General features: G+C 69.2%; 44 protein-coding genes and 1 tRNA gene. 22 read left to right on the top strand and 23 right to left on the bottom strand.

Features of this window, described 5'->3' with window-relative positions:
* Positions 1-154: 154 nt before the first annotated feature.
* From ABT115_RS25255 to ABT115_RS25230, 6 genes are all read right to left on the bottom strand, one after another.
* Entirely contained in the window at positions 155-1,381 is a 1,227-nt protein-coding gene (locus tag ABT115_RS25255) for an acyl-CoA dehydrogenase family protein (protein ID WP_351794004.1), read from the bottom strand.
* An 8-nt stretch (positions 1,382-1,389) separates the two neighbouring features.
* Positions 1,390-2,415: a phosphotransferase family protein gene (locus ABT115_RS25250; RefSeq protein WP_351794002.1), complete on the bottom strand. Its 1,026-nt coding sequence runs from the start codon at positions 2,413-2,415 to the stop codon at positions 1,390-1,392.
* Positions 2,416-2,610: 195 nt separating this feature from the next.
* Positions 2,611-2,922, bottom strand: coding sequence for a DUF202 domain-containing protein (locus ABT115_RS25245; protein WP_351793999.1), 312 nt, complete (start codon positions 2,920-2,922; stop codon positions 2,611-2,613).
* On the bottom strand, positions 2,919-3,314 hold the full coding sequence (locus tag ABT115_RS25240) for a YidH family protein (RefSeq protein WP_351793996.1): 396 nt from the start codon (positions 3,312-3,314) through the stop codon (positions 2,919-2,921). Before ABT115_RS25240 ends, ABT115_RS25245 begins: the two co-directional genes overlap by 4 nt.
* 75 nt (positions 3,315-3,389) lie before the next feature.
* Complete coding sequence (locus ABT115_RS25235; RefSeq protein ID WP_351793994.1) at positions 3,390-4,559, bottom strand: AbrB family transcriptional regulator; 1,170 nt, start codon at positions 4,557-4,559, stop codon at positions 3,390-3,392.
* A gap of 228 nt (positions 4,560-4,787) precedes the next feature.
* Positions 4,788-5,681, bottom strand: coding sequence for a DMT family transporter (locus ABT115_RS25230; protein WP_351793991.1), 894 nt, complete (start codon positions 5,679-5,681; stop codon positions 4,788-4,790).
* A gap of 239 nt (positions 5,682-5,920) precedes the next feature.
* On the opposite strand from ABT115_RS25230, the gene ABT115_RS25225 reads away from it, so the two are divergent.
* Positions 5,921-7,576 carry an FAD-binding dehydrogenase gene (locus ABT115_RS25225; protein WP_351793988.1) on the top strand — a complete coding sequence of 552 codons (1,656 nt, stop codon included), beginning with the start codon at positions 5,921-5,923 and terminating at the stop codon, positions 7,574-7,576.
* 267 nt (positions 7,577-7,843) lie between these two features.
* Positions 7,844-9,661 (top strand): acyl-CoA dehydrogenase family protein, encoded by a 1,818-nt coding sequence (locus tag ABT115_RS25220; protein ID WP_351793985.1) that lies wholly within the window; start codon positions 7,844-7,846, stop codon positions 9,659-9,661.
* A 72-nt stretch (positions 9,662-9,733) separates the two neighbouring features.
* Here ABT115_RS25220 and ABT115_RS25215 read toward each other — a convergent pair whose 3' ends face one another.
* Entirely contained in the window at positions 9,734-11,131 is a 1,398-nt protein-coding gene (locus ABT115_RS25215; protein WP_351793982.1) for a GntP family permease, read from the bottom strand.
* Between the two features lie 11 nt (positions 11,132-11,142).
* On the bottom strand, positions 11,143-11,652 hold the full coding sequence (locus tag ABT115_RS25210) for a gluconokinase (RefSeq protein WP_351793980.1): 510 nt from the start codon (positions 11,650-11,652) through the stop codon (positions 11,143-11,145).
* A gap of 144 nt (positions 11,653-11,796) precedes the next feature.
* Between ABT115_RS25210 and ABT115_RS25205 the strand changes: the two genes are divergently transcribed.
* The gene (locus ABT115_RS25205) at positions 11,797-12,498 is read left to right on the top strand and encodes a FadR/GntR family transcriptional regulator (protein WP_351793977.1); all 702 of its coding nucleotides are present in this window, start codon (positions 11,797-11,799) and stop codon (positions 12,496-12,498) included.
* A gap of 331 nt (positions 12,499-12,829) precedes the next feature.
* Here ABT115_RS25205 and phsA read toward each other — a convergent pair whose 3' ends face one another.
* Positions 12,830-14,734 carry an O-aminophenol oxidase PhsA gene (gene phsA / locus ABT115_RS25200; RefSeq protein ID WP_502969160.1) on the bottom strand — a complete coding sequence of 635 codons (1,905 nt, stop codon included), beginning with the start codon at positions 14,732-14,734 and terminating at the stop codon, positions 12,830-12,832.
* 271 nt (positions 14,735-15,005) lie between these two features.
* On the opposite strand from phsA, the gene ABT115_RS25195 reads away from it, so the two are divergent.
* Together ABT115_RS25195 and ABT115_RS25190 are read left to right on the top strand one after the other, a co-directional pair.
* Positions 15,006-16,091: an S-(hydroxymethyl)mycothiol dehydrogenase gene (locus tag ABT115_RS25195; RefSeq protein ID WP_351793974.1), complete on the top strand. Its 1,086-nt coding sequence runs from the start codon at positions 15,006-15,008 to the stop codon at positions 16,089-16,091.
* Positions 16,091-16,720: an MBL fold metallo-hydrolase gene (locus ABT115_RS25190; protein ID WP_351793971.1), complete on the top strand. Its 630-nt coding sequence runs from the start codon at positions 16,091-16,093 to the stop codon at positions 16,718-16,720. The genes ABT115_RS25195 and ABT115_RS25190 overlap by 1 nt, the downstream gene beginning before the upstream one ends.
* On the opposite strand, the gene ABT115_RS25185 is transcribed toward ABT115_RS25190, so the two are convergent.
* Both ABT115_RS25185 and ABT115_RS25180 read right to left on the bottom strand, forming a co-directional pair.
* Complete coding sequence (locus ABT115_RS25185) at positions 16,714-17,667, bottom strand: pseudouridine synthase (RefSeq protein WP_351793969.1); 954 nt, start codon at positions 17,665-17,667, stop codon at positions 16,714-16,716. The genes ABT115_RS25190 and ABT115_RS25185 overlap by 7 nt on opposite strands.
* Before the next feature lie 230 nt (positions 17,668-17,897).
* A tRNA-Leu gene (locus tag ABT115_RS25180) sits at positions 17,898-17,982 on the bottom strand.
* A 179-nt stretch (positions 17,983-18,161) separates the two neighbouring features.
* Here ABT115_RS25180 and ABT115_RS25175 point away from each other — a divergent pair.
* The 3 genes from ABT115_RS25175 to ABT115_RS25165 all read left to right on the top strand — a co-directional run bounded on the left by ABT115_RS25175 (position 18,162) and on the right by ABT115_RS25165 (position 20,765).
* On the top strand, positions 18,162-19,487 hold the full coding sequence (locus ABT115_RS25175; RefSeq protein WP_351793967.1) for a M20/M25/M40 family metallo-hydrolase: 1,326 nt from the start codon (positions 18,162-18,164) through the stop codon (positions 19,485-19,487).
* A 164-nt stretch (positions 19,488-19,651) separates the two neighbouring features.
* Positions 19,652-19,885, top strand: a complete 234-nt coding sequence (locus ABT115_RS25170; RefSeq protein ID WP_351793964.1) for a chaplin — start codon at positions 19,652-19,654, stop codon at positions 19,883-19,885.
* 139 nt (positions 19,886-20,024) lie between these two features.
* Positions 20,025-20,765: a chaplin gene (locus ABT115_RS25165; RefSeq protein WP_351793961.1), complete on the top strand. Its 741-nt coding sequence runs from the start codon at positions 20,025-20,027 to the stop codon at positions 20,763-20,765.
* A 66-nt stretch (positions 20,766-20,831) separates the two neighbouring features.
* Here the strand turns inward: ABT115_RS25165 and ABT115_RS25160 are convergent, their stop codons facing one another.
* The gene (locus tag ABT115_RS25160) at positions 20,832-21,020 is read right to left on the bottom strand and encodes a DUF5703 family protein (protein WP_030918345.1); all 189 of its coding nucleotides are present in this window, start codon (positions 21,018-21,020) and stop codon (positions 20,832-20,834) included.
* Between the two features lie 47 nt (positions 21,021-21,067).
* Between ABT115_RS25160 and ABT115_RS25155 the strand changes: the two genes are divergently transcribed.
* Positions 21,068-21,727 carry a hypothetical protein gene (locus ABT115_RS25155; RefSeq protein WP_351793958.1) on the top strand — a complete coding sequence of 220 codons (660 nt, stop codon included), beginning with the start codon at positions 21,068-21,070 and terminating at the stop codon, positions 21,725-21,727.
* A 63-nt stretch (positions 21,728-21,790) separates the two neighbouring features.
* Here ABT115_RS25155 and ABT115_RS25150 read toward each other — a convergent pair whose 3' ends face one another.
* Both ABT115_RS25150 and ABT115_RS25145 read right to left on the bottom strand, forming a co-directional pair.
* Positions 21,791-24,127: a helix-hairpin-helix domain-containing protein gene (locus ABT115_RS25150; RefSeq protein WP_351793955.1), complete on the bottom strand. Its 2,337-nt coding sequence runs from the start codon at positions 24,125-24,127 to the stop codon at positions 21,791-21,793.
* Complete coding sequence (locus ABT115_RS25145) at positions 24,124-25,107, bottom strand: aldo/keto reductase (protein ID WP_351793952.1); 984 nt, start codon at positions 25,105-25,107, stop codon at positions 24,124-24,126. Before ABT115_RS25145 ends, ABT115_RS25150 begins: the two co-directional genes overlap by 4 nt.
* 141 nt (positions 25,108-25,248) lie before the next feature.
* Here ABT115_RS25145 and ABT115_RS25140 point away from each other — a divergent pair, with 141 nt between their 5' ends.
* Together ABT115_RS25140 and ABT115_RS25135 are read left to right on the top strand one after the other, a co-directional pair.
* Positions 25,249-26,298: an LLM class F420-dependent oxidoreductase gene (locus ABT115_RS25140; protein ID WP_351793949.1), complete on the top strand. Its 1,050-nt coding sequence runs from the start codon at positions 25,249-25,251 to the stop codon at positions 26,296-26,298.
* A 329-nt stretch (positions 26,299-26,627) separates the two neighbouring features.
* Positions 26,628-27,416, top strand: coding sequence for a ferritin-like domain-containing protein (locus ABT115_RS25135; protein ID WP_351793947.1), 789 nt, complete (start codon positions 26,628-26,630; stop codon positions 27,414-27,416).
* Positions 27,417-27,441: 25 nt separating this feature from the next.
* Here ABT115_RS25135 and corA read toward each other — a convergent pair whose 3' ends face one another.
* On the bottom strand, positions 27,442-28,437 hold the full coding sequence (gene corA, locus ABT115_RS25130; RefSeq protein WP_351794013.1) for a magnesium/cobalt transporter CorA: 996 nt from the start codon (positions 28,435-28,437) through the stop codon (positions 27,442-27,444).
* Positions 28,438-28,496: 59 nt separating this feature from the next.
* Between corA and ABT115_RS25125 the strand changes: the two genes are divergently transcribed.
* From ABT115_RS25125 to ABT115_RS25105, 5 genes are all read left to right on the top strand, one after another.
* Positions 28,497-29,219, top strand: a complete 723-nt coding sequence (locus ABT115_RS25125; RefSeq protein ID WP_351793944.1) for a histidine phosphatase family protein — start codon at positions 28,497-28,499, stop codon at positions 29,217-29,219.
* A gap of 105 nt (positions 29,220-29,324) precedes the next feature.
* The gene (locus tag ABT115_RS25120; protein ID WP_072484378.1) at positions 29,325-29,915 is read left to right on the top strand and encodes a DUF3090 domain-containing protein; all 591 of its coding nucleotides are present in this window, start codon (positions 29,325-29,327) and stop codon (positions 29,913-29,915) included.
* Complete coding sequence (locus tag ABT115_RS25115; RefSeq protein WP_351793941.1) at positions 29,879-30,733, top strand: SCO1664 family protein; 855 nt, start codon at positions 29,879-29,881, stop codon at positions 30,731-30,733. Before ABT115_RS25120 ends, ABT115_RS25115 begins: the two co-directional genes overlap by 37 nt.
* 151 nt (positions 30,734-30,884) lie before the next feature.
* Positions 30,885-32,114: a cysteine--1-D-myo-inosityl 2-amino-2-deoxy-alpha-D-glucopyranoside ligase gene (gene mshC / locus ABT115_RS25110; protein ID WP_351793938.1), complete on the top strand. Its 1,230-nt coding sequence runs from the start codon at positions 30,885-30,887 to the stop codon at positions 32,112-32,114.
* A gap of 138 nt (positions 32,115-32,252) precedes the next feature.
* Entirely contained in the window at positions 32,253-35,300 is a 3,048-nt protein-coding gene (locus ABT115_RS25105) for an NPCBM/NEW2 domain-containing protein (protein WP_351793935.1), read from the top strand.
* Between the two features lie 81 nt (positions 35,301-35,381).
* Here the strand turns inward: ABT115_RS25105 and ABT115_RS25100 are convergent, their stop codons facing one another.
* Complete coding sequence (locus tag ABT115_RS25100; RefSeq protein ID WP_351793933.1) at positions 35,382-36,473, bottom strand: PAC2 family protein; 1,092 nt, start codon at positions 36,471-36,473, stop codon at positions 35,382-35,384.
* A gap of 256 nt (positions 36,474-36,729) precedes the next feature.
* Here ABT115_RS25100 and ABT115_RS25095 point away from each other — a divergent pair, with 256 nt between their 5' ends.
* Entirely contained in the window at positions 36,730-38,070 is a 1,341-nt protein-coding gene (locus ABT115_RS25095) for an L-fuconate dehydratase (protein ID WP_351793930.1), read from the top strand.
* A gap of 81 nt (positions 38,071-38,151) precedes the next feature.
* Here the strand turns inward: ABT115_RS25095 and ABT115_RS25090 are convergent, their stop codons facing one another.
* The 5 genes from ABT115_RS25090 to ABT115_RS25070 form a co-directional block, all read right to left on the bottom strand.
* Positions 38,152-38,823 carry a FadR/GntR family transcriptional regulator gene (locus ABT115_RS25090; protein ID WP_351793928.1) on the bottom strand — a complete coding sequence of 224 codons (672 nt, stop codon included), beginning with the start codon at positions 38,821-38,823 and terminating at the stop codon, positions 38,152-38,154.
* Positions 38,824-39,019: 196 nt separating this feature from the next.
* Complete coding sequence (locus ABT115_RS25085) at positions 39,020-40,630, bottom strand: glycerol-3-phosphate dehydrogenase/oxidase (protein WP_351793925.1); 1,611 nt, start codon at positions 40,628-40,630, stop codon at positions 39,020-39,022.
* 5 nt (positions 40,631-40,635) lie between these two features.
* Positions 40,636-42,171: a glycerol kinase GlpK gene (gene glpK, locus ABT115_RS25080; protein WP_351793922.1), complete on the bottom strand. Its 1,536-nt coding sequence runs from the start codon at positions 42,169-42,171 to the stop codon at positions 40,636-40,638.
* Between the two features lie 57 nt (positions 42,172-42,228).
* Positions 42,229-43,020, bottom strand: coding sequence for an MIP/aquaporin family protein (locus ABT115_RS25075; protein WP_351793919.1), 792 nt, complete (start codon positions 43,018-43,020; stop codon positions 42,229-42,231).
* Between the two features lie 246 nt (positions 43,021-43,266).
* Positions 43,267-44,031, bottom strand: a complete 765-nt coding sequence (locus ABT115_RS25070; protein WP_351793917.1) for an IclR family transcriptional regulator — start codon at positions 44,029-44,031, stop codon at positions 43,267-43,269.
* A 238-nt stretch (positions 44,032-44,269) separates the two neighbouring features.
* Here ABT115_RS25070 and metH point away from each other — a divergent pair, with 238 nt between their 5' ends.
* The 3 genes from metH to ABT115_RS25055 all read left to right on the top strand — a co-directional run bounded on the left by metH (position 44,270) and on the right by ABT115_RS25055 (position 50,566).
* Complete coding sequence (gene metH, locus ABT115_RS25065; protein ID WP_351793914.1) at positions 44,270-47,782, top strand: methionine synthase; 3,513 nt, start codon at positions 44,270-44,272, stop codon at positions 47,780-47,782.
* 117 nt (positions 47,783-47,899) lie between these two features.
* On the top strand, positions 47,900-48,601 hold the full coding sequence (locus ABT115_RS25060; RefSeq protein WP_351793911.1) for an HAD family hydrolase: 702 nt from the start codon (positions 47,900-47,902) through the stop codon (positions 48,599-48,601).
* Between the two features lie 363 nt (positions 48,602-48,964).
* Complete coding sequence (locus tag ABT115_RS25055) at positions 48,965-50,566, top strand: ABC transporter substrate-binding protein (RefSeq protein WP_351793909.1); 1,602 nt, start codon at positions 48,965-48,967, stop codon at positions 50,564-50,566.
* A 79-nt stretch (positions 50,567-50,645) separates the two neighbouring features.
* Here ABT115_RS25055 and ABT115_RS25050 read toward each other — a convergent pair whose 3' ends face one another.
* Together ABT115_RS25050 and ABT115_RS25045 are read right to left on the bottom strand one after the other, a co-directional pair.
* On the bottom strand, positions 50,646-51,317 hold the full coding sequence (locus ABT115_RS25050; protein WP_351793906.1) for a response regulator: 672 nt from the start codon (positions 51,315-51,317) through the stop codon (positions 50,646-50,648).
* Positions 51,318-51,326: 9 nt separating this feature from the next.
* Complete coding sequence (locus tag ABT115_RS25045; protein ID WP_351794010.1) at positions 51,327-52,172, bottom strand: RecB family exonuclease; 846 nt, start codon at positions 52,170-52,172, stop codon at positions 51,327-51,329.
* A gap of 171 nt (positions 52,173-52,343) precedes the next feature.
* Between ABT115_RS25045 and ABT115_RS25040 the strand changes: the two genes are divergently transcribed.
* A complete protein-coding gene (locus ABT115_RS25040) occupies positions 52,344-53,594 on the top strand; it encodes a site-2 protease family protein (RefSeq protein ID WP_351794007.1) in 1,251 nt (416 codons plus the stop codon).
* A gap of 61 nt (positions 53,595-53,655) precedes the next feature.
* Entirely contained in the window at positions 53,656-54,561 is a 906-nt protein-coding gene (locus ABT115_RS25035; protein WP_351793904.1) for a tRNA (adenine-N1)-methyltransferase, read from the top strand.
* Positions 54,562-54,718: the final 157 nt, after the last annotated feature.

The following is a 54,718-nucleotide window of genomic DNA, read 5'->3' as shown; positions in this document are numbered from 1 at the left end:
AGGACGACCCTCCGCCTTGCGATCGCACGCACCAGACGCCGCGGGGCCCGCCCTTCGGGCGGACGACGGGACTTTCGAAACACGCCCTAGTGCCGGTCGCACTAGCTAGGGCACAAGAGCCGACCGGCGGCGGCAGCAGCACCCGGGCCACCGCCTACACGTACTGCTTGATCTCCCGCCGGGCCAACGACCGCTGATGCACCTCGTCCGGCCCGTCCGCCAGCCGCAACGTCCGTGCCGCTGCCCACAGTTCGGCCAGCGGGAAGTCCTGGCTGACACCACCCGCACCGTGCAGCTGCACCGCCTGGTCGAGGATGTCGACCACCGCGCGCGGAGTGGCGATCTTGATGGACTGGATCTCCGTGTGCGCACCCCGGTTGCCCACCGTGTCCATCAGCCACGCCGTCTTCAGTACCAGCAGCCGCAGCTGCTCCACCGTGACCCGCGCGTCCGCGATCCAGTTCTGTACGACGCCCTGCTGGGCGAGCGGCTTACCGAAGGCCGTACGGGACACCGCACGCTTGCACATCAGCTCGATCGCCCGCTCGGCCATGCCGATCAGCCGCATGCAGTGGTGGATGCGGCCAGGCCCCAGACGTGCCTGCGCGATGGCGAAGCCGCCGCCCTCCTCGCCGATCAGATTCGCGGCGGGTACCCGTACATCCGTGAAGACGACCTCGGCGTGACCGCCGTGGTAGTGGTCCTCGTAGCCGTACACCTGCATGGCGCGTCGCACTTCGAGACCGGGGGTGTCGCGCGGGACCAGGATCATCGACTGCTGGCGGCGGATGTCTGCGCCGTCAGGGCCATCGGTAGTCGCCGTCTTGCCCATCACGATGAAGATCTGACAGTCCGGGTTCATCGCCCCGGAGATGTACCACTTGCGGCCGTTGATGACGTAGTCATCCCCCTGCCGCACCATGCGCGTCTCGATGTTCGTCGCGTCCGACGAGGCCACCTCGGGCTCGGTCATCGCGAACGCAGAGCGGATCTCCCCGGCGAGCAGCGGCTCCAGCCACCGCTTCTTCTGCTCGTCCGTGGCGAACTGGAAGAGCACCTCCATGTTCCCGGTGTCCGGCGCCGCGCAGTTCAACGCGGTCGGCGCCAACTGCGGGGAACGACCGGTGATTTCGGCGAGTGGTGCGTACTGGAGGTTGGTCAGTCCGGCACCGTACTCGGCATCGGGAAGGAAAAGGTTCCACAGCCCCTGCCGCCGCGCCTCGGTCTTCAGGTCCTCGACGATCTGCGGGGTGTCCCACGGGGAGGCCAGACGCGCGCGCTGTTCGTCCGCGATCTTCTCGGCCGGGTAGACATGCTCGTCCATGAAGGTGAGCAGCTTGCTGCGCAGCTCTTCGGTACGGGCGTCGAATGCGAAGTCCATGGGGGTGATCAGCCTTCCTGGAGGGTGGTGAGGCCGTGCTCGATGAAGACGGGGACGAGATCGCCGATGCGGTCGAAGCCGGCGCCGACGGTCTGGCCCAGGGTGTAGCGGTAGTGGATGCCCTCCAGGATCACGGCGAGCTTGAACCAGGCGAACGCCGTGTACCAGGAGATGGCGGAGGTGTTCCGGCCCGAGCGTGCGGCGTAGCGCTCGACCAGTTCGGCGGGGGTGGGGTGGCCGGCCGCGCCACTGGTGGTGGCGACCGGGGACTTCGGCAGACCGAGGTCGGAGCTGTACATCGCCAGCAGGCCGAGGTCGGTCAGCGGGTCGCCGAGCGTCGACATCTCCCAGTCGAGAACGGCCTTGATCCGGTCGTCGGAGCCGATGAGGACGTTGTCCAGGCGGTAGTCGCCGTGTACGACGGTGGGAGTGGGGGAGACGGGCAGCTCACGGCCGAGCGCGGTGTGCAGTTCGTCGATGCCGGGCAGCTCACGGTTGCGGGAGGCGTCCAGCTGCTTGCCCCAGCGGCGCAGCTGTCGGCCGAGGAAGCCCTCGGGGCGCCCGAAGTCGCAGAGCCCGACGGACTCGGGGTCCACGGAGTGCAGTTCGACGAGGGTGTCGACGAGACCGAGGACGGCGGCCCGGGTGCGCTCGACGCCCAGTGGGGCGAGCTGCTCGGCCGTGCGGTACGGGGTGCCCTCGACGTACTCCATGACGTAGAAGGGCGACCCGATCACCGAGTCGTCCTCGCAGAGCAGCACCGGTTCGGGCACTGGAACGGCCGTCGGGTACAGGGCGCTGATCACCCGGTGCTCGCGCTTCATGTCGTGTGCGGTGGCCAGCACATGACCCAGCGGGGGCCTGCGTACGGCCCAGCGGCCGGTGCCGTTCGTGACGACGTACGTCAGATTTGAGCGGCCGCCCTCGATGAGCCGGGCTTCGAGCGGTCCGTTCACCAGCAGTCCCGGCCGCTCGCGGTCGAGATGTCCGCGCAGCCGGTCGAGGTCGAGACCTGGCGGGTGGGCTGGGCTCATCGTGCGCACCTCCGGAGTGAAAGACGGTCGGTGCTCATGATGCCGACCAGTCGGTATGTCGTCTAGTGGGCTTCCGGAATCCGGTTCGTGGACTCCGCTCCGGCGTGGCGCGGAAAGATCGTCGTCACCGCCCCCGAGGTCGTAAGACACCGACGGCTGATGGGCTCAGTGCCGGGCCTCAGAGCCCGACAGCTCTCAGAAGAGCATGGCCGTGGCGAACACCGCGAGCGCGACCGTGCACGCCGCAGCGGTCAGCGCACCGCGCGCCGAGAGCGGCTGCGGCCGCGCGGTACCCACTTCGAGCACCCGTCGGTGTGCCACGAGCAGGAAACCCAGCCAGGCCAGCGCGCTCAGCGCCACGGCGATGACCCCGGCCGGGGTCGCCCCTCTGTGCAGTGCCTGCTTGACTGCCAGCAGCGCCACCACCGTGCAGGACAGGGTCGTACGCCGCCAGGCCAGTCTGGTGCGCTCGGGCTGCAGCCCGGGGTCGCGCCCCTCGGCCGTCACCGGCCCTCCCAGCCGAAGAGGACCACCACCACCATCGCCACAGCGACGACGGCGACTGCGAGACCGAGCAGCGTCGGGAACCGGGAGACCGGCAGGTCCTCCCCGCGCCGCATCGCCCGCTCGCACCGCACCCAGTGATTGATCGCCCGCAGCGCACACAGCACACCGGCCCCGAGCAGCGCGAGCGCCAGTCCCGTGCGGATGCCCCATGCCAGCTCCGGGAGGAACTGGTCGACCGCGAAACCGCCGCCGATCAGTGCGAGAGCCGTGCGGATCCAGGCGAGGAAGGTGCGCTCATTGGCGAGCGAGAACCGGTAGTCGGGGGTGTCGCCCTCTTCGCGGATGCGCTGCGGCGCGAACCACAGCCGCAGGCTCTGTACGAATTCGTTCACGCGCGAACTTTAGACCGACCGGCAAAATGGGGGGCGTCGCGGGGCTGGGCACGCCGGTTCGACCGGTGCGCCTGCTCACGCTGCGTGCTTGCGCACGCTTCGGCTCCCGTAGCTCGTCACCCAGCGGATGAGCAACGGCGAGAGCATCACCACGAGGAAGAGCCGAAGACTCTGAGCGGTGGAGATGAAGGCGACATCGGCATGCACTGACGCGGCGGTGGCGAGGACGGCGTTGATGCCGCCGGGGGTGGTAGCCAGGTAGGCGTCGTCGAAGGAGATGCCGACCCCGGCGGCCAGCGCGGCGGCGAGCGCGGCGCACATCAGGCAGATGGCGAGGGTTGCGGCCAGTACATGCGGCAGCATGCGTCCGACGTGGCGCACCGTGGGGCGGGTGAAGCGCGAGCCCACCTCCAGGCCGATCACCACGAAGACCGCGTCCTGGAGCGGCCCGACCGGCTGGAAACCGTGCGCGACGCCGGTGAACACGCCGACCGCGGTCAACAGCATGGGGCCCAGCAGCATGGGCGCGGGCAGCCTCAACCGGCGTCCGACGCTGCTGCCGAGCACACAGAGCACGGCCAGGACGAGCAGGCCTGCCAAGGTGTGCGAGGAGTTCACCAGGGTCAGGGAGTCGGGCAGCAGGGCGGATACGAACGGCTGGGCGTGAGCGGGGTTCCCGGCCTGCGCCGTAGCGTGAAGAGACAGTGCAACGACCGGCGCGGAGGCGGCTACGACGCCGACCCGCAGGTACTGCATGAACGCCACCACCCGGCTGTCCGCGTCCAGGTCGTCGGCGCAGGCGATGATCGCCGCGGACCCGCCGGGGACCATTCCCAGGACGGCATCGCCGCGGCTCATCCGCGTCAGGCGCGAGAGAACCAGTGCGACGCCGAGGCAGAGAACGACCGTGGCCAGCGTCGCGCAGGTCAGCGGCCCGATCGAGCCGATCACGGACCGCACCGCCGCGGGGTCCAGGTAGCTGCCCATGAGCACACCGGCCACCGCTTGCGCAGAACGGTTTGCACGGGCGGGGAACCGCGACCGCATGGCGCCCGACAGTGACGCGAGCACACCCACGACCAGCGAGGTCAGCAGGTGTGCGGCAGGGACGCCTGCCCACCGGGCGGCGTTGCCGAGGAAATAGCAGAAGGTGGCGAGCAGCAGCCAGTGGACGGCAGGTGAGGCCGCTGCACGCAGATACGTCGACGATCGGACAGAAGGAAGCAGGGTGGTAGAGAAGGGCACTGATCTCCTTGTTCGGGAAGAGCTACACCGATCTCTACGACCGAAATACTCATTTTCGCTGCTTGATGCGACTCCCGCAGAAGAATGTAACAAAAAGGAACAATATGCGCATTAGCTGCATGTTGTGAGCAAGTCAATAATTCACGCCCGCCCTGTACGGGACACGCTTCCCTGTGGCGGCTGTTCTCAGCCGCGGGCGGACGGCCCTTTTGACCGGACAGGCGCCGCTCAGTTCGGCTGGAGGCTCTTTTCCCGGTGCCCGCCCACGCGCCCCTCCGGCATCGCGGGATGCAGCCCGAGCAGCACGATCCCGACGACGATCGCCACGAGTCCGGCCGCCTGCCAGGCCAGTGCGCCGGTGTCGGTACGCAGCTGGTCGCCGAGGAAGCCGACCCCGCAGGCGATCCCGGCCAGCGGCTGGGACGCGGTCAGCGGGGGCAGCGAGACCCGTAGCGGGCCCGTTTCGAACGCGCTCTGCACCAGGACCAGTCCCGTCACCCCCAGCACCACCACCGCGTACGGCTGCCACGACGTCACCAGTGCCGCCCAGCCCCCGTCGGACAGCCGCTGCCCACTGACCCGGGTCAGAGCATCCTGAAGTCCGTACAGCAGTCCGGCCGCCACTGCGAGCAGTGCCGGGGAGGCCCCGGACTGCGTGCGCTTGGCGAAGGTGGTGAGCAGCAGGGCGGCTCCCACGACCACGCCGATCACCAGCCAGTGCCGCAGCGCGTCGGACTCCGCCGCGCCGCCCTGCGGCCGGCCCGCCAGCAGAAAGGCGGTGACCCCGCCGGCCAGCAGCCAGAGCCCCGCCCAGCCCTGCCAGCCGAGCCGCTGCCCGGTGCGATGGCGTGACAGGGTCATCGCGAAGAGCAGATTGGTCGCGAGCAGGGGTTCGACGACGGACACCTCGCCCTTGCCCAGGGCCAGGGCGCCCAACACCATGCCGGAGACCATCAGCCCGATCCCGGCCAGCCAGCTCGGCACCCGCATCAGGTCCAGCAGCAGCCGGGGGGACAGATAGTCGCTCCTCGGGGCGTGCGAGGCGGCGGCCTGCTGGAGGACGAATCCGAACCCCAGACAGCAGGCGGCACTCACGGCGAGCACAAGGACCAGCACCGACACGCTTCTACCTCAAGTCAGGCCAGACGTGGGTGATTTGTTTCGACGATAGCGCCTGTTCCCCGGGGGTGCGGCCGGAGCGCCGCCGACCGGGCGGTTGACGCCGGGGCGGCAGGTGCAGAGGATCTGACGCACGAGTAACGACGCCGCTGCCCATCGTGGGCGAGGTCGTAACTTCCGGCGCGTCCGCGCCGGACCGTCACCGTGGCCGTGATCGGACCGCCCCGACAAGGATGGAACCCATGGCGTACGACGCTGATGTGATCGTTATCGGGGCGGGGCTCGCCGGTCTGGTGGCAACCGCCGAGCTGGTTGACGCGGGCCGCTCGGTGATCCTGCTCGACCAGGAGCCCGAACAGGCGATCGGCGGCCAGGCGCACTGGTCCTTCGGCGGTCTCTTCCTCGTCGACTCGCCCGAGCAGCGACGGATGAGGATCAAGGACAGCCATGAGCTGGCCCTCCAGGACTGGCTCGGCACGGCGGGCTTCGACCGCAAGGAGGACCACTGGCCACGGAAGTGGGCCGAGGCGTACGTCGACTTCGCGGCCGGTGAGAAGCGCTCCTGGCTGCATGCCCAGGGGCTGCGGCTCTTCCCGGTCGTCGGCTGGGCGGAGCGCGGCGGCTACGACGCGAACGGCCACGGCAATTCCGTACCCCGCTTCCACATCACGTGGGGCACCGGCCCCGGCGTCGTCGCCCCCTTCGAGCGACGGGTCCGCGCGGGCGTCGCCCGGGGCCTCGTCCAGCTGAAGTTCCGCCACCGGGTCACCGGCCTCGGCCGCACCGCGGGCACCGTCGACACGGTGACCGGTGAGGTCCTGGAGCCGAGCGCGTCCGCCCGAGGCACCGCGAGCAGCCGGGTGACGACCGGTGCTTTCGAGCTGAAGGCCCAGGCGGTGATCGTCACCTCCGGCGGCATCGGCGGCAACCACGACCTCGTGCGCAAGCAGTGGCCCCAGCGGCTCGGTACCCCGCCCGCGAAGATGCTCTCCGGCGTCCCCGCCCATGTCGACGGACTCATGATCGGCATCACCGAGGAGGCGGGCGCCCACCACATCAACCGCGACCGGATGTGGCACTACACCGAGGGCATCGAGAACTGGAACCCGATCTGGGCCAAGCACGGTATCCGCATCCTTCCCGGACCGTCCTCGCTCTGGCTGGACGCCCACGGCAAGCGGCTGCCGGTCCCGCTCTTCCCGGGCTTCGACACCCTCGGCACCCTCGAACACATCATGAAGTCCGGCCACGCCCACACCTGGTTCGTCCTCGACCAGAGGATCATCGGCAAGGAGTTCGCGCTGTCCGGCTCCGAGCAGAACCCGGACCTGACCGGAAAGTCGATCCGCGACGTGATCGGCCGGGCCCGCGCGGACGTACCGGCCCCGGTGAAGGCATTCATGGACAACGGGGTGGACTTCGTCGTCGAGAAGGACCTTGCCGCACTGGTCCGCGGGATGAACGCGCTCACCGACGAGCCGCTGATCGACGAGGCCGGACTGCGCCTCGAGATCACTGCACGCGACCGTGAGATCGCCAACCCCTTCACCAAGGACCTCCAGATCACCGCGATCCGCGGGGCTCGCGCCTATCTCGGCGACAAGCTGATCCGGACGGCTCCGCCGCATCGCATTCTCGATCCCAAGGCCGGCCCGCTGATCGCCGTACGGCTCAGCATTCTGACCCGCAAGTCGCTCGGCGGACTGGAGACGGACCTGTCCTCCCGGGTGCTCACCGAGGACGGCACACCCCTGCCCGGTGTTTACGCGGCAGGGGAGGCGGCCGGTTTCGGCGGCGGCGGGGTGCATGGATACCGCTCGCTGGAAGGGACCTTCCTCGGCGGCTGCATCTTCTCCGGACGGGCCGCGGGCCGAGCGACGGCGCAGGCGGTGGGGTAGGCCGAGGCACTGCCGAGCCTGATCACCTGGACGACACCCGGATCGTCCGGCTGCGCAGGGCGCGCTCCCCCAGTGCTGACGGCTCCGGCGGCTGCTCCGTCTCCGCAGAGCAGCTTCCGGATCGGTGGTGGGTGTCCTCACGCATTCCCTGACCGGAGCAGGGATACCCGCACCTCGGAACGAGCAGATATACCGTCATCTGAACGATCTCAATCGTGTTGATCATCACTCCGTGATGGCCGAACGTATGAGCTAGCGTTCCGAAGCATGATCAACACCTCACTCTCCTCCGACCAGGCAGCTTCAACTGCTACAGCGCTGAAGCGGGCGCTCTTCGGCGAAGAACTGGAGGAGCTCCACGAGCCCTGGCGCAAGCTGTTCAGTACTGAGCCGTTCCGCTTCAGGGAAGGGCTGTCACCCGATGAACGTGCCGCGCTGTCCTACGAGCGTTTACACCTGATCAACGACGCACTCGACAGCCCCGAGGACTTCGTGGTCGACGTGGAACGACTCGCGGCACTTCACGAATGGGTCGGCCCGGTGGACGCGGGACTGGGGACCGTGGCGAGTATCCACTACAACCTTTTCCTCGGCAGCCTCCTCGACCACACGTCGGGCCCGAACCGTGATCTGCGGGAGTTCGCCGAGCTGCGGCGTACGGGAACGTTCCTGTGTACGGAGGCCGGGCACGGCAACAGCGCGGCGCAACTGGAGACCACCGCCACGTATGAACGATCCACGGGCGAGTTCGTGCTGAACACTCCCAGTGCGGCCGCCCGCAAGTTCATGCCGAACACCAGCTCCACCGGCGGTCCCAAAACGGCTGTCGTCGCCGCCCGCCTCATCATGGACGGCAAGGACCAGGGCGTCTTCCTGTTTCTTACTCAACTCAGCGACGATGCCGGGCTCCCGATGCCAGGAGTCGAGATACGCAGGCTGCCACAGACAGCCACCGCCCCAGTCGACCACTGTGTCACATCCTTCGACCATGTCCGGCTGCCACAGGACGCGCTTCTGCAGTCCGACCACGGATACCTCACACCGGAGGGCGTCTTCACCAGTTCGATCGGCAGCCCCCGCAAGCGCTTCCTGCGCTCCATCGGCCGCGTCACCACCGGCAAGCTCTGTATGAGCGGCTACAGCCTCGGTGTCACGCGCCACGCGCTCGCCGTAGCCGTACGGCACGCCCACACGAGGCAGACCTCCGGCGTGACCGGTGGAAGCATTCCGCTGTTCGCTCACCGCAGCCACCACACGCCACTCCTCGACGCCATCGCCACCACCTACGCCGCGACTCTCCTGCACCGTGCCGCGGTACGACAGTGGGCGCAGGCAACGGAGTCGGAGCGGGAGAACGGTGAGCGGTTCGCAGCCATAGCCAAGGGCTGGATCACCTGGCAGGCCCGCGCCGTCATGACTGAGTGCCGCGAACGCTGTGGTGCGCAGGGGCTCTTCCTGGCCAACGGAATCGCGGGACAGCTGGCAGCCAACGAGGGAACCATCACGGCGGAAGGCGACAACCTCGTCATCTGGGTCAAGGCCGCCGGCGAAATGCTCCTTGGACACTTCACTCCGAAGGTGCCCCATGATGCGCCACCCGAGGATCGCGACCTCGACGACCCGGTCTTCCTTCAGGACCTCTTGGCGGACATCGAACGCGTCTGGCATCAGCGTGCACGTACACGCCTGCGCAGCGGAAAGGCCGGCAACCCTCTCAATCGATGGAACACCACCGTCACACCGGCTCTGGAACTGGTGGACGCCTACGCACACCGCCAGGCCGCCCAAGCTCTTCTGGACGCCGCCGGCGAGGCTCCTCACCCTGAGGCGCAGCGCCAACTGCGGCTGCTGCACCGGTTGTTCGCCCTGCGTCGAGTCGCGTCCCACAGTGGAGACCTGCTCGCAGAGGGACACCTGACCAGTGCTCAGGTGAGGCAACTTCCCGACGCGGCCGAGAGTGTCGTCGAAGAACTCGCGCCCCAGGCCGTGACCCTCACAAACGGATTCGCTGCCATGGGCGAGGTTCTCCTCGACCATCCCATCAACCGTCCTGAAGGCCTCGAAGGCGGCCTGCTGTCCATGTGAGCCTCCGAGTGCACGCGGCCTGGATCGGAGGGCGCGGTGCTGGTGATGAACAACCCAGCACCGCGACCGGCCCTAGAGGATGAGCGACAGCAGCAGGATGAAGACCAGCGAGACCACGGAGATGATGGTCTCCATCACCGACCAGGTCTTCACCGTCTGGCCGACGTCCATTCCGAAGTACTCCTTCACCAGCCAGAATCCGGCGTCGTTGACGTGGCTGAAGAAGAGCGAGCCCGCGCCGACGGCGAGGACCAGCAGGGCGGCGTGGGTCGTCGACATGTCGGCGGCCAGCGGGGCGACCAGACCGGCCGCCGAGATGGTGGCCACGGTCGCCGAACCGGTCGCGAGCCGGATCCCGACGGCGATCAGCCAGCCCAGCAGCACTGCCGGGATCGACCAGTTCTCGGAGAAGTCCAGGATCATCTGGCCCACACCGGCGTCGATGAGGGTCTGCTTGAAACCGCCACCCGCACCCACGATCAGCAGCACACCGGCGATCGGCGCGAGAGACTTCTCGACGGTGGTGGAGAGCCGGCCCTTGGTGAATCCGGCCGCCCGGCCCAGGGTGAACATGCCGACTATGACGGCCGCGAGCAGCGCGATCATCGGCGAGCCGATCACATCGGTGACCTGCTGGACACCGTTCTCAGGGTCGTCCACGACGATGTCGACCAGGGCCTTGACCAGCATCAGGACGACGGGCAGCAGAATCGTCGCCAGGGTGGCGCCGAAGCTGGGCCGACGGTCCAGATCCTCCGAGGGACGCTGCGGAATCATCTTCTCCGGAGCTTCGATGTCCACCCAGCGCGCGGCGTAACGGGAGAAGAGGGGCCCCGCGATGATCACGGTCGGGATCGCGACCAGCACACCCAGCGCGAGCGTGACACCGAGATTGGCGCCGAGGGCGTCGATCGCCACCAGCGGGCCGGGGTGCGGCGGAATCAGCCCGTGCATCACGGAGAGGCCGGCCAGCGCCGGGATACCGATCCGCATCACGGAGTAGTTGCCGCGCTTGGCGACGAGCAGCACCACCGGGATCATCAGCACGATCCCGACCTCGAAGAACAGCGGCAGACCGATGATCGAGGCGATCAGGACCATCGCCCACGGCATGGCCCGCCCGCTCGCCTTCGCGAGGATCGTGTCGACGATCTGGTCCGCGCCGCCGGAGTCGGCGAGCAGCTTGCCCAGAATGGCGCCAAGCGCGATGAGGACACCGACACCCGCGACGGTCGAGCCGAGGCCCGCGGTGAAGCTGGCGATGGTCTTGGCCGGTGCGGCGCCGGCGAACGAGCCGAGCGCCAGCGAGCCGATGGTCAGTGCGAGAAACGCGTGCATCTTGAACTTGGTGATGAGCACAACGATGACGGCGATGCCCGCCAGGACTGCGATGCCCAACTGCGCGTTGCCGGCCGAGGTGATCGGTTCGACGGCATCCGCTGCCAGCGTCTCGACGCTGAGACTGGTCACGGTGTTGATCCTTAGCTATCGAGCCGGCGCAACGCGGCGACGGCTCGTCGGGTGATTTCTTCGGGGGTGCCGGACACGTCGACCGAGACTCCGGCCTCGTCCTCCTGCAGTGGCTGCAGGGTGGCGAACTGCGAATCGAGCAGGGCGGTGGGCATGAAATGACCCTTGCGCTCCGCCATGCGCTGCTCGATCAAAGCCCGGTCGCCGGTCAGATGGAGGAAGACGGCACCGGGGGCCTCGGCCCGCAGCCGGTCCCGGTAGACCCGCTTGAGCGCCGAACTGCTCACTACACCGCCGAGCCCCGCCCGGCCGTGCGCCCACTGACCGATCGCATCGAGCCAGGGCCACCGGTCGGAGTCGTCCAGTGGGTTACCGGCCGACATCTTGGCGATGTTCGCCGCGGGGTGGAAGTCATCGCCCTCGGCGTACGGAACGCCGAGGGCGGCGGCGAGCAGGGGGCCGATCGTGGTCTTGCCGGTCCCTGACACGCCCATCACCACGACGACCTGGGGGGTGCTCATTGGTATTGCCTCGCTGTCTGCTTCGACGTCTTCCTCGACATCGGTCCGTCGCGCTACTGAAACCCATACGTACGACTTATTCAAGATGATGTGAGATAAACGTCGTACTTTTTGTTCCTGAAGGGTGCCCCGTAGGCTGTGCCCATGACCACACAGGGCCCTGGGCTGCATACACATGTGCTGGACACCCTGGGTCTGGAGATCGCCGCGGGGCAGCACCGGCCGGGACAGGTACTGCGTACCGATGAGTTGTCCCAGCGCTTCGACGTCTCACGCACGGTCGTACGCGAAGTGGTGCGCGTCCTCGAATCCATGCACCTGGTCGAGTCCCGGCGCCGGGTCGGCGTGACCGTACTGCCGACCGAGGCATGGAATGTCTACGATCCGCAGGTCATCCGGTGGCGGCTGGCCGGCGCCGACCGCCCGCGCCAGCTGCGCTCCCTGACCGTGCTCCGCTCGGCGATCGAACCCGTCGCGGCCGGACTCGCCGCCCGTAACGCCACCCCGGAGCAGTGCGCGGTCCTCACCGAGTGCGCGCTCGGCATGGTCGCCACCTCGCGCGGCCAGCAGTTGGAGGGGTATCTGAAGCACGACATCGCCTTCCACCGGATCGTGCTCAACGCCTCCGGCAACGAGATGTTCGCGCGGCTCGGCGATGTCGTCGCCGAGGTCCTGGCGGGACGCACCCACCACCAGGTGATGTTCGAGGACCCCGACCCGGCCGCGGTCACCCTCCACGTCCGGCTTGCCGAAGCGGTGCGCGAGGGCGACGCGGCGGCGGCGGAACGGCTGACGAAGGAGATCGCGGTGGGCGCCCTGCACGAGCTGGACGTGCTCGCGCCCTGAGAGGCTGTCGGGTGGCCTCCGATCGGAAAGCGGACGCGGTCTGGTGCGTGCGATTCCAAGGCGCCGGGATGTCCTCGGATGGGGTCTCCCCTGCTCCTTGCGAGCTTGGGGAAGGCGCTACGAGGACATTTCGGCAACGCGGGAAGCGTGCGTGCCAGGGCGTGGCCGCCCGATCAGAGGTCACCCGACAGCCTCTGAGGACCGGCGAGACCCGCGTCGTTCAGACGTGCGTGGAGGACAGGCGGGTCCACGAGGTGAGAGACGCGCGGCGGCCCCCGCGGAACGATCCCGCGGAGGCCGTCGGCGGAGCTGATGAACCGACCGGTCCGGGTCAGCCGCTGTGCCCGTGGTGGCCGCCGTGCCCGGTGCCATGGTCGAACTTCATCGCCTCGGGCGGCATCACGACGAACGGCCGCATCATGCCCATGTCCTCGTGCTCCAGCAGATGGCAGTGGTACATGAACCGCCCGTACGCCCCGTCGAACTTCCCGAGCACCTTCACCAACTGGCCCCGAGGCACCCGGAAGACGTCCTTCCAGCCCTGCTCGTTCGGAGCCGTCGGGATCTTGGTGTCGTGGTCGAACGCCACGGGGGAGCGGGTTCCGCCGACCGCCGGATCGAAACCGTCCAGCGTGTACGCCTCCCGGCCCATCACCTGGAAGTCCGTCAGGTGAATGTGCATCGGATGCGTCGGGGCGCCCAGATTGAGGAACGACCACTGCTCGTACGTGCTCTCGCCGATGGTGAACCCCAGCCCGTCGTTGAAGGTCCGGGCGATCCTGCGGTACGTGCGTACGGTGCCGTCCTCGCCCCGTACCTGGATGACACCGTCCGAGGGCACTCGCACATCCGCGGCGTCCTCGACCTCCGCCATCTCCCAGATCTCCGGGTGGCCGCCGCCCCCGACCGTGCCCGGTGCCGTCAGTACGACGAGCCGGTGCCCGTGCTCCACCTGGCCGTGCTCGTACCGCCGGAAGGAACCGGACAGCACCTCGGGCAGTTCGAAGCGGTCCCGCCGGGCCGTCTCCCCTACCCGGAACTCCATCACCTGCGGGAACGGCACGCTCGCCGCCGGGTCCGGCACCCCCGCCGCGAGCTTGCCCCGGTTGACCAGGCGGACCCGGCGGCCGGCCAGCGCCGAGAAGTCGATCAGCAGATCCATCCGCTCGGCCGTGGCGATCGTCAGCTGCGGCAGCACCTCGTCGAAGTCAACCGGCACCGGGCGCGGCAACAGCCCTCCGTCGCTGCCGATCTGTCGGATCACGCCCGGGACCGGGTTGTTCTCGTCGTCGACCAGCACCAGATCGTAGATCCGGGCATTGGAGGCGTTGACGAGCCGGAAGCGGTACCACGCGTCGTCCACGTCGAGGTACGGCCAGATGCGGCCGTTGACCGTCGTGTACGGGCCGAGGAACGGGAGGGACACCGGCTTCCCGGTCTCCGGGTCGGCCTCGACGACCACCGTCGTCTTGTGCAGCAGCCGCCCGTTGAGCCGGCCGTCCTCGTCGGTGTCCAGGTTGCGGTCGGCGAGGATCAGCGGCACCTCCCGGTCGCCGGACGGCAGACCGAGCGCATCCTCCTCGTCGTCCCTGACCAGATACGTGCCGACGAGACCGGCGTACACATTCCACCGGGTGATGTTCATGGCGTGGTCGTGGTACCACCACTGGGCGGCCTGGTGGTCGTTCGGGTACTCCGACAGCTGTGCGTCGCCGAAGCCGACGGCGTTGTCCGCCCAGCCGTCGTTCCCGCCGCCGGTCTGCGCACCGTGCAGATGGGTCACCGTCCATGCGGGCAGCGCGGCGACATCCGCGTTCGGTTCGGCACCGTCGCGTCCGGGCCGGTTGTGCGGGGCCGGCTCGCCCTGCTTCACCGGTCCGACCTCCACAGCGGTGACCGGGTACTCGCTCCCCCTGGGGACGCGGTTGGTCCAGGCGATCCGGATTCGCTCCCCGCGCCGCACTTCGATGGTCGGTCCGGGCACCGTGCCGTTGTACCCCCACATCAGCGTCGGCGGCAGCTGTGCGTGCAGCCGTACCCAGACGGGCGTCACGGCGATCTCGGTCTCGTGGAGCACATCACCGCTCTGCGGACGCAGCACCGGCGGGACGGGCAACGCGTCGGTGTACGGCACGAGTCCGCCGACCGGCGCCCCGAGCGCGGCGGCTGCGGGAACCGGTCCCGTTCCGTCGTTCTGTTCGCTGGTCTTCTCCGTGATCTCGGCAATCTCGGTCAAGGTACTTCCCCCGTGATCCGTAATTCCTCTGCCGGTGGACCATGGAACCCCTGCCCCCGCAGGTATCGGCTCCGTGATCCCTCTGCATCAAAGGACCCCATGGAACCCGGCGTAGTTCAGTAGTTCGCATCATCTGACCGAAAGCAGTACATCCCACGGGTGGAAGGCAGTCGCTTCCCGCCAACGCGGCGCGCCGCCGTGACACTCTCACGGGGCGTACGGTTGTTCGCGTTCGATCTTCGCAACATGACGGAAACAGGGAGACCACGGTATGTCGCAGCAGGTGCAAGGGGTCATCGCACCGGGGAAGAACGAGCCGGTACGGGTCGAGACGATCGTGATCCCGGACCCGGGCCCCGGCGAGGCCGTGGTGAAGATCCAGGCGTGCGGCGTCTGCCACACCGATCTGCACTACAAGCAGGGCGCAATCAACGACGACTTCCCCTTCCTGCTCGGCCATGAGGCCTCGGGTGTGGTGGAGTCCGTGGGCGAGGGAGTCACGGATGTCGTGCCCGGCGACTTCGTCATCCTCAACTGGCGTGCCGTGTGCGGGCAGTGTCGTGCGTGTCTGCGCGGCCGGCCCTGGTACTGCTTCGACACCCACAATGGCAAGCAGAAGATGACGCTGCTCGACGGCACGGAGCTGTCACCGGCGCTGGGCATCGGCGCGTTCGCCGAGAAGACCCTCGTCGCCGCCGGCCAGTGCACCAAGGTCGACCCGGAGGTCTCCCCGGCCGTCGCCGGGCTGCTCGGCTGCGGCGTGATGGCGGGCATCGGCGCCGCCATCAACACCGGACAGGTCGGCCGCGGCGACTCGGTCGCCGTGATCGGCTGCGGCGGGGTCGGTGGCGCGGCGATCGCGGGCGCGCGGCTGGCGGGCGCGGCGAAGATCATCGCCGTGGACATCGATGACCGCAAGCTGGAGACAGCGAGGACGATGGGCGCCACGCACACCGTCAACTCCCGCTCCACCGACCCGGTCGAGGCGATCCGCTCCCTGACCGACGGCAACGGCGCGGACGTCGTCATCGAGGCGGTCGGCCGCCCGGAGACCTACCAGCAGGCCTTCTACGCCCGCGACCTCGCAGGCACCGTCGTCCTGGTCGGCGTCCCGACCCCGGAGATGCAGCTGGAACTGCCGCTCATCGACGTCTTCGGCCGCGGCGGCTCGCTCAAGTCCTCCTGGTACGGCGACTGCCTGCCCTCGCGCGACTTCCCGATGCTCATCGACCTGCACCAGCAGGGCCGGATCGACCTCGGCGCGTTCGTCACCGAGACCATCGCACTCGGCGACATCGAGAAGGCCTTCGCCCGGATGCGCGACGGTGACGTGCTGCGTTCGGTGGTGATCTTCTGATGGCCGCCCGCATCGACCACCTCGTCACCTCCGGCATCTTCGCTCTCGACGGCGGGGAGTGGGACGTCGACAACAACGTTTGGATCGTCGGCGACGACACCGAGGCGATCGTCATCGACGCAGCCCATGACGCCGCCGCCATCGAGGCCGCGCTGAACGGCCGCACGCTGCGCGCCATCGTCTGCACGCACGCACACAACGACCACATCGACGCGGCCCCGGCCCTCGCCGACGCCACCGGTGCACCGGTCCTGCTGCACCCCGACGACCTGCCGCTGTGGAATCGGACCCACCCGGACCGCGCCCCGGACGGCGAACTGGCCGACGGCCAGGAGCTGGAGATCGCCGGAACGACGCTGCAGGTCCTGCACACCCCCGGTCATGCCCCGGGCGCCGTCTGCCTGTACGCCCCCGAGCTGTCCACCGTCTTCACGGGCGACACGCTCTTCCAAGGCGGGCCCGGCGCCACCGGGCGCTCCTTCTCGCACTTCCCGACGATCGTCGCATCGATCAGGGACCGGCTGCTCGCCCTGCCACCGGAAACCACCGTCCGCACCGGACACGGCGATTCCACGGCCATCGGCGCGGAGGCCCCGCATCTGGACGAGTGGATCGCCCGCGGTCACTGAGAGCCGCGGCTCACCGGTCCGGGCCATGCGGAGAGCCGCAGACCGCTCTCGAAGCGGCGCAGCTCGCCGGTGACCGGATCGGTGAATTCCAGCACCCGGGCGAGGAGTTGGAGTGGGTGCGACCAGTCGTCGGTCGCCCCCTTGGCCCGGACCACCGGGTAGACCGGGTCGTGGACGAGCGGCAGCCCCAGGCTGTTCATATGGACCCGCAGCTGATGGGTGCGCCCGGTGGCGGGCAGCAGCCGGTAGCGACCGAGACCCTCCCGGTGCTCCAGCAGCTCGATCCGGCTCTCGCTGTTCGGCTCGCCCGGCTCCTCGCGGGCGGCGATGACTCCGCGCTCCTTGGCGATGCGGCTGCGCACGGTACGTGGGAGGGCCACTCCGGGGTCGTACGGTGCCACCGCCTCGTACTCCTTGAGCACCAAGCGGTCCCGGAACATCGTCTGGTACGCACCCCGCTCCTCGGGCCGCACGACGAAGAGGACGAGGCCCGCGGTCAGCCGGTCCAGCCGGTGGGCGGGCTGCAGTCCGGGCAGGTCCAGCTCACGACGCAGCCGGGCCACCGCGGTCTCGGTGATGTGCCGGCCGCGCGGTGTCGTCGCCAGGAAGTGCGGCTTGTCGGCGATGACGAGATGTTCGTCGTGGTGGACGACACCGACTGGGAACGGCACTGGCTCCTCCGGCGCGAAATCCCGGTGGAACCAGATGTACCGGCCGGCGGTGTACGGCTCGTCGGCGGACACGGGGCCCTGTACGGAGACGAACCGGCCCTCGGTGAACATGGCGTCCACCCGCGCCGCCCCGATCGCTCCGGCGAACCGCGCCAGCAGATGATCACGGACCGTCGCCCACCGGCCGTCCGGATCCTCGGTGAGCCGCAGCCGGACCGGATCGATCCCGTCCCGCTGCGGCAGCGGCGCCGACGGGGCCTTCGCGCGCCCCCTCATCGGGGTGTGCCGACCGGTGCAGCGGTGAGCATGGTGCGGGCTCCTCGTACCTTCTCCCAGGGTGTCAACACAATATCGTCCGCTCAGGCGCTCGGCAGCATCACGTTCTCCGGGCTGCACCCGATGCTGCCCGGCTGCCCGGCTGCCCGGCCGCGCGGGGGCCCAGGTGTGGCCGCGTGGTCGCAACGCAGAATGCCGACCAGGATCGCTCCTGATCGGCATTCGCTCTGTGTCCGAGGGGGGACTTGAACCCCCACGCCCGATAAAGGGCACTAGCACCTCAAGCTAGCGCGTCTGCCATTCCGCCACCCGGACAAGGTGTCTGTCTCGCGGGCCCGGCCCGTTCCGACGTGGAAAACAATAGCAAACATTCGGGAGTGCTCGATCACGCCAGGGAGCGTGAAGGGCGCATGACGACGGGTGGGGCCTTGGGTGTACGGGCCGGGCGCGGGAGGATGAGCGGGAGCACCACGGCGACAGCGGAAGGAAGCAGTGTGAGCGAGACCAACGCGGCCCGGACCGTCTCGGGCGAGGACGAGGTCGTGGACCTCTGTCGTGAGCTGATCCGGATCGACACCAGTAACTACGGGGACCACTCGGGTCCGGGGGAGCGGGTCGCCGCCGAGTACGTCGCGGAGAAGCTCGCCGAGGTCGGGCTGGAGCCGCAGATCTTCGAGTCCCACAAGGGCCGGGCCTCGACTGTGGCGCGGATCGAGGGCGAGGACCCGTCCAAGCCCGCGCTGCTGATCCACGGTCATACCGATGTGGTCCCGGCCAATGCTCACGACTGGACGCACCACCCGTTCTCGGGCGAGGTCGCGGACGGCTGTGTGTGGGGCCGCGGCGCGGTCGACATGAAGGACATGGACGCGATGACCCTCGCGGTCGCCCGCGACCGGATGCGCAGCGGCCGCAAGCCCCCGCGCGACATCGTGCTGGCCTTCCTCGCGGACGAGGAGGCGGGCGGTACGTACGGTGCGCGGTATCTCGTGGACAAGCATCCCGGCCTCTTCGAGGGCGTCACCGAGGCGATCGGCGAGGTCGGCGGCTTCTCCTTCACGGTGAACGAGAAGCTTCGGCTCTACCTCGTCGAGACTGCCGAGAAGGGGATGCACTGGATGCGGCTCACCGTGGACGGCACCGCCGGCCACGGCTCGATGACCAACAACGACAACGCGATCACCGAGCTCTGCGAGGCGGTCGGACGGCTGGGGCGGCACAAGTGGCCGGTCCGCGTGACCAAGACCGTACGGTCCTTCCTCGACGAGCTGTCCGATGCGCTCGGTACCCCGCTCGACCCGGAGGACATGGAGGCCACGCTGGCCAAGCTTGGCGGCATCGCCAAGATGGTCGGCGCCACGCTCCGTAACTCAGCCGCTCCCACCATGCTCGGCGCCGGTTACAAGGTGAACGTGATCCCCGGCCAGGCCACCGCCCATGTCGACGGCCGCTTCCTGCCCGGTTTCGAGGATGAGTTCCTGGCCGATCTTGACCGGATCCTCGGCCCGCGGGTGAAGCGTGAGGACGTGCACGGGGACAAGGCGCTGGAGACCAGTTTCGACGGTTCGCTCGTGGATGCGATGCAGGTCGCCCTCAAAGCGGAGGACCCGATCGCACGTGCCGTCCCTTACATGCTTTCCGGCGGTACGGACGCCAAGTCCTTCGACGACCTCGGTATCCGCTGCTTCGGGTTCGCCCCGCTGAAGCTGCCGCCGGAGCTCGACTTCGCCGGCATGTTCCATGGTGTGGACGAGCGTGTACCGGTGGACGGTCTGCAGTTCGGTGTGCGGGTGCTCGACCGTTTCATCGACAACTGCTGAGTCCCTGCCGCTTTTCCGCTGGTTCTCCGAGTCAACAATCGTCAACGTGTGCGTATTTGACCGGAACGAGTGAAAGGAACCATACGCTCGTAGCCCAATTACCTCTTCCTCGTTACAAGTGATGCGGTCCGCGGCTGGGACCGCATTGCCAACTAGGAGGAATAATGATCAAGAAGGTCGTCGCTGCTGCGGCTGTCACCGGTGGGCTGGTGCTCGCAGGTGCGGGCATGGCCGTCGCGGACTCCGGTGCCCAGGGCGCCGCTGCCAACAGCTCCGGTGTGGCCTCGGGCAACGTCATCCAGGTGCCCGTGCACGTGCCGGTGAACGCGTGTGGCAACACGGTCTCCGTGATCGGGCTGCTGAACCCCACCGTCGGCAATCCCTGCGTCAACGGCTGACGTTGTGCGTCAACCCGTAAGGGTTTGAATCCGGTCGGCCCCGGAGTGCGTGCCATGCACTCCGGGGCCGCTGGGTAATCCGCCCCCGCACGGTCAAGTCCGGGGGGTATTCCGGAAGGTAGAAGGCAGGAATCAACCTATGCGACAGGTCACGCGTAAAGGCCTGATCACCATGGCGGCCGCGGGCGGCGTGCTCGCGCTGAGTGGTGGCTACGCGCACGCCGACGCGGGAGCGGCCGGCGGCGCATCGAATTCCCCGGGGGTGCTTTCAGGGAATACGGTCCAGATCCCGGTCGACGTACCGGTCAACGTATGCGGTAACTCCGTGAGCGTGGTGGGGCTGCTCAACCCGGCGGCAGGAAATGCCTGTGCAAACGGTTCGCAAAGCGCTGCTTCGGGTCGGCACGCCTCGGGCAGCCAGGCGTCCGGCGACCGGACCCAGGCAAACCGGGCGGGGACCGGCAAGCACCGGGCCGTCACGAGCGACACCGGGAGCGGGGCGACAGCCGAGGCCGTCACGAGCGGCTCGCCCGGTCTGCTTTCGGGCAACAAAATCGCAGTGCCCATCGACATCCCCGTGAACGCCTGCGGGAACAGCGTCACCATCGGCGGACTGCTCAACCCCGCCACCGGCAACGACTGCGGAAACGGTGCGGACGTCGTCACGCCACCGGTCGGCACTCCGGTCACTCCGGTCACCGAGAACCAGCCCCCGGCACCTGAACCGCCAACCGTGTCGAACGCGCACGAGCCGCAGAACGTCGCGCAGCTCGCACACACCGGAGCGGGCGGGCTCGACCTGCTGGTCCCGGCGAGCGTGGGTCTGCTGCTGGCGGGTGCGGGCACGGTGCTGTACCGCCGCGCCCGGATGTCCGCATAGCGGACCTAGGCGGCGAAGCAAGCACGGCCAAGGAGCGGGCCCCGCGCCTGCGGGGCCCGCTCCGTCTCACCAGGTGGCCCGGAGCTGGCGGATGATCCGTCGGCGCAGCCGCACCCTGCGGCTGCCGTCACGGCGCAGCGTCAGTCGGTCCAACTCCCAGTGCCCGTACTCGGCATGGTCGGTCAGCAGGCGGGCCGTCTCCTTCCGGGAGACCCCGCGCGGCACGTACACATCGACAAATTCGTATTCCGGCATCGCATCTATTGTGCGGGCAGAGCCCGTGTACGGATAGCGTCTGCACCATGTCTGATGCTGCGCAGCCCACCGCTGCCGAGGTACGCGCCGCCGCCGAAGCGATCAAAGCCGCGCTCGACCATCACCTCGAGGCGGTCGAACGCCGGACAGGGGACGACGATCCCGCTGTCTATGACGCGTTCAATGCACTGGCCGCTGCCGCCGATTTCTACGACGAACTGCTCTACGACCGCTACGACGAGGTCACCCCTTTCGAGATCCCGGGCGCGGGGGACTCCCTCCCGCCGTACACCGGCCCCGAGGAGCCGAGCGCGCTGAGTGTGCTGATCCGGCGCGACTACGCGGTGGTGGAGCCGCCGCGGCTGCTCGCACAGGCCCAGCGGATCGCCGACCTCGATCCGGACGACCGCACCGGCGGGAGCGCCGCAGTGGTCGGCTCCAGCGTCCATGCCGCGCTCGGAGTGCTCTTCGGTGAGTACGAACCGGACGAGATCGCTTCCCGGCACACGGAGTTCGGTCTGGAGGAGGGCGACTCCACGCTCTGGGTCACGGCTGCGGAGGAGCTGCCCGAGGCGGGCGAGTGGCTCGGCACACCGTTCGACGAAGCGGACCCGCAGCTGGTGGTCTGCCGCTTCGACGTCAGCACCGTCTTCGACGAGGCCGAATCGGACGAGGAGCCGGCCCGCCTGGTGGTGGACAGTTCCTGATCCGTCCGCCGGGCGGCTCGGAACCGAGCCGCCTGGCGGTGGGGGACAGGGCCAGCGCCCCGGTCACCCGGCCGGAGCCTCCAGCAGGCTGCGCAGTCGCGTCGTGCGGTCGTGGGCCGGGGACAGGGCGACCGCGCGCTGGAGTGCCTGAGCCGCTCCGTGCACCACGGACAGATGCCGCTCGCCGCGGCTGAAGGCGGTGTACACCCAGCGGCGGCTCAGCCCCTGGGTGGCGTCACCCGGCAGCACGACGACCGCTGCGGGCCACCGCATCCCAGCCGCCTGGTGGGCGCTGAGGGCCCAGCCGTGGCGTACCGACGACTCCACCCGCTCCTGCGGTACGACGACCTTCGTGTCCGCGCAGTCCAGATGCAGGCCCTCGGCGTCGGCCGAGACGACCACCCCGGGCACGGTCCTGCCGGGCGTCGGGACATGGACGACACGGTCGCCCGGGTCGAAACCGCCGAACCGTCCGGGACCGGGGTTGAGCCGCTGCTTCAGTGCCGCGTTCAACGCCCGGGTGCCCGCCGGGCCGCCGTGACCGACGGTGATCACCTGGGTGTCGGCGGACGGTACGCCGATGGCGCGCGGCACCGAGTCGGCGACCAGCTGCACGGTGCGGTGCACCGCCTCGCCCGCGTCACGCACGGGGACGATCACCACCTCCTTGCCGGGCGCCGCGACCTGGTTCAGCTCACCGATGCCGATGCCGGAGACCAGTTCGCCGATCGGTCCCGGATCCGGCGTACGGGACACGATCTGCGGGCAGGCACGGGACGCTAGCACATCGGCGAACACCTTCCCCGCACCTGCCGAGCCCAGCACGCCAGGGTCACCGCTGAGCACCAGCCGGGTGCCGTCGGCCAGGGACTCCACGAGGATCGCCGCGGTCTCGACGTCCAGCTGCGGGGCGTCCAGCACGACGAGCAGGTCGACGGCGATCGCCCCCTCCTCGTCCCGCCCCGGGCCCTCAGCGCCGGAGAGCAGCCCGGCGAGTGTGACGGCAGTCGTCGGATCGCCGGTCGCCGCGGCCAGTCGGCGCCTGCCGTCGACGCTGTGCACGGCACCCAGGGCGCGCAGTCCGAGGCCGCGGGCCGCGCTGATCAGCGTGGCGGGTTCGGCCCGGGCCGCCTCGCCGCCTGTGTGCGCCACGAGTCCATGGGCTGCGACCGCACGGATCAACTCGGCCGCCGACGGGGAGCCCGCGGCCGAGGCCGACTCCGTCCAGTCGGCGTCCTTCTCGCAGGCGTTGATCAGGCGGGCCAGACCGTCGGCGAGGCTCTCCTCGGCGAGTGCGTACCGGTCGAGACCGAGCAGCACCTGCACCGGCTCCTGCCCGGCCCGGTCCTCCGCGCCTCCTTCGGCGTCCTCGCGGGGTTCTGCGGGTGCTGCGGACTCCTGGTCGTCCTGCCTGTCCTGGAAGACCAGGACGACGCCCTCGGCGACGGCGTGCTGCACGGCTGCTTCGGGGTCGGCCACCGAGCGCTCGGCGAGTGCGGCACGTACCGCCGTTGCGTCCAGTGCCGTATGGCCCTGGAGCGCGGCCCGCTCCAGCAGCCAGCCGACCAGGGCCGCGGTGCGCCGCTCGTCGTCCGGACCGCACTCGGCGCCCAGCAAGGCCCGTGCGAAACCGTCGGCCTGCTCGGGCCTGACCCCCGGCACGGCCAGCAACTGCCACGGGTCCTCGCGCAGGGCATCGGCGGCCTGCGCACCGAGGGCCTCGGCCGCCGGCCCCGCCAGTGCTCCGGGCGCCCCGCCCTCGGTCAGTACGGCGGCCGCCGCCGCGACGGCCTCCGGTGAGGCGCCCTGTGGAGCCGGGGCCTGCTCGGGCGCGCGGGGGCGTACCGGAGCGGGCGTGGGAGCGGCCCGGCGAGGGGTGGCGGGTGCGGGCGAGTCGAAGAACGCGGCGGCGGGCTTCTCACCGCTCTCCACAGCACGCACGGCCGCCAGCAGATCGGCCGCCGGGCCGCTCAGCTTCGCACCGGCGTCGATGGGGCCTTCTTTCTCGGCCTTGCGCTTCTCGATCCGCTTCCTCAGCTCACGTTGGGCGGCGAGCTCGGCCTCGGCCTCGGAGAGCGTCGGTGCGGGGGCGGCGGCCACCCCGTCGACGGCGCCGTCTGCCGAGGCTGTCCCGTCGGTCTCGGTCGTGTCGTCGGTCTCGTCGGCCGCTCGGTCGGTGTATGCCCTGCCGTCGGACCCGGCTGCCTCGTCGGTCCCGGAGTTGTCACCGTCCGTCTCCGCCGCGCCGGCGGCGTCATCGGCCGTCGTCGCTCCCTCGCTCGCGTCGCGACCCTCTTCCTCCGAGGACGGAGCGGGCACGGCGGCGGAGGGGTCCGCGACAACGCTGTCGTCGTCGGCGGCCGGGGAGCCGGGGGTTTCTCCCCCGGGAAGCGCAGTCACAGCGTGCTCCAGTCCTGGTCGGGATAGCGGTGCACGGGCGCCGACACGTCGTCGAGCGCCTGGCAGATCTCGTCAGGAAGACTAAGCGCCTCCACTGACAATGCCTCCGTGAGCTGCTGCGCGTTGCGTGCACCGACGATCGGGGCCACCACTCCCGGCCGGTCCCGCACCCAGGCGAGAGCTACCTGGAGCGCCGTCGTGGCCAGGCCGTCGGCCGCTGTCGCCACCGCGTCCACGATGCGGCTCGGCGGGTCGTCGAGATACGGCTCGACGAACGGAGCCAGCAGTTCCGAGGCGCCGCGTGAGTTTGGCGGAGTGCCCGTCCGGTACTTGCCGGTCAGGACCCCCCGGCCCAGCGGGGAGGAAGGCAGCAGACCCACGCCCAGATCGAGCGCGGCCGGCAGCACCTCGCGTTCCACCCCCCGCTGCAACAGGGAGTACTCCATCTGGGTGCTCGCCAGCCGGGTGCGCACCCCGGGCGAGGCGAGCTGCCAGGTCGCCGCCTTGGCAAGCTGCCAGCCGCAGAAGTTCGACACCCCCGCGTACCGGGCGCGGCCGGTGGACACCGCCAGGTCCACCGCCTGAAGGGTCTCCTCCAGCGGAGTCAAGGGGTCGAAGGCGTGGATCTGCCACAGATCCACGTAATCCGTACCGAGTCGCGCCAAGGAAGCGTCCAGCGCGGCCAGCAGGTGCCCGCGGGATCCGTTGAACCGGCGGTGCGGGTCGGCCACGCTGCCCGCCTTCGTCGCGATGACCAGATCGCACCGTGGCACCAGGCCTGCGGTGAGCCGCCCGAGCAGATATTCGGCCTCCCCACCGCCGTACACATCAGCTGTGTCGACCAGCGTGCCGCCGGCCTCCCAGAAGACTTTCAGCTGTTCGGCAGCGTCGTGCTCGTCGGTGTCCCGGCCCCAGGTCAGGGTGCCGAGCCCGATCCGGGACACTCGAAGGCCGGTGCGGCCGAGATGCCTCTGCTCCATGTGCGCTGAGATTACTGGCCAGAGCCCCACTCGGCGGAAGCCTGTGGACAAGCCAGGCATCAAGTCGCCCCTGCCGCAACCCGTTGCCGCGCGCTAGAGTCCGAAGCTCAGAGACGTTACTGATCAGTAAGGGGAGCGGCTATGCGGCTCGGCATCAATCTCGGTTACTGGGGCGCGGGAATGGACGGCGACAACCTCGCCGTCGCCCAGGAGGCCGACCGGCTCGGCTACGACGTCTGCTGGGCGGCCGAGGCGTACGGCTCCGACGCACCGACCGTGCTCTCCTGGGTCGCCGCCCAGACCGAATCGATCGACGTCGGTTCCGCGATCATGCAGATCCCCGCCCGCCAGCCCACGATGACGGCGATGACCGCCGCCACCCTCGACTCGCTCTCCGGCGGTCGTTTCCGGCTCGGCCTCGGCGTGTCGGGACCGCAGGTCTCCGAGGGCTGGTACGGCGTCAAGTTCGACAAGCCGCTGGCCCGCACCCGGGAGTATGTCGAGATCGTCCGTGCGGCGATGTCCCGTGAGCGACTGTCGTACGAGGGACAGCACTGGACGCTCCCGCTGCCGGACGGTCCTGGCAAGCCGCTCAAGCTCACCGTCCACCCGCAGCGCGAGCACATTCCGCTCTATATCGCTGCAATCGGCCCGAAAAACCTGGAGCAGACCGGCGAGATCGCCGACGGCGCGCTGCTGATCTTCCCTTCCGCGGAGCACCTTGAGGACACCGCAGTGAAGTACCTGCGGGCAGGCCGCGAGAAGGCCGGCAAGACCCTGGAGGGCTTCGACGTCTGCCCGACCCTGCCGCTCGCCGTCGGTGACGACGTCAACGGCCTCGCGGACATGTTCCGGCCGTACACCGCGCTGTACGTGGGCGGTATGGGCAGCCGCAAGCAGAACTTCTACAACCAGCTCGCGCAGCGTATGGGGTACGAGAAGGAAGCCGCCGAGATCCAGGACAAGTACCTGTCCGGCGACAAGAACGGCGCCGCTGCCGCTGTGCCGCACCAGCTGATCGACCAGACCACGCTGCTCGGTTCCATCGAGCGGATCGCCGAGCGGATGCAGGCGTACGCCGCGGCGGGCGTCACCACGCTGACTCTGGCTCCGGCCGGGTTCACGCTCGATGAGCGGATCACGGCTCTGCGGGCCGGTACGGAGGCGCTGGAGCGGTCCGGGCTCGTGTAGCGCGGGCTCGGACTTCTCCTGGCTTCCCGAGACTCCGGGACAGCGCTTCGGCCGTGGTGGGGGCTCGGGGGCCTTCCCCGCCACGGCCGTTACACGTAACAACGCGTTCGGGGGCATGCGGTTACGCCGAACGGCTTGCGGTTCGGTGCGGGCCCCCGGGGCGGACGGGTCCGGAACGCCGGACGGGCTGCGGATGCAGCCGGGAGGGCGGAGAGGGACAGAAGCCGGTCGCAGCCCCGTCCGGCGTAGCCGGGGGGCGTTCCTGTTGCCCGGGTGGGCGTGTCGCATTTGACTGGCGATGGGCGGATGCCGGTACGGAGGTGGCAGTGATGCTCTCGGCAAGGAACCTGTTCCAGGAGATTCTCGACGAAGACGAGTCGTTCCGGTTGTTCTGTTCCATCGCTGCCAGCGGGGAGTCCCAGGGCGGTTGGGAGAACGGGCGTATCGCGGCCCTGGTGCCAGAGAGCCAGCGGGCCCTGGCCCCCAAGATCGCGCGGCACGGCGCCGACGAGGACAAGCACGGCCGGATCTTCAACGCGCTGCTGAGGAGGCGCGGGCTGCAGCCGACCGAGGTTCCGCCCGAGACCGACTACACGATGCTGCTGGAGAAGCGCGGCATCGGCCTCGCCCATGAGCAGCTGGGGCGCCAGGAGCCGCTCTCCGAGCGCGACATCATCACCTACCTCGCCCACAGCCGGGTCACCGAACAGCGTGCCTCCGAGCAGATGGCGCTGCTGCTCAAGTACTTCGCCGACCACCCCGACCTCGGCCGCGCGGTGAAGATGATCGCGAACGACGAGGACAACCACCTGGCTTACTGCCACGAGGAGTTGCTCCGTTTCGCCCGCTTCGGACACGGCCGCACGATCCAGCGCATCCTGCGTGAGTGCGCGCTCACCGAGATCCGGGTGTACCGCGACGTCAGCCTCGCCGTGATGGATCACATGGGCCGCATCCTGAACTGGCCCCGGGCCAAGGCCGCGGTGCTGGCCGCCGGGATCCACGGGGTCTACGCGTACGAACGGCTCGTCGGATGGCGGCGCATGGTGAGCCTGACGCCGCCCGAGCGGCGCGACGCACTGGGCGGTCCCGCGACGCCGGCGCCCGAGTTCGCCTGATCCGGGCGGTGCGCCCGGCGGCCTGTCAGAGCCAGCCGTGGCGCTTGAACAGCCGGTGCAGGCCGAAGACCACGGCACCCATCAGCACGATCACCGAAGGATAGGCCCACACCCAGCGGAGTTCCGGCATGTGCTCGAAGTTCATGCCGTAGATTCCCGCGACCATGGTCGGTACGGCGGCCATCGCCGCCCAGGCCGAGATCTTTCGCATGTCGTCGTTCTGCCGCACACCCACCTGGGCCAAATGTGCCGAGAGGATGTCGGAGAGCAGCCGGTCCAGCCCGTCCACGTACTCGTTGGCGCGCGTCAGATGGTCGCTCACGTCGCGGAAGAACGGCTGCGAGTGTTCGTGGACGAACGGCACTCCGGCGCTCGCCAGCCGGGCCATGGGGGCGCTCAGCGGACCCGTGGCGCGGCGGAACTCCATGATCTGCCGCTTGAAGGTGTAGATGCGGGACGCGGTGTTCTTGGTGTCCGCGGTGCCGGTCGGTGCGAACACCTCGGTCTCCAGCTCCTCCAGGTCGGCCTGGAGCTCACCCGCCACCTCGATGTAGTGGTCGACGACGGCGTCGCTGATCGCGTACAGGACAGCGGTCGGACCGTGCTTGAGAACCTCCGGCTCGGACTCCAGGCGGCGGCGTACCGCGGTGAGCGGCGCGCCCTCCCCGTGCCGTACCGTCACGACGAACGAGTCGCCGATGAAGGCCATCAGTTCGTCGGTGGTGACCGTGTCGCTCAGGTGCTCGTACACCACCGGCTTGATGACCGCGAAGAGCGAGTCGTCGTACACCTCCAGTTTGGGCCGTTGGTGCGCGCTCAAGGCGTCCTCGACGGCCAGCGGATGGAGTCCGAACTCGCTGCTGACGCGATCGACCTCCTGCTCCGTCGGTTCGTACAGCCCGATCCAGAGAAACGCGTTCCCGGTGGCCCGTGCCTCTGCAAGGGCATCGGAGAGGTCGGCGGGGCCTTCGGTACGACGCCCGCCCCGATAGATCGCACAGTCCACAATCACGGCGCGTATTCTTCCCTGCCCCGGTCCCCGGTGCACCTCATCGGCGGCAGCGGCCTACGCTGGCCCGTATGCCCACCCTGATCCTCGTACGCCATGGACGCTCGACCGCCAACACGGCCGGGGTGCTCGCGGGCCGCAACCCCGGTGTCGCGCTCGACGAGCGCGGCGCCGCCCAGGCCGCGGCGCTGCCCGGACGGCTGGCCGCACTGCCCCTCGCCGCCGCCGTCAGCAGCCCCCTGCAGCGCTGCCGGGAGACCCTGCAGCCGCTGCTCGAAGCCCGGCCGGAACTGGTGCTGCACACTGATGAGCGGATCAGCGAGTGCGACTACGGCGACTGGTCGGGACGCAAGCTGGCGGAACTCGCCGACGAACCGCTGATGGGTGTCGTGCAACAGCATCCGTCGGCCGCGACGTTCCCCGGCGGCGAGTCCGTGCGCGCCATGCAGGCACGCGCCGTCGACGCCGTACGGGACTGGAACGCGCGGATCGAGGCCGAGTACGGTGACGACGCCGCCTATCTGATGTGCTCGCACGGCGATGTCATCAAGGCCCTCGTCGCCGACGCCCTCGGCATGCATCTCGACCTCTTCCAGCGGATCCACGCCGACCCCTGTTCGGTCACCGCGATCCGCTACACCAGGCTGCGGCCCTTCCTGCTGCGGCTGGGCGACACCGGAGACCTTGCCCCCCTGGCGCCCCGTGAGCACACGGCCGGAACGGACCACGGGCGGCGCCCGGCGGCGGACGCCGATGCGGACGCGGCGGTCGGAGGCGGCGCTGGGGCGCCGTGATCGCTTTGCGCAGTAGGGTGGACGCGCCGTAGGCGCCCTTCCCGGGGGAATCCCCCGGACCCCGGCCGCCCGTCATCTGCCGTCAATTTTCAAGGGAGACAGGACGTGTCCCGTCAGGTGTTCCTCTACGACCCCCCGGACCGCTTCGTGGCCGGTACGGTCGGGTTGCCTGGACGACGTACGTTCTTCCTGCAGGCATCCTCAGGCGGACGCGTCACCAGCGTGGCCCTGGAGAAGACTCAGGTCGCCGCGCTCGCCGAGCGCATCGACGAACTGCTCGACGAAGTGGTGCGGCGGACCGGCGGTAACTCGCCGGTGCCCGCCGTGGCGCCGATGGATGTCACCGACACCGCGCCGCTCGACGTGCCCGTCGAGGAGGAGTTCCGGGTCGGCACGATGGCGCTCGCCTGGGACGGCGAGGAACAGCGCATGATCGTCGAGGCGCAGGCGCTGGTCGAGCTGGACGTGGATTCCGACGAGGATCTCGCGGAGGCCGAGGAGCGGTTGCTCCAAGATGAGGAGAACGGTCCGCCGATGCTCCGGGTCCGCCTCAGCGGCGCTCAGGCCCGCGCCTTCGCCAAGCGGGCCCTGGATGTCGTGAACGCCGGGCGCCCGCCGTGCCCGCTGTGCAGCCTGCCGCTCGACCCGGAAGGACACGTATGCCCGCGCCAGAACGGATACCGTCGCGGAGCCTGACCGACCGGGAGCTGGTCACCCTCCTCACCGAGGGCCGGCTCACCGTGCGCGGTCAGATCGGTGGGGCGTCCAACGCGGTGCTCTACTGCACGGTCGCGCACGAGGGCGACGAGGTGACGTGCGTCTACAAGCCCGTGGCCGGGGAACAGCCCCTGTGGGACTTCCCGGACGGCACGCTCGCCCAGCGGGAGGTGGCCGCGTACGAGATCTCCGAGGCGACCGGATGGGGGCTCATACCGCCCACCGTGCTGCGGGACGGCCCGTACGGCGAGGGCATGTGCCAGCTGTGGATCGAAGCGGCGCCGGACGGCGACGAGCCCTCCGTGGACGGTCGGTCCCCGCTCCTGGCGCTTGTAGATGACGAGGAGCCGGGGGAGGGCTGGAAGGCCGTCGCCCACGCCGAGGTCGGAGAGGGGAAGACGGCCCTGCTGGTGCACGCGGACGATCCGCGGCTGCGGCGGCTGGCTGTCCTCGACGCCGTGATCAACAACGGTGACCGCAAGGGCGGCCATCTGCTGCCCGCACCCGACGGCCGGCTCTACGGCATCGACCACGGAGTGACGTTCAACGCCGAAGACAAGCTGCGCACCCTGCTCTGGGGGTGGGCCGGGGAGCCGTTGACGGCCGAGGCGATCGAAGTCGTGGACCGGCTCGATGCGGAGCTTGCGCCCGGGACCTCGCTCGTCACCCGGCTGGCCGAGCTGATCACCGCGGTCGAGATCGAGGCGTTGCGGGGACGCGTGGAGGGGCTGAGGACGTCGGGGAGGCACCCGGAGCCGAACGGTGAGTGGCCGTCGATCCCCTGGCCGCCGGTGTGACGAGATCAAGCCGCTCCGGCGATTGAGGAGCCGGGTACGCGGGCGGGGCCCGTACCGGAGCGGATGAACCCACGCTGCGCAAGACCGCCTCTTCGGTCAAGGTCCGGCATCCGGTTCGTATCCGGAACATGCATCCGGTTACGCTCGTGGCATGCATGCCTGGCCCGCTTCTGAGGTCCCCGCCCTGCCCGGCAAGGGCCGCGACCTTCGGATCCACGACACCGCGACCGGCGGACGGATCACTCTCGACCCCGGTCCCGTCGCCCGTATCTATGTCTGCGGCATCACGCCGTACGACGCGACCCACATGGGTCATGCGGCGACCTACAACGCGTTCGACCTCGTTCAGCGCGTGTGGCTCGACACCCAGCGGCAGGTTCACTACGTCCAGAACGTGACCGACGTGGACGACCCGCTGCTGGAGCGTGCCGTGCGCGACGGCCAGGACTGGACCGAGCTCGCCGAGCGCGAGACGGCCCTGTTCCGCGAGGACATGACTGCCCTGCGCTTGCTTCCCCCGAAGCACTACATCGGCGCCGTCGAGGCGATACCGGGCATCGTCCCGCTCGTCGAACGGCTCCGGGACGTCGGCGCCGCCTACGAACTCGACGGGGACGTGTACTTCTCCGTCGAGGCCGACCCGCACTTCGGCGGGGTCTCCAACCTTGACGCCGAGGCGATGCGGCTGCTCTCCGCCGAGCGCGGCGGCGACCCCGAGCGCCCCGGCAAGAAGAACCCGCTCGACCCGATGCTCTGGATGGCCGCCCGTGAGGGCGAGCCGAGCTGGGACGGCGCCTCGCTCGGCCCCGGCCGGCCGGGCTGGCACATCGAGTGCGTCGCCATCGCCCTGGACCACCTCGGCATGGGCTTCGACGTGCAGGGAGGCGGGTCCGATCTCGCCTTCCCGCACCACGAGATGGGCGCTTCGCACGCCCAGGTGCTGACCGGCGAGTACCCATTCGCCCAGGCGTACGTACACGCCGGAATGGTCGCCCTGGACGGCGAGAAGATGTCCAAGTCCAAGGGCAACCTGGTTTTCGTCTCGAAGCTCCGCCACGACGGCGTGGACCCGGCGGCGATCCGCCTCGCTCTGCTCTCGCACCACTACCGGTCCGACTGGGAGTGGACCGACCAGGTGCTCGCCGATGCCGTCGAGCGACTCGGACGGTGGCGCTCCGCCGTCTCCCGGCCCGACGGACTGCCCGCCGAGGTCCTGCTCGAGGAGGTCCGCGAGGCCCTCGCCGACGACCTGGACGCACCGGCCGCACTGGCCGCCGTGGACCGCTGGGCCGAGCGTCAGAAGGCCGAGGGCGGTACGGACGAGGGTGCGCCCGGTCTCGTCTCGCGCACCGTCGACGCGCTGCTGGGCGTCGCCCTGTAGCGCCGCCCGTAAACGTCGCGCGCGATGACAACCCGCTGACCGCCACCCCATGAGCCGGCCTTGGACTTCTCGACGAGGTTCAGGGCCGGCTCCGTTTTGTCCGTGGTCAAGTGCTCGAACTTGCGCTAAAAGCGCACTATGCAATCATCAACGCGCATCAGAGCGGCGGCAGTTGCAGCCTTGCTGGGGCTGATCGCCGTCTTCGCGGGGCCCGGTGCCGGTCAGGCCGGCGCTGCCGAACCGACCACCACCACGGTCGGCGACGTCACCGGATTCTCCGCCGACGGACCCGTCTATCAGCTGAGGGCCGGCACCGCCGAGGCCCGCGTCAGCTTCGTCTCCGCCGAGACCTTCCGTATCGAACTCACCCCGGACGGTACGTTCTCCGACCCGGCCGGCGACGACATGGTCCTGCCGCAGGGCACCCCGCCGCACACCCGGTGGAAGGAGCGGGGCGACCGCTACGAACTCTCCACCGGCAGCATCACTCTGCGTGCTTACAAGTCGCCCCTGCGCTTCGCGCTGTACCGCGCGGACGGAACCAGGGTCTGGTCCGAGGCCAAGGGGCTGAGCTGGAACGGCGAACAGACCACCCAGACGCTGACCCGCGGCGTGGACGAGCAGTTCTACGGCGCCGGAATGCAGAACGGCCGGGGCAACACCTCGCACCGCGACAACACCGTCGAGGTCGGCGTCGACTACAACTGGAACGACGGCGGCCACCCCAACTCCGTGCCGTTCTACCTCTCCTCGGCGGGGTACGGCGTCTTCCGCAACACCTACGCTCCGAACAGCTACGCCTTCACCGACCCGGTGACCACCAGCGCGAAGGAAAAGCGCTTCGACGCCTACTACTTCGCGGGCGACAACGCCAAGGACGTCATCGGCCAGTACACGAAGCTCACCGGCAAGCCCTTCCTGCCGCCCGTGTACGGAATGGAGATCGGCGACGCCGACTGCTACCTCCACAACGCCAACCGAGGTGAGCGGCGCACCCTGGACGCCCTGAAGGTCGCCGACGGCTACGTCGAGCACGACATGCCGAACGGCTGGATGCTCGTCAACGACGGCTACGGCTGCGGCTACGAGGACCTGGCGGAGACCGCCAAGGGCCTCCAGGATCGCGGCATGCAGATCGGTCTGTGGACCGAGGACGGCATCGACAAGATCGCCGATCAGGTCAAGGCGCGCCAGCGGGTCGCCAAATTGGACGTCGCCTGGGTCGGCGCGGGCTACAAGTTCGCGCTCGACGGCTGCAAGGACGCGTACGCGGGCATCGAGGACAACAGCGACGCCCGCGGCTTCACCTACGCCCCCGAGAGCTGGGCGGGTGCGCAGCGCTGCGGCGTCCAGTGGTCCGGCGACCAGTCCGGCACCTGGGACTACATCCGCTGGCAGATACCGACCTATGCGGGCGCCACGATGTCCGGTCTCGCCTACACCACCGGCGACGTCGACGGCATCTTCGGTGGCAGCGCCAAGACGTACACCCGTGACCTCCAGTGGAAGATGTTCCTGGGAACCACGATGACCATGGACGGTTGGGCGGCCAGTGACAAGCAGCCCTACCGGTACGGGGAGCCGTACACCTCCATCAACCGCGACTACCTCAAGCTCAAGGAGTCGCTGCTGCCCTACCAGTACTCCTACGCGCACGAGGCGACGAAGACCGGCGTCGGCATGGTCCGGCCCCTGGCCCTCGAATACCCGGACGACCCGAAGGCGGCGACGGACGCGGCGAAGTACGAGTTCATGTCCGGCGAGGACTTCCTCGTCGCGCCCGTCTACCAGGACACCACCGAGCGCAACGGCATCTATCTGCCGAAGGGCACCTGGACCGACTACTGGAGCGGCCGCACCTACGAGGGGCCGGCCACTCTCGACCACTACAGCGCCCCGCTCGACACCCTGCCGCTGTTTGTCAAGGGGGGTGCCACTGTGCCGATGTGGCCGGGCATTCGCTCGTACAAGGACCGCACCGCCGGATCCCCGCTCGCCTGGGACATCTACCCGCAGGGCTCCTCGTCGTTCACGCTGTACGAGGACGACGGCGTCACCCGGCAGCACCGCGAGGGCAGGTACGCCACCCAGACCGTCGACGTGGACGCACCGGTCCGGGGCGCGGGCGACGTCACAGTACGGATCGGGGCGAGCAAGGGAGAGTTCACCGGCAAGCAGCGCACGCGCCCGTACGAGTTCAGCGTGCACACCGGCTCCGCACCGAGCGCGGTCGAGCTCGACGGCAAGCTGCCACGGCTGGCGTCCCCGGCGGCGTACAAGGCCGCGAAGCAGGGCTGGTGGTACGACCAGGACGATCGCGGCGGTGTCGTGAAGATCAAGACCGCGCCGTTCTCCACCGACAGGGAGTTCTCCGTGAAGCTGAAGCGGACGAGCGCGGTCGGCGGGAGGAACGCCGCCGCGACGGCCGTCGTCTCCGTGCCGGCCGGCCAGGAGGTCGGTGCCGGGGCCGGTGGCACCGTCGCCATCGATGTCACCGCGGGCAGCACCGATGTGACGGACGCCGAGGTCACCCTGGACGTTCCCGACGGCTGGCAGGTCGCACGGGCCGCGACCGTGGACCGGATCCCGGCGGGCACCACCCGGCGGGTCGAGGTGCCGGTCACCCCGGCGAAGGACGCCACGGCGGGGGAGGCGAGGATCACCGCACGCGCCCGCTATCGGTCGGCCGGTGAATCCCGGACCGCCGTCCAGCGGTTCGCGGCCGCAGTGATGCCGGCGCCGCCCACCGGTGAGGCGTGGGCGAGCGACCAGGTGTGGTTGAAGTCGGTGAACGGCTACGGGCCCGCCGAACGGGACCGCAGCAACGGCGAATCGGGCGAGGCCGACGGACACCGGCTCACCCTCGCGGGGAAGGCGTACGAGAAGGGGATCGGCACCCATGCCGACTCCGACATCGAGTTCTATCTCGGCGGGCGCTGCACCGCCTTCACCGCGGACGTGGGCATCGACGACGAGATCAACGGCTACGGCGAAGTGGCGTTCTCCGTCGAGGCGGACGGCAAGGTGCTGTGGACCTCGTCGAAGCTGACGGGGGCGTCGGAGACCGTACCGGTCGATGTGAAGCTCGACGGCGCGCGTCATGTGCACCTGAAGGTCACGGACACCAACGGATCCAGGACCGGTGACCACGGGGACTGGGCCGCGGCGCGGTTCACCTGCTCCTGAAGAACCCGGATGTTCCTGAACGACCCGGACAGCACAGGAGCGCCGGGCGGGTACATCTCGCCCGGCGCTCCATCGGTCGCATCAGCCCTCTGAGGAGTCCTCCGACGAATCCTGCGGGCCGTCGCCTCCGTCGTCGCCGGCCTCGTTCCCCTTGTTCTCCTCGCCGGCCGCCGGCTGACGGCCGGGGCCGCCAGGGGGCGGCGAGCCGGGCCCCGTCCCGCCGCTGTCCGGCCGGGCCGGCTTCGGCGGATGGGTGCGGCCGCTGGAGGTGTCGCGCAGATACGAGGCGTCGCCGCTCTCCGTCGCATGCCCGCCGGGCGCCTGGCCCGGACCGACGTCACGGCGGCGCAGATAGCGCTCGAACTCCCGGGCGATGGCCTCGCCGCTCGCCTCGGGAAGCTCCGCGGTGTCCCGGGCCTCCTCCAGCGTCTGCACGTACTCCGCCACTTCGCTGTCCTCGGCGGCCAGTTGGTCGACACCGAGCTGCCAGGCGCGCGCGTCCTCGGGCAGCTCGCCCAGCGGGATGCGCAGACCGAGGAGGTCCTCCAGGCGGTTCAGCAGCGCCAGGGTCGCCTTCGGGTTGGGCGGCTGCGACACATAGTGCGGCACCGCCGCCCACAGGCTCACCGCGGGCACGCCCGCGTGCGTACAGGCCTCCTGGAGGATGCCGACGATGCCCGTCGGACCCTCGTACCTGGTCTCCTCCAGCTCCATGTTCCGCGCCAGATCCGGGTCGGAGGTGACTGAGCTGACCGGTACCGGGCGGGTGTGCGGGGTGTCGCCGAGCAGTGCGCCCAGGACCACCACCATTTCCACGCCCAGCTCATGGGCGAAGCCAAGGATCTCGTTGCAGAACGAGCGCCAGCGCATGGACGGCTCGATACCGCGGACCAGAACGAGATCGCGGGGCTTGTCCCCGCCGATGCGGGCCACGGAGAGCCGGGTGGTCGGCCAGGTGATCTTGCGTACTCCGCCGTCCAGCCAGACCGTCGGCCGGTTGACCTGGAAGTCGTAGTAGTCCTCGGCGTCCAGCGCCGCGAACACCTCGCCCTTCCACTCCCGGTCCAGGTGCGCGACCGCTGTGGAAGCGGCGTCACCTGCGTCGTTCCATCCCTCGAACGCGGCCACCATGACCGGGTCGATCAGCTCGGGAACCCCCTCGAGCTCGATCACCCAGGCCTCCTTCCGAAGTTCCCTTGTGTACGCACCAACCTTACGGCTTTTGGCCACTCCCGCCGCAGCCCCTGTGCACAGCCGGGCGAACCTGACCCGCCGAGGTGCATCACCGGTCGAATCAGGCATCAGTCTCTGAATACATCCGAGCTATGTCCGGTAGTTTTCGTCCCAACCCTGGACGTTGGGGTGTTCTTGACGCTATACATCGGATGACCAGAGTAGAAGTTCGATGTTATTTCCCCTGGGGGCGCACATGAGCCAGACCGTCACGGATTTCGAAGTCCACGACATCCGTTTTCCGACCTCGGAACAACTGGACGGCTCGGACGCCATGAACCCGGACCCCGACTACTCGGCTGCCTATGTCGTGCTGAGTACTTCCCCCGTCGACGGCACCGACGGCACCGACATCGAGGGGCATGGCTTCTGTTTCACCATCGGGCGCGGCAACGAGGTGATGGCCGCCGCCATCGAAGCGTTGCGCCCCTACGTGGTGGGGCGTCCGGTGCCCCGTACCGCAGCCGACCTTGCCGCGCTGCATCGTGAGCTCACCCATGACTCCCAACTGCGCTGGCTCGGCCCCGAGAAGGGCGTGATGCACATGGCGGCCGGCGCGGTCGTCAACGCAGCCTGGGACCTGGCGGCGAAGCAGGCCGGCAGGCCCGTCTGGCAGTTCCTCGCCGAGATGACGCCCGAGGAGCTCGTGTCCCTCGTCGACTTCCGTTATCTCACCGATGCCCTCACCCCCGAGGAGGCCCTCGCCATCCTGCGGGCCGCCGAACCGGGCCGGGCCGAGCGCGCCGAGCGGCTGCGCGCCGAGGGCTACCCGGCGTACACCACCTCGCCCGGCTGGCTGGGATACACCGACGACAAGCTGGTCAGGCTGGCGAAGGAGGCCGTCGCCGACGGCTTCACCCAGATCAAACTGAAGGTCGGCGGCAACCTCGGCGACGACCTCCGCAGACTAGCCCTGGCCCGTGAGGCCGTCGGGCCGGACGTCCGGATCGCCGTCGACGCCAACCAGCGCTGGGACGTCGCCGGCGCAGTGAAGTGGATGACCGCGCTCGCGCCGTACGACCCGCACTGGATCGAGGAACCGACCAGCCCCGACGACATCCTCGGCCACGCCGCAGTCCGCTCAGGGCAGCCGGTCAAGGTCGCCACCGGCGAACACGTCGCCAACCGGGTCGTGTTCAAGCAGCTGCTGCAGGCCGGCGCCGTCGATTTCGTCCAGATCGACGCGGTCCGTGTCGCGGGTGTCAACGAGAATCTGGCGATCCTGCTGCTCGCCGCCAAGTACGGCGTACCGGTCTGCCCGCACGCGGGCGGTGTCGGGCTGTGCGAGCTGGTGCAGCACCTCTCGATGTTCGACTACGTGGCGGTCTCCGGCAGTTGGGAAGACCGAGTGATCGAGTACGTCGACCATCTCCACGAGCACTTCGCCGACCCCACCGTGATCGAGTCCGGCCGTTATGTTGCCCCGAGTTCCCCGGGCTTCTCCGCTCGGATACTCCCCGAGTCGATCGCCGCGCACCGCTATCCGGAGGGCCCCGTATGGCAGGCCCGCCGCACCACCGGGGAGGCTGACCGATGACCGGCACACGCCGCGCGGGGTCCGGGCGCAGCCCCGGTGAGGGGGGAGGACGGGTGAGTTGATTCCCTGCCGGTCACCGCGCTACAGCGTCGACCGCAACCACTGCTCCACACTTGCCACATGCACCGTCGCCCACGCCCGCGCGGCCTCCGCGTCCCGGTCCCGCAGCGCGGACACGATCGCCCGGTGCTCGTGGAGCGTTCGGCTGACCGCGTCCTCCTGCGTCAGACCGCGCCAGACCCGCGCCCGCGTCGTCGGCCCCGACAGCCCGTCGAGCAGCGAGCAGAGCACCGAGTTCCCGGACGACCGCACGATGCCGCGGTGGAACTCCAGATCGCAGGCGACCAGCTCCTCCACCGAGGGTTGCGCACCCAGGGCGTCCAACTGTGAGCTCAGCACGTCCAGTTGGGCCTCGCTGATCCGGGTCGCCGCCATCGCCGTCGCGGCCGGTTCCAGAATCCGGCGAACCGCGAGGAATTCGAGCACCGTGTCGTCGCGGTGGAAGTCCACCACGAAGCTCAGCGCCTCCAGCAGCAACTGTGGATCGAGGCTGGTCACATACGTGCCGTCGCCCTGCCGCACATCGAGAATGCGGATCAGCGACAGGGCACGGACCGCTTCCCGGAGAGAGTTGCGGGAGAGCCCCAGTTCCGCCGCGAGCTCGCTCTCCTTGGGGAGCCGGTCGCCGGGCCGTAGCGTACCCGAGACGATCATTCCCTTGATCTTCTCGATCGCCTCGTCGGTGACAGCCATGACGGTCCTCCTGGATCCGGGCTGGAATCAGACATCCGATGTCTTTCCTCATTATGCGGGTCGGAAGAGACGGATGAGCCAGGTCTGCCGGTCGTCCCAGGTACGCGGCTTCCACACGGTCCTCGGGGCCGGTCCGCGGCATACGGGACGGGGCGGCCCCCCGTGGGAGCCGCCCCGTCCGATCCGTACGACCTCGTCAGCTCCGGTCGCCGAGCATGGACTCGACGCCGGCCCGGATCTCGTCCGTCGCCAGCCCCCGAATCGTCAGCGTCGTGCGGCGGCGCAGCACATCGTCCGCCGTCTCGGCCCACTCGTGATCACGTGCGTAGGCGACCTGCGCCCAGATCTCCGGCGCGTCCGGGTGGATGCGCTCGGCCAGCTCCGGGTTCTCGTTCGCCAGCCGCGCGATGTCGAAGGAGAGCGAGCCGTAGTGCGTGGCGAGGTGACGGGCCGTGTCGGCCGCCATCCGCGGACCAGGTGTACCGCCGTCGACCAGCAGCCGGTGCGCCACCGCGTTCGGGTTGGCGATGCCGGGCAGCGGGAGCTTCTTCGGCAGGCGCGAGATCGGCTCCATGTCCTCTGCGAGGGGGCGACCGGGGAGTGCGGCCAGCTTGTTCATCACCGTACGGCCGATGTGGCGGAACGTCGTCCACTTGCCGCCCGCGACCGACAGCATCCCGCCGCGGCCCTCCGTCACGACCGTCTCGCGCTTGGCCTTGGACGTGTCGCCGGGGCCGCCCGGCAGCACCCGCAGGCCCGCGAAGGAGTACGTGATCAGATCGCGTGACAGCTGCTGGTCCTTGATGGAGAACGCCGCCTCGTCGAGGATCTGCGCGGTGTCCTTCTCGTTGACCGCGACGTCCGCCGGATCGCCCTCGTACTCCTCGTCCGTCGTGCCGAGCAGCAGCATGTCCTCCCATGGCAGGGCGAACGTGATGCGGTACTTGTCGATCGGGGTGGCCAGCGCGGCCTTCCAGGGACGCGTGCGCTTCAGCACCAGGTGCGCGCCCTTGGACAGACGTATCGAGGGCGCCGCGTTCGGGTCCTCCATCTTGCGCAGGTGATCGACCCACGGGCCGGTGGCGTTCAGCACGAGGCGGGCGTCGACGCCGAACTCCGTGCCGTCCGTACGGTCCTCCAGGTCGGCGCCCGTCACCCGGCCCTTGGTGAACCGCAGCCCGGTCACCGCCGCGTGGTTGAGGACGACCGCCCCCGCGTCGACGGCCGCTCGGACCGTCATCAGCGCCATCCGGGCATCGTTCATCTGGTCGTCGCCGTAGACCGCGACGGCCTTCAGATTGTCCGTACGCAGCTCCGGCACATCGCGCTGAGCCTTTGCCGGGCTGATCACATGCCCGACCCCGTCACCGAACGCGGAGAGCGCCGAGTACGCGAACACGCCCGCACCGAGCTTGGCCGCACCGTGCGGGCCGCCCTTGTAGACCGGCAGGTAGAAGGTGAGCGGATTCGCCAGGTGCGGGGCGACCTGACGGGACACCGCGCGCCGCTCGAAGTGGTTCTCCGCGACCAGCTTCACCGCGCCGGTCTGCAGGTAGCGCAGACCGCCGTGGAGCAGCTTGGAGGAGGCGGAGGAGGTGGCGCCGGCGAAGTCACCGGCGTCCACCAGGGCCACCCGCAGCCCGGACTGCGCGGCGTGCCAGGCCGTGGAGATGCCCAGGATGCCGCCACCGATCACCAGGAGGTCGTATGTCGCCTTGGAGAGCTGCTCCCGAGTCTCGGCGCGGCTCGGAAGGGAGCCGGAGGCCGGGTGCGTCCCGAGTGACGGGACGCTCTGCAGGGTGGTCATGGTGATTACTCCTCGACTGTGCTGTCTTCGAGCCAGCCCATGGTCCGTTCCACGGCCTTGAGCCAGTTCTTGTACTCGCGGTCGCGGGTGTCCGCGGCCATGCGGGGTGTCCACTCGGCGGCCCTGCGCCAGTTGGCGCGCAGCGCGTCGGTGTCCGGCCAGAAGCCGACGGCGAGACCGGCGGCGTAGGCGGCGCCGAGGCAGGTCGTCTCGGCGACCATGGGCCGCACCACGGGTGCGTCCAGGAAGTCGGAGAGCGTCTGCATCAGCAAGTTGTTGGAGGTCATGCCGCCGTCGACCTTCAGGGCGGCGAGCTCGACACCCGAGTCCTTCGTCATGGCGTCGGTGATTTCGCGGGTCTGCCAGGCGGTGGCCTCCAGGACCGCACGGGCGATGTGAGCCTTTGTGACGTACCTGGTCAGACCGGCGATGACGCCGCGGGCGTCGGAGCGCCAGTACGGGGCGAACAGACCCGAGAAGGCGGGCACGAAGTACGCACCGCCGTTGTCCTCGACCGACGAGGCCAGGGTCTCGATCTCGGCCGCGGACTTGATCAGACCCATCTGGTCGCGCATCCACTGCACCAGCGAACCCGTGACGGCGATGGAGCCCTCCAGGGCGTACACCGGCTTCTGGTCGCCGATCCGGTAACCGACCGTCGTCAGTAGTCCGTTGTACGAGTTGACGGGCGTCTCACCGGTGTTCATCAGCATGAAGGTGCCGGTGCCGTACGTGGACTTGGCCTCGCCCTTGGAGAAGCAGGTCTGGCCGAAGAGGGCCGCCTGCTGGTCGCCGAGCGCGGAGGCGACCGGGACACCGTCCAGGACGCCGCCCTTGGCGGTGCCGTACACCTCGGCGGAGGAGCGGATCTCGGGCAGCATGGCCGCCGGGATCTCCATGGACGCGAGGATCTTGTCGTCCCACGCCAGGGTGTGCAGGTTCATCAGGAGGGTGCGTGAGGCGTTGGTGACGTCGGTGACATGGACGCCGCCGTCGGTGCCGCCGGTCAGGTTCCAGATGACCCAGGAGTCCATGGTGCCGAAGAGGATGTCGCCGCGCTCCGCGCGCTCGCGCAGTCCCTCGACGTTGTCGAGCAGCCAGCGGACCTTGGGGCCCGCGAAGTACGAGGCGAGCGGCAGACCGGTCTCGCGGCGGAAGCGGTCCTGGCCCACGTTGCGGCCGAGCTCCTTGCAGAGCGCGTCGGTGCGGGTGTCCTGCCAGACCAGGGCGTTGTGGACGGGCTCACCGGTGTTCTTGTCCCAGAGCAGCGTGGTCTCGCGCTGGTTGGTGATGCCGATCGCCTTCACATCGGCGGCGGTGATGCCCGCCTTGACGATGGCGCCGGCGACGACCTCCTGGACGTTCTCCCAGATCTCGGCCGCGTTGTGCTCGACCCAGCCCGGCTTCGGGAAGATCTGCTCGTGCTCCTTCTGGTCGACGGAGACGATCCGGCCGTCCTTGTCGAAGACGATGCAGCGGCTGGAGGTGGTGCCCTGGTCGATGGCCGCGATGAACGGGCCGGTGGTGTGTGCGTCGGTCACGGTGTGCTCCCGGAAGTCTGTGTGGTCTTGAGGGTTTACGGCTCTCTACGCCACGGCTCAGGCGAAGGCGACGTTGTAGAGTCCGCCCGCGATCGCGCCGCCGATGAGCGGTCCGACGACCGGGATCCATGCGTAGCCCCAGTCGGAACCGCCCTTGTTCGGCAGCGGCAGCAGCGCGTGCACGATACGCGGACCGAGGTCGCGAACCGGGTTGATTGCGTAGCCCGTCGGCCCGCCGAGCGAGAGACCGATGCCGACGACGACCAGAGCGGTGACCAGTGCGCCGAGCGTGCCCAGGCCGTTGCCCTCGTTGTTGAGGCCCTGGGTGAGGATCGCCAGGACGAGCACGACGGTGGCGATGATTTCGGTGACGAGGTTCTGCACCGCGTGCCGGATCTCGGGGCCGGTGGAGAAGATGCCCAGCACCGGGCCCGCCTTCGGGGTGGAGGCCTGATCGACCATGGCCTCTTCACCCGGCTGGGTGCCCAGGATTTCCGGATCCGTGAGATGCGCCCGGAACTGCCCGTAGTACGTCAGCCAGACCAGCACCGCGCCGATCATCGCGCCGAGCAACTGGGAGCCGAGGTACAGCGGTACGTCGCTCCACTCGGTGCCGCCCTTGATCGCGAGACCGATCGTGACCGCCGGATTGAGATGCGCGCCGGAAACGCCACCGGCCAGATATGCGCTGGTCAGAACGGCGAAACCCCACCCGAAGGTGATGGCGAGCCAGCCGGCGTTCTGCGCCTTGGAGCGCTTGAGAGTGACTGCGGCACAGACACCGCCGCCGAGCAGGATGAGTACGGCGGTACCTATGGTCTCGCCGATGAAGATATCGGAGCTGGACACCCGCGACTCCTTTGTCCTTCGTCCAGGGAAGCCGAACCCCGGGTCACTCCGGTGGTCCGCGCCCTCATGTGAGGGCGTTTTCCGGCCTTGGCGCTGTCACACCCTAACGCGCATTTCCGTTAGCTGTTCGACAATGCCGACCGGTGAACGGCAGTGTTTCTCTCAGTGAATCAGGCGTCAAGGGTTATGTGGCCTATAACTCGATCGTTACCGACAGCTCATCGGTAACGATCACCGCCGTGGCGGTCAGAAGCGCCGGGCGCCCAGATCCCTGGAGACCGCACGCGCGCAGTCCCGCACCGCGGCGATCAGTTCGGGGCGCAGCTCCCCGTCCGTGCAGACCCGCTCGACCGCGCCGGTCACGGCCACCGCGCCGACCGGCATCCGCCGCCGGTCGTGGATCGGGGCGGCCACCGCGGCCACTCCCTCCCAGGTCTCCTCCACGTCGGCCGCCCAGCCGCGGGCCCGGATGAGGTCGAGCATCGCCTCGAACTCCTCCGGATCGGTGACGGTGTGCGGCGTGAAGGACTGCCGCTCGGCCTCCAGGACCTCGGTGTGCGCCACCGGGTCGTACGCCGAGAGCACCTTGCCCAGGGCCGTGGAATGCAGTGGCTGCATGGCCCCGACCTCCAGGACCTGTCGGCTGTCGTCGGGCCGGAAGACGTGGTGGACGATGAGGACGCCCTGCTGGTGCAGGACCCCCAGATGGGCGCTCTCGCCGCTGGAGCGGGCCAGGTCGTCCGTCCAGACGAGCGCGCGGGCCCGTAGCTCGTGGACGTCCAGATAGCTGTTGCCCAGGCGCAGCAGCTCGGCGCCCAGCTGATAGCGGCCGGACACCATGTCCTGCTCGACGAAGCCCTCGTGCTGGAGCGTGCGCAGGATGCCGTGTGCGGTGCCCTTGGCCAGGCCCAGTGAAGAGGCGATGTCGGACAGCCCCAGCCGACGCTCGCCGCCTGCCAGCAGGCGCAGCATCGCCGCCGCCCGCTCCAGCGACTGGATGTTCTTGGCCATCGCGCCGTACTCCTCCACCTCGGTTCGACAATGCTGAACACTATCGGTCGATGCCGACCTGTGCTCGCTCACAGCAAAACTGCGGCACCACTACGATCCGGACATCCCCCTCGCACAGCATGCCGTCCGTTCCGTGGGACGGAGTGACGGCCCCGGGCGCCGCCCGGCTAGGCTGGCCTGGTGCGCCTTCCGCCGAAGACGCAAAGCCGACAGCCGTCGCATCCCAGGGAGTACATCCATGGCCTCGTCGCCGACCCCTTCCGCCGACAGCCGGAACCGAGCCGAAGTCCTCCGCGAGGCACTTGCCACCCGGGTGGTGGTGGCCGACGGTGCCATGGGCACCATGCTCCAGGCGCAGGACCCCACCCTCGAGGACTTCCAGAACCTCGAAGGCTGCAACGAGATCCTGAACGTCACGCGCCCCGACATCGTGCGCTCGGTGCATCAGGAGTACTTCGCTGTCGGCGTGGACTGCGTCGAGACGAACACCTTCGGCGCCAACCTGGCGGCCCTGGGCGAGTACGACATCGCCGAGCGGGTCTTCGAGCTCTCCGAGTCCGGTGCGCGCATCGCCCGCGAGGTCGCCGACGAGTTCACCGCCTCCACCGGACAGCAGCGCTGGGTGCTCGGCTCCATGGGCCCGGGTACGAAGCTGCCGACGCTGGGCCACGCCCCGTACACCAAGCTGCGCGACGCCTACCAGCAGAACGCCGAGGGCCTGATCGCCGGCGGCGCCGACGCCCTCCTGGTCGAGACCACCCAGGATCTCCTGCAGACCAAGGCATCCGTCATCGGCGCCCGCCGCGCCCTGGAGGCCACCGGCGCCAGTCTTCCGGTGATCTGCTCCGTCACCGTGGAGACGACCGGCACGATGCTGCTCGGCTCCGAGATCGGCGCGGCGCTCACCGCGCTGGAACCGCTCGGTATCGACCTCATCGGCCTGAACTGCGCCACCGGCCCCGCCGAGATGAGCGAGCACCTGCGCTATCTCGCCCGCCACTCGGGCATCCCGCTCTCCTGCATGCCAAACGCCGGCCTCCCTGTGCTCGGCAAGGACGGCGCGCACTACCCGCTGTCCCCGGCCGAGCTGGCCGACGCCCAGGAAACCTTCGTACGCGAGTACGGCCTCTCGCTGGTCGGCGGCTGCTGCGGTACGACCCCGGAGCACCTGCGCCAGGTCGTCGAGCGGGTCCGCGGCGTCGCCGTCACCCCCCGTACCCCGCGCCCCGAGCCGGGCGCCGCGTCCCTGTACCAGACCGTCCCGTTCCGCCAGGACACCTCGTACCTCGCGATCGGTGAGCGTACGAACGCCAACGGGTCGAAGAAGTTCCGCGAGGCCATGCTGGAGGCCCGCTGGGACGACTGCGTGGAGATGGCCCGCGACCAGATCCGCGAGGGCGCCCATATGCTCGACCTCTGCGTCGACTACGTGGGTCGCGACGGTGTGGCGGACATGGAGGAGCTGGCCGGCCGCTTCGCCACCGCCTCCACCCTCCCGATCGTGCTCGACTCCACCGAACTGCCCGTCCTGCGGGCCGGTCTGGAGAAGCTCGGCGGACGTGCCGTCCTCAACTCCGTCAACTACGAGGACGGCGACGGACCCGAGTCCCGCTTCGCCAAGGTCACCGCGCTGGCCGCCGAGCACGGCGCCGCGCTGATCGCCCTGACCATCGACGAGGAGGGCCAGGCCCGTACCGTCGAGCACAAGGTCGCCGTCGCCGAGCGGCTCATCGAGGACCTGACCGGCAACTGGGGCATCAAGGAGTCGGACATCCTCATCGACACCCTGACCTTCACCATCTGCACCGGTCAGGAGGAGTCCCGGGGCGACGGCATCGCCACCATCGGTGCCATCCGCGAACTGAAGAAGCGCCACCCCGACGTGCAGACCACGCTCGGACTCTCCAACATCTCCTTCGGGCTCAACCCGGCCGCCCGCGTCGTGCTGAACTCCGTCTTCCTCGACGAATGCGTCAAGGCCGGTCTCGACTCGGCGATCGTGCACGCCTCCAAGATCCTGCCGATCGCACGCCTCGACGAGGAGCAGGTCAAGGTCGCGCTCGACCTCATCTACGACCGCCGCGCCGAGGGTTACGACCCCCTCCAGAAGCTCATGGAGCTCTTCGAGGGCGTCAACATGAAGTCCATGAAGGCGGGCAAGGCCGAGGAACTCCTCGCCCTGCCGCTCGACGAGCGCCTCCAGCGCCGCATCATCGACGGTGAGAAGAACGGTCTGGAGACCGACCTTGACGAGGCCCTGCAGACCCGCCCGGCCCTTGACATCGTCAACGACACCCTCCTGGAGGGCATGAAGGTCGTCGGCGAGCTCTTCGGCTCCGGCCAGATGCAGCTGCCGTTCGTGCTCCAGTCCGCCGAGGTCATGAAGACTGCGGTCGCCTATCTGGAACCGCACATGGAGAAGTCCGACACCGAGGGCAAGGGCACCATCGTCCTGGCCACCGTCCGCGGGGACGTCCATGACATCGGCAAGAACCTCGTCGACATCATCCTGTCCAACAACGGCTACAACGTCGTGAACCTCGGCATCAAACAGCCCGTCTCCGCGATCCTGGAGGCCGCGCAGGAGCACCGCGCCGACGTCATCGGCATGTCCGGCCTCCTGGTGAAGTCCACCGTGATCATGAAGGAGAACCTGGAAGAGCTGAACCAGCGCAAGCTGGCCGCCGATTTCCCGGTGATCCTCGGCGGTGCGGCCCTCACCCGGGCCTATGTCGAGCAGGACCTCCACGAGATCTACGAGGGCGAGGTCCGCTACGCCCGCGACGCGTTCGAGGGGCTGCGCCTGATGGACGCCCTCATCGCGGTCAAGCGCGGCGTCCCCGGCGCCACCCTCCCCGAACTCAAGCAGCGCCGCGTCCCCCAGCGAGACACGGCGGTCCTGGAGATCGACGAGCCCGAGGAGGGCGTCCGCTCCGACGTCGCCGTCGACAACCCGGTCCCCACCCCGCCGTTCTGGGGCACCCGCGTCGTCAAGGGCATCCAGCTCAAGGAGTACGCGTCCTGGCTGGACGAGGGTGCGCTCTTCAAGGGCCAGTGGGGGCTCAAGCAGGCCCGTGCCGGTGACGGACCGACGTACGAGGAGCTGGTCGAGACCGACGGCCGCCCGCGCCTGCGCGGCTGGCTCGACAAGCTCCACACCGAGAACCTGCTGGAAGCCGCCGTCGTCCACGGCTACTTCCCCTGCGTCTCCAAGGGCGACGATCTGATCCTGCTCCACGAGGACGGCTCCGAGCGCACCCGCTTCACCTTCCCGCGCCAGCGCCGCGGCCGCCGCCTCTGCCTCGCGGACTTCTTCCGCTCCGAGGAGTCCGGCGAGACGGACGTGATCGGCCTCCAGGTCGTCACTGTCGGTTCGAAGATCGGCGGCGAGACCGCCAAGCTCTTCGAGGCCAACTCCTACCGCGACTACCTGGAGCTGCACGGCCTGTCCGTACAGCTGGCCGAGGCCCTCGCCGAGTACTGGCACGCCCGGGTCCGCTCCGAGCTCGGTTTCGGCGGTGAGGACCCCGTCGATGTCGAGGACATGTTCGCGCTGAAGTACCGCGGCGCGCGCTTCTCGCTCGGTTACGGCGCCTGCCCCGACCTGGAGGACCGGGCGAAGATCGCCGAGCTGCTCCAGCCCGAGCGGATCGGTGTGCATCTCTCGGAGGAGTTTCAGCTGCACCCGGAGCAGTCCACCGACGCGATCGTCATCCACCACCCGGAGGCGAAGTACTTCAACGCGCGGTAAGACGCCGTTCAGCGCGCGGTAGCAGGACAAGACGTACACTTGTCGGTCCAGTGCAGGCCGGTCGCCCTTCCCGTGAATGGCGGCCGGCCTTCTCGTCCCTTACGGAAGGTGTGCCGGATGACCAGCACGGTTCCCGCGTCCATGACCCGCACGGCCGAAGGCGCCGCGCTGCAGGCCGTCCTGCTCGACATGGACGGCACTCTCGTCGACACCGAGGACTTCTGGTGGGACACCGAGGTGGAGGTCTTCGCCGAGCTCGGGCATCAGCTCGACGAGGCCTGGCGGGATGTGGTGGTCGGCGGGCCGATGACCCGCAGCGCTGGCTACCTCATGGACGTCACCGGCGCGGACATCACCCTCGCCGAACTCACCGTGCTGCTCAACGACCGCTTCGAGAGGCGCATCGGCCGCGGGGTGCCGCTGATGCCGGGCGCGGCACGGCTGCTGGCCGAACTGGCCAGGCACGAGATTCCCACCGCCCTGGTCTCCGCCTCGCACCGGCGGATCATCGACCGGGTGCTGGACTCGGTGGGCCACCACCACTTCTCCCTCACCGTCGCGGGCGACGAGGTCTCCCGTACCAAGCCGCACCCGGAGCCCTATCTCACCGCCGCGTCCGGCTTCGGGGCGGTTCCCGGGCTCTGTGCGGTCATCGAGGACACCGCGACCGGCGTCGCGGCTGCGGAGGCCGCGGGCTGCCGGGTGGTCGCCGTACCGTCTGTCGCACCCATCGCCCCCGCTTCCGGCAGAGTGGTCGTGCGTTCGCTCGAAGAAGTCGATCTCGCATTTCTCCGGAGCCTGGTCACAGGAATGCAATGATCCGTGCACCGAGAGTGTTTCTGTGAATGGATTGAAAAACTCCGGGCGTCGGACGGTGCGTTTTCTGTCATGCGTAGGTGTGCGCAAGCCGGGCGTACGGCAAAGGGCAGAAAAGGCTCCGGGTGTGAACCTCATCACCTGAATGCTCCCGAGGGCTCCTTGAGATCTGCCGATATGCCCCTTTTCGGGCGTCGAAGTGTCCTGATTGGTGGAGTTCTATGCAAACCTCCCGGCAGGGGGAAACGACTCGCCGCTATTTCCCGTCACCGTCTGATTACGTATCGGGAGATCTTCGGTCCGCCATTGCCGATGACGCCTACTAGTGTCGCTTTCTCCATGCACGGATGAGGGAGAGCGCCCAAGATGAACCGCACGACTCTGGTGCTTCCGGCCGTCCTCGGCCTGCTCGTACCCGCACTCGCCGCCTGCGGTGCGCCGGGCGGCGAGGACGATGGCCGGGCCGCCATCGTTGTCGGCACCACGGACCAGTTCGTCGCCTCCAAGGACAACCCCGCGCCGTTCGACCCCGCCATCGGCTACGAAGTGGGCGTATGGAATGTGCTCCGGCAGACCGTGCAGACCCTGGTGCATGTGCCGCGCGGCGGGGGTGAGCCGGTGCCCGAAGCCGCGGAGAGCTGCACCTTCACGGACACGCAGAACGAGAGCTACCGCTGCAAGCTGCGCAGCGGTCTGCAGTTCGCCGACGGCACGGCGGTCACCGCCGACGACGTGAAGTACTCCATCGACCGCGTCATCCGCGTCAACGCTGCCAACGGGCCCGCCGCCCTGCTCGCCAACATCGATATGGTCGAGACCCGGGGTGAGCGGGAGGTCATCTTCCATCTCCGCACGCCGGACGCCACGTTCCCGTACAAGCTCGCCACCCCGGCCGCCGGGATCGTGCCGCGGAGCAAGTACGCGGCCGAGTCCGCGCGGGCCGGATTCCAGGTGGACGGCTCCGGTCCGTACGTCATGAAGCCGGAAGTCGAGAACAACCGGGTCGTCAAGGTGCTCTTCACCCGGAACCCCCGCTACAAGGGGGATCTGGAGGTACGGAACGACAAGGTCGAGCTGGCTCTCTTCCCCGATGCGCAGGCGATGGGGAAGGCCCTCGAAGACAAGAAGATCGACATGATGACGCGCACCATGTCGCCCAAGCAGACCCAGCAGCTGCTCGAAAACTCCGAGGACGGCATCAAGGTCACCGAACTGCCTGGCCTCGAGATCAGCTATCTCGGCTTCGACACCAACGACCCGGCCGTGAAGAACAAGGCCGTCCGCCAGGCCATGGCCCAAGTTGTCGACCGCGGTGAGATCGCGAGCAAGGTGTACGGCACCACGGCCGAGCCGCTGTACTCGCTGATCCCGTCCGGCATCACCGGGCACACCAATTCGTTCTACAACAAGTACGGCGAGCCCAGCACGCCGAAGGCCGCGGAGATCCTGCGCGCCGCGGGCGTCGAGACCCCGGTGAAGCTCACCCTCCACTACACGACCGACTACTACGGCGATGCCACCGCGACCGAGTTCGAGATCCTGAAGAAGCAGTTCAACGACACCGGGCTGTTCGATGTCACCGTCGAGGGCACCGCGTGGGAGAAGTACCGCCCCGCACAGGTGCGCGGCGACTACGCCGTCTACGGCATGGGCTGGTCCCCCGACTTCCCGGACCCCGACAACTACATGGCGCCGTTCCTCGACAAGAACAACTTCCTCAACACGCCCTACAAATCGGACCTGGCCCAGAAGACGCTCATCCCGCAGTCCCGCCGCGAGACCGACCGCAGCGCTTCGGTCAAGACCTTCCAGCAGCTCCAGGACATCGTTGCCGAAGACGTCCCCGTCCTGCCGATCTGGCAGGGCAAGCAGTATGTCGCCGCCCGTGAGGACCTCACCGGCGTCGAGTGGGCGGTCAACTCCTCCGCCGATCTCCAGCTCTGGGAGCTCGGCGACGGCACCGTCTGAGCACGGACGACGCCCCGGCCGGAGCCGGCCGGGGCGGAGCCGACTCCAGGGCCGCTTCCCGGCCCGTCCGCTCATCCGCTCACTGGGCGCCGGGGCGCACCAGGCCGCTCTCGTACGCGTACACGGCCGCCTGCACCCGGTCGCGCAGACCGAGCTTGGTCAGCACATGGCCGACATGCGTCTTGACCGTCGTCTCACTGACGAACAGATCCGCGGCGATCTCCGCATTCGACAGACCGCGCGCCACCAGCTTCAGCACCTCGACCTCACGGTCCGTCAGCGTGTGAAGGGTGTTGGGCACCGGATCCTCGCCGGACGGCAGATGGTCCGCGTACATGTCGAGCAGCCTGCGGGTGATGCTCGGAGCGAGCATCGCCTCGCCCGCAGCGACCACGCGGATGGCCTGCACCAGCTCATCGGCCGGAGCGTCCTTCAACAGGAAGCCGCTGGCACCGGCGCGCAGCGCCTCCACCACGTACTCGTCGAGATCGAACGTGGTCAGCACCAGCACCTTCGCCGGACCGTCCCGGCCGGGACCGGTGATCTGACGCGTCGCCTCGACGCCGTCCATCCGCGGCATACGGATGTCCATCAGCACCACATCGGGCTGCAGCGCCCGCACCTGGTCGAGAGCCTGGAGACCGTCACCGGCCTCGCCCACCACCGCGAGATCCCCCTCCGCCTCCAGAATCATCCGGAAGCCGGTGCGCAGCAGCGGTTGGTCATCGACCAGTAGGACGCGGATAGCCACAGGGTCTCCTTAAAGTCCTTCGAGGGCCACAGGCCGACCGGCCTCAGCACGGACCGGATCCATTCTGCCCTGGGCTTCCTGCTCCGGCTCCGCCGGGCGTACTGACAACGGATAGACCGGCGGAGTGCCGCCGAATTCAGGGCAGACCGACTGGTGGTCGCACCAGCCGCAGAGCTTCGTAGGCCGGGGCCGCCACTCGCCCGTCTCCGTCGCCAGCCGGATCGCGTCCCAGAGCGCCAGCAGCTTCCGCTCGACGCGCTCCAGATCCGCCACCACCGGGTCGTACGTCATGATGTCGCCGCTGCCGAGATAGACGAGCTGGAGCCGGCGCGGAACCACGCCCTTCAGCCGCCAGATCACCAGGGCATAGAACTTCATCTGGAAGAGCGCGCCCTCCGCGTACTCCGGGCGCGGCGCTTTCCCCGTCTTGTAGTCGACGATCCGGACCTCGCCCGTCGGCGCCACATCGATGCGGTCGATCACCCCGCGCAGCCGCAGCCCCGACTCCAGCTCCGCCTCGACGAACAGCTCCCGCTCGGCGGGCTCCAGGCGCGTCGGATCCTCCAGCGAGAACCACCGCTCCACCAGACTCTCCGCCTCCGAGAGCCAACGCGCCAGGCGCTCGCCCCCGGCATCCTCCGCGAACAGCTCCGACAGCTCCGGCTTCGACTCCAGCAGCCGGTCCCACTGGGCAGGGATCAGCGCCGTGGCCCGGCCGGCCGTGCGCTCCACCGCCGGGTTGTCGAAGAGCCGCTCAAGCACCGCATGCACCAGCGTGCCCCGGGTCGCCGCTTCGCTGGGCTTCTCCGGCAGTTTGTCGATGACCCGGAAGCGGTACAGCAGAGGACACTGCATGAAATCGCTCGCCCGCGACGGCGACAGGGACGAAGGCGGCTGAGGAGGCCGCGGCAGGGAGGTCATGTCGAAGACCCTACGGCCCGCCACTGACAGCCGGCGGCATACCATCGACCACACACCCTCGAACACTGCATGATCGTGCCGTACGGCACCGACCGAAGGGACCTCGTGGACGAGAGCGGCGACAGCGGGCGGCCGCAGCCCGGTGCAGGCGGAACCGCCCCCGACGCCGGCCCCGAGAAGAGCGAACCGCGGCGCCCCGAAGAGCCCGGCGGCGGCCTGCTCATGGGGCGTCTCTTCGGTGTGCCCGTGTACGTCGCGCCCAGCTGGTTCCTCGTGGCCGCACTGATCACCTGGGTCTTCGGCGGTCAGCTCGAACGAGTGCTGCCCGAGCTCGGCGCGGCTCGCTATCTGGTCTCCCTCTTCTTCGCAATCGCCTTCTACGCCTCCGTACTCGTCCACGAACTCGCCCACACGGTCGTCGCGCTGCGCTACAAGCTGCCGGTGCGCCGCATCCAGCTCCAGTTCTTCGGCGGCGTCTCCGAGGTCGAGAAGGAGTCCGAAACCCCCGGCCGTGAATTCGTTCTCGCCTTCGCCGGCCCCCTGCTTTCCCTGGTGCTTGCCGGGCTCTGCTACGCAGGGATGACGTTCGTCTCGCGCGGTACCGTGCCCGGTGTCCTCCTCGCCGGACTGATGATCTCCAACCTCCTGGTTGCCGCCTTCAACCTCCTCCCCGGCCTCCCGCTCGACGGCGGACGCATGCTTCGCGCCGTCGTCTGGAAGATCACCGGGCGGCCGATGAGCGGCACCGTCGCCGCCGCCTGGGTCGGCCGCGCGCTCGCCGTCGTCACCCTCATCGGTCTCCCGCTGCTCACCCACACCGGCTCCTTGGGGAACAACCCCCGGGACCTCAGCGGCTTGGACACCGTCACCGACGCGCTGCTCGCCGCCATCCTCGCCGCCATCATCTGGACCGGGGCGGGCAACAGCCTGCGCATGGCCCGACTGCGCGAGCACCTTCCCGGACTGAGCGCCCGCGCCCTCACCCGGCGCGCGGTCCCAGTGCAGGCCGCCACCCCGCTCTCCGAGGCCCTGCGCCGCGCCAACGAGGCGGGCGCCCGCGCCCTTGTCGTCGTCGACGGATACGGCGAACCGCAGGGCGTCGTCCGCGAGACGGCCATCGTCTCCGTCCCCGAACACCGCCGCCCCTGGGTCGTCGTCAGCGGCCTCTCCCAGGACCTCACCGACGGCATGAAGATCTCTGCCGAGCTGGCCGGCGAAGCACTCCTGGACAGGCTCAAGGCCCACCCCGCCACCGAATACCTCGTCCTCGAGGAGACCGGCGAGATCTACGGTGTGCTGTCCACCGCCGACGTCGAACGGGCATTCGTCGCTGCCCTGGCCAGGCCCACCACCTGACCGCCCGGCATCCGCCCGGGCTCGCGGCCGGGGCGCGGGGAATCACAGGTACGCTGGTCACATGTCTGAACCGACCGGTGCCGCCCGCCGACGCGGGCCCTTCAAGGTCGGGGACCAGGTCCAGCTCACCGATCCCAAGGGACGCCACTACACCTTCACGCTCGAAGCCGGAAAGAATTTCCACACCCACAAGGGTTCTTTCCCGCACGACGAGCTGATCGGTGCCCCCGAGGGCAGTGTTGTCCGAACCACGGGAAACGTCGCCTACCTCGCGCTGCGCCCCCTGCTCCCCGACTACGTCCTGTCCATGCCCCGCGGCGCCGCCGTGGTCTACCCCAAGGACGCGGGGCAGATCCTGGCTTTCGCCGACATCTTCCCCGGCGCCCGCGTCGTGGAAGCCGGCGTCGGCTCCGGCTCGCTCTCCACCTTCCTGCTGCGCGCCATCGGCGACCAGGGCATGCTGCACTCCTACGAGCGCCGCGAGGACTTCGCCGAGATCGCCCAGCAGAACGTGGAACGCTACTTCGGCGAACCGCACCCCGCCTGGCAGCTCACCGTCGGCGACCTCCAGGACAACCTCTCGGACACCGACGTCGACCGGGTCATCCTCGACATGCTCGCTCCCTGGGAGTGCCTGGACGCCGTCTCCAAGGCACTCGTGCCCGGCGGCATCCTCTGCGCGTACGTCGCGACCACCACCCAGCTCGCCCGGACCGTCGAGTCCATCCGTGAGATGGGCTGCTTCGCCGAACCGCAGCCCTGGGAATCGATGATCCGCAACTGGCACGTCGAGGGCCTGGCCGTCCGTCCGGACCACCGCATGATCGGCCACACCGGCTTCCTCGTCACCGCCCGCCGCCTGGCCGACGGTGTGGAGGCCCCGCTGCGCCGCCGCCGCCCCGCCAAGGGCGCCTACGGCGAGGACTACGACGGACCCGGCAGCCAGAGCGGCTCCTCCCGCGGCTGAGAGGCCGGGGGCCCCATCCGAGGGCATCTGGGCGCCTTGGAATTGCACGCACCGGACCGCGTCCGCTTTCCGATCGGAAGCCATCCGACAGCCTCTGAGCCCCACAACGAACCGGCACCGCCGCCGAGTTCCCGGCACGAAGACGAGGTCGGCGGCG

It is taken from the genome of Streptomyces sp. NPDC001832, from assembly GCF_040297265.1.
Lineage (GTDB): Bacteria > Actinomycetota > Actinomycetes > Streptomycetales > Streptomycetaceae > Streptomyces.
Note: the sequence above shows the minus strand (reverse complement) of the source record. Positions and strands in the feature narration are given on the sequence as shown.

What these genes read in the sequence shown, in the direction of transcription:
- ABT115_RS25255 (WP_351794004.1), bottom strand. Translation starts at nt 1,381, where the DNA reads ATGGACTTCGCATTCGACGCCCGTACCGAAGAGCTGCGCAGCAAGCTG.
- mshC (WP_351793938.1), top strand. Translation starts at nt 30,885, where the DNA reads ATGCATGCCTGGCCCGCTTCTGAGGTCCCCGCCCTGCCCGGCAAGGGC.
- ABT115_RS25095 (WP_351793930.1), top strand. Translation starts at nt 36,730, where the DNA reads ATGAGCCAGACCGTCACGGATTTCGAAGTCCACGACATCCGTTTTCCG.
- ABT115_RS25140 (WP_351793949.1), top strand. Translation starts at nt 25,249, where the DNA reads ATGCGGCTCGGCATCAATCTCGGTTACTGGGGCGCGGGAATGGACGGC.
- ABT115_RS25210 (WP_351793980.1), bottom strand. Translation starts at nt 11,652, where the DNA reads ATGAGCACCCCCCAGGTCGTCGTGGTGATGGGCGTGTCAGGGACCGGC.
- ABT115_RS25055 (WP_351793909.1), top strand. Translation starts at nt 48,965, where the DNA reads ATGAACCGCACGACTCTGGTGCTTCCGGCCGTCCTCGGCCTGCTCGTA.
- ABT115_RS25185 (WP_351793969.1), bottom strand. Translation starts at nt 17,667, where the DNA reads ATGAGGGGGCGCGCGAAGGCCCCGTCGGCGCCGCTGCCGCAGCGGGAC.
- ABT115_RS25195 (WP_351793974.1), top strand. Translation starts at nt 15,006, where the DNA reads ATGTCGCAGCAGGTGCAAGGGGTCATCGCACCGGGGAAGAACGAGCCG.
- ABT115_RS25125 (WP_351793944.1), top strand. Translation starts at nt 28,497, where the DNA reads ATGCCCACCCTGATCCTCGTACGCCATGGACGCTCGACCGCCAACACG.
- metH (WP_351793914.1), top strand. Translation starts at nt 44,270, where the DNA reads ATGGCCTCGTCGCCGACCCCTTCCGCCGACAGCCGGAACCGAGCCGAA.
- ABT115_RS25220 (WP_351793985.1), top strand. Translation starts at nt 7,844, where the DNA reads ATGATCAACACCTCACTCTCCTCCGACCAGGCAGCTTCAACTGCTACA.
- ABT115_RS25085 (WP_351793925.1), bottom strand. Translation starts at nt 40,630, where the DNA reads ATGACCACCCTGCAGAGCGTCCCGTCACTCGGGACGCACCCGGCCTCC.
- ABT115_RS25070 (WP_351793917.1), bottom strand. Translation starts at nt 44,031, where the DNA reads ATGGCCAAGAACATCCAGTCGCTGGAGCGGGCGGCGGCGATGCTGCGC.
- ABT115_RS25225 (WP_351793988.1), top strand. Translation starts at nt 5,921, where the DNA reads ATGGCGTACGACGCTGATGTGATCGTTATCGGGGCGGGGCTCGCCGGT.
- ABT115_RS25060 (WP_351793911.1), top strand. Translation starts at nt 47,900, where the DNA reads ATGACCAGCACGGTTCCCGCGTCCATGACCCGCACGGCCGAAGGCGCC.
- ABT115_RS25190 (WP_351793971.1), top strand. Translation starts at nt 16,091, where the DNA reads ATGGCCGCCCGCATCGACCACCTCGTCACCTCCGGCATCTTCGCTCTC.
- ABT115_RS25045 (WP_351794010.1), bottom strand. Translation starts at nt 52,172, where the DNA reads ATGCAGTGTCCTCTGCTGTACCGCTTCCGGGTCATCGACAAACTGCCG.
- ABT115_RS25145 (WP_351793952.1), bottom strand. Translation starts at nt 25,107, where the DNA reads ATGGAGCAGAGGCATCTCGGCCGCACCGGCCTTCGAGTGTCCCGGATC.
- ABT115_RS25105 (WP_351793935.1), top strand. Translation starts at nt 32,253, where the DNA reads ATGCAATCATCAACGCGCATCAGAGCGGCGGCAGTTGCAGCCTTGCTG.
- ABT115_RS25115 (WP_351793941.1), top strand. Translation starts at nt 29,879, where the DNA reads ATGCCCGCGCCAGAACGGATACCGTCGCGGAGCCTGACCGACCGGGAG.
- ABT115_RS25090 (WP_351793928.1), bottom strand. Translation starts at nt 38,823, where the DNA reads ATGGCTGTCACCGACGAGGCGATCGAGAAGATCAAGGGAATGATCGTC.
- ABT115_RS25155 (WP_351793958.1), top strand. Translation starts at nt 21,068, where the DNA reads ATGTCTGATGCTGCGCAGCCCACCGCTGCCGAGGTACGCGCCGCCGCC.
- ABT115_RS25205 (WP_351793977.1), top strand. Translation starts at nt 11,797, where the DNA reads ATGACCACACAGGGCCCTGGGCTGCATACACATGTGCTGGACACCCTG.
- ABT115_RS25250 (WP_351794002.1), bottom strand. Translation starts at nt 2,415, where the DNA reads ATGAGCCCAGCCCACCCGCCAGGTCTCGACCTCGACCGGCTGCGCGGA.
- ABT115_RS25135 (WP_351793947.1), top strand. Translation starts at nt 26,628, where the DNA reads ATGCTCTCGGCAAGGAACCTGTTCCAGGAGATTCTCGACGAAGACGAG.
- ABT115_RS25165 (WP_351793961.1), top strand. Translation starts at nt 20,025, where the DNA reads ATGCGACAGGTCACGCGTAAAGGCCTGATCACCATGGCGGCCGCGGGC.
- ABT115_RS25170 (WP_351793964.1), top strand. Translation starts at nt 19,652, where the DNA reads ATGATCAAGAAGGTCGTCGCTGCTGCGGCTGTCACCGGTGGGCTGGTG.
- ABT115_RS25160 (WP_030918345.1), bottom strand. Translation starts at nt 21,020, where the DNA reads ATGCCGGAATACGAATTTGTCGATGTGTACGTGCCGCGCGGGGTCTCC.
- ABT115_RS25035 (WP_351793904.1), top strand. Translation starts at nt 53,656, where the DNA reads ATGTCTGAACCGACCGGTGCCGCCCGCCGACGCGGGCCCTTCAAGGTC.